At 44.5% G+C, this 57,671-nt stretch carries 52 protein-coding genes and 3 pseudogenes (1 of these 55 running past the window's edge); 8 read left to right on the top strand and 47 right to left on the bottom strand.

Annotation, left to right across the window (positions count from 1 at the left end):
* Positions 1-98 precede the first annotated feature (98 nt).
* The 6 genes from LIQ05_RS14455 to yedE form a co-directional block, all read right to left on the bottom strand.
* Positions 99-416, bottom strand: coding sequence for an AzlD domain-containing protein (locus LIQ05_RS14455; protein ID WP_226821737.1), 318 nt, complete (start codon positions 414-416; stop codon positions 99-101).
* Complete coding sequence (locus LIQ05_RS14460) at positions 406-1,131, bottom strand: AzlC family ABC transporter permease (RefSeq protein WP_226821740.1); 726 nt, start codon at positions 1,129-1,131, stop codon at positions 406-408. The genes LIQ05_RS14455 and LIQ05_RS14460 overlap by 11 nt, the downstream gene beginning before the upstream one ends.
* Before the next feature lie 362 nt (positions 1,132-1,493).
* Positions 1,494-2,129 carry a DUF3786 domain-containing protein gene (locus LIQ05_RS14465; RefSeq protein ID WP_226821743.1) on the bottom strand — a complete coding sequence of 212 codons (636 nt, stop codon included), beginning with the start codon at positions 2,127-2,129 and terminating at the stop codon, positions 1,494-1,496.
* A 177-nt stretch (positions 2,130-2,306) separates the two neighbouring features.
* Positions 2,307-2,549: a DUF3343 domain-containing protein gene (locus LIQ05_RS14470; RefSeq protein WP_226821746.1), complete on the bottom strand. Its 243-nt coding sequence runs from the start codon at positions 2,547-2,549 to the stop codon at positions 2,307-2,309.
* The gene (locus LIQ05_RS14475) at positions 2,549-2,833 is read right to left on the bottom strand and encodes a sulfurtransferase TusA family protein (RefSeq protein ID WP_318289539.1); all 285 of its coding nucleotides are present in this window, start codon (positions 2,831-2,833) and stop codon (positions 2,549-2,551) included. Before LIQ05_RS14475 ends, LIQ05_RS14470 begins: the two co-directional genes overlap by 1 nt.
* A gap of 96 nt (positions 2,834-2,929) precedes the next feature.
* Entirely contained in the window at positions 2,930-4,009 is a 1,080-nt protein-coding gene (gene yedE, locus LIQ05_RS14480; RefSeq protein WP_226821749.1) for a YedE family putative selenium transporter, read from the bottom strand.
* 158 nt (positions 4,010-4,167) lie between these two features.
* On the opposite strand from yedE, the gene LIQ05_RS14485 reads away from it, so the two are divergent.
* Positions 4,168-5,466: an aminotransferase class V-fold PLP-dependent enzyme gene (locus LIQ05_RS14485; protein ID WP_226821752.1), complete on the top strand. Its 1,299-nt coding sequence runs from the start codon at positions 4,168-4,170 to the stop codon at positions 5,464-5,466.
* Between the two features lie 144 nt (positions 5,467-5,610).
* Positions 5,611-6,513 (top strand): selenium metabolism-associated LysR family transcriptional regulator, encoded by a 903-nt coding sequence (locus tag LIQ05_RS14490; protein ID WP_226821755.1) that lies wholly within the window; start codon positions 5,611-5,613, stop codon positions 6,511-6,513.
* 135 nt (positions 6,514-6,648) lie between these two features.
* On the opposite strand, the gene LIQ05_RS14495 is transcribed toward LIQ05_RS14490, so the two are convergent.
* The 14 genes from LIQ05_RS14495 to LIQ05_RS14560 form a co-directional block, all read right to left on the bottom strand.
* Positions 6,649-7,242, bottom strand: a complete 594-nt coding sequence (locus LIQ05_RS14495) for a 50S ribosomal protein L25 (RefSeq protein ID WP_226821758.1) — start codon at positions 7,240-7,242, stop codon at positions 6,649-6,651.
* Positions 7,243-7,456: 214 nt separating this feature from the next.
* Positions 7,457-8,074, bottom strand: coding sequence for an ABC transporter ATP-binding protein (locus LIQ05_RS14500; protein WP_226821761.1), 618 nt, complete (start codon positions 8,072-8,074; stop codon positions 7,457-7,459).
* Positions 8,075-8,138: 64 nt separating this feature from the next.
* The gene (locus tag LIQ05_RS14505; protein WP_226821764.1) at positions 8,139-9,116 is read right to left on the bottom strand and encodes an ABC transporter ATP-binding protein; all 978 of its coding nucleotides are present in this window, start codon (positions 9,114-9,116) and stop codon (positions 8,139-8,141) included.
* 41 nt (positions 9,117-9,157) lie between these two features.
* Positions 9,158-10,078: an ABC transporter permease gene (locus LIQ05_RS14510; protein WP_330634005.1), complete on the bottom strand. Its 921-nt coding sequence runs from the start codon at positions 10,076-10,078 to the stop codon at positions 9,158-9,160.
* The gene (locus tag LIQ05_RS14515; protein ID WP_226821767.1) at positions 10,078-11,070 is read right to left on the bottom strand and encodes an ABC transporter permease; all 993 of its coding nucleotides are present in this window, start codon (positions 11,068-11,070) and stop codon (positions 10,078-10,080) included. Before LIQ05_RS14515 ends, LIQ05_RS14510 begins: the two co-directional genes overlap by 1 nt.
* Before the next feature lie 67 nt (positions 11,071-11,137).
* Positions 11,138-12,676 carry an ABC transporter substrate-binding protein gene (locus LIQ05_RS14520; protein WP_226821897.1) on the bottom strand — a complete coding sequence of 513 codons (1,539 nt, stop codon included), beginning with the start codon at positions 12,674-12,676 and terminating at the stop codon, positions 11,138-11,140.
* 460 nt (positions 12,677-13,136) lie between these two features.
* Complete coding sequence (locus tag LIQ05_RS14525) at positions 13,137-13,898, bottom strand: ABC transporter ATP-binding protein (protein WP_226821770.1); 762 nt, start codon at positions 13,896-13,898, stop codon at positions 13,137-13,139.
* A complete protein-coding gene (locus LIQ05_RS14530) occupies positions 13,831-14,688 on the bottom strand; it encodes an ABC transporter ATP-binding protein (RefSeq protein WP_226821772.1) in 858 nt (285 codons plus the stop codon). Before LIQ05_RS14530 ends, LIQ05_RS14525 begins: the two co-directional genes overlap by 68 nt.
* A gap of 2 nt (positions 14,689-14,690) precedes the next feature.
* A complete protein-coding gene (locus LIQ05_RS14535) occupies positions 14,691-16,229 on the bottom strand; it encodes an ABC transporter substrate-binding protein (RefSeq protein WP_226821775.1) in 1,539 nt (512 codons plus the stop codon).
* Positions 16,230-16,260: 31 nt separating this feature from the next.
* Positions 16,261-17,244 (bottom strand): nickel transporter permease, encoded by a 984-nt coding sequence (gene nikC / locus LIQ05_RS14540; RefSeq protein WP_226821778.1) that lies wholly within the window; start codon positions 17,242-17,244, stop codon positions 16,261-16,263.
* The gene (locus tag LIQ05_RS14545; RefSeq protein ID WP_226821781.1) at positions 17,241-18,185 is read right to left on the bottom strand and encodes an ABC transporter permease; all 945 of its coding nucleotides are present in this window, start codon (positions 18,183-18,185) and stop codon (positions 17,241-17,243) included. The genes nikC and LIQ05_RS14545 overlap by 4 nt, the downstream gene beginning before the upstream one ends.
* 188 nt (positions 18,186-18,373) lie before the next feature.
* Complete coding sequence (locus tag LIQ05_RS14550) at positions 18,374-19,372, bottom strand: LysR family transcriptional regulator (RefSeq protein WP_226821784.1); 999 nt, start codon at positions 19,370-19,372, stop codon at positions 18,374-18,376.
* A 127-nt stretch (positions 19,373-19,499) separates the two neighbouring features.
* Positions 19,500-21,278, bottom strand: a complete 1,779-nt coding sequence (locus LIQ05_RS14555; RefSeq protein WP_226821787.1) for a M14 family metallopeptidase — start codon at positions 21,276-21,278, stop codon at positions 19,500-19,502.
* Between the two features lie 139 nt (positions 21,279-21,417).
* Complete coding sequence (locus LIQ05_RS14560) at positions 21,418-22,263, bottom strand: class I SAM-dependent methyltransferase (protein WP_226821790.1); 846 nt, start codon at positions 22,261-22,263, stop codon at positions 21,418-21,420.
* Positions 22,264-22,412: 149 nt separating this feature from the next.
* Here LIQ05_RS14560 and LIQ05_RS14565 point away from each other — a divergent pair, with 149 nt between their 5' ends.
* Positions 22,413-24,152 carry a hypothetical protein gene (locus LIQ05_RS14565; RefSeq protein ID WP_226821793.1) on the top strand — a complete coding sequence of 580 codons (1,740 nt, stop codon included), beginning with the start codon at positions 22,413-22,415 and terminating at the stop codon, positions 24,150-24,152.
* 65 nt (positions 24,153-24,217) lie between these two features.
* Here the strand turns inward: LIQ05_RS14565 and LIQ05_RS14570 are convergent, their stop codons facing one another.
* Positions 24,218-24,448, bottom strand: a complete 231-nt coding sequence (locus LIQ05_RS14570) for a hypothetical protein (RefSeq protein ID WP_226821796.1) — start codon at positions 24,446-24,448, stop codon at positions 24,218-24,220.
* A 142-nt stretch (positions 24,449-24,590) separates the two neighbouring features.
* On the bottom strand, positions 24,591-25,595 hold the full coding sequence (locus LIQ05_RS14575; protein WP_264292782.1) for an aldo/keto reductase: 1,005 nt from the start codon (positions 25,593-25,595) through the stop codon (positions 24,591-24,593).
* Between the two features lie 261 nt (positions 25,596-25,856).
* On the opposite strand from LIQ05_RS14575, the gene LIQ05_RS14580 reads away from it, so the two are divergent.
* A complete protein-coding gene (locus tag LIQ05_RS14580) occupies positions 25,857-27,170 on the top strand; it encodes an MATE family efflux transporter (protein WP_226821799.1) in 1,314 nt (437 codons plus the stop codon).
* Between the two features lie 65 nt (positions 27,171-27,235).
* Positions 27,236-27,604 carry a metal-dependent transcriptional regulator gene (locus tag LIQ05_RS14585; protein ID WP_226821802.1) on the top strand — a complete coding sequence of 123 codons (369 nt, stop codon included), beginning with the start codon at positions 27,236-27,238 and terminating at the stop codon, positions 27,602-27,604.
* 216 nt (positions 27,605-27,820) lie between these two features.
* Here the strand turns inward: LIQ05_RS14585 and glgB are convergent, their stop codons facing one another.
* Positions 27,821-29,602 (bottom strand): 1,4-alpha-glucan branching protein GlgB, encoded by a 1,782-nt coding sequence (gene glgB / locus LIQ05_RS14590; protein ID WP_226821805.1) that lies wholly within the window; start codon positions 29,600-29,602, stop codon positions 27,821-27,823.
* A gap of 178 nt (positions 29,603-29,780) precedes the next feature.
* Here glgB and LIQ05_RS14595 point away from each other — a divergent pair, with 178 nt between their 5' ends.
* Together LIQ05_RS14595 and recQ are read left to right on the top strand one after the other, a co-directional pair.
* Positions 29,781-30,329 carry a TetR/AcrR family transcriptional regulator gene (locus LIQ05_RS14595; RefSeq protein ID WP_226821808.1) on the top strand — a complete coding sequence of 183 codons (549 nt, stop codon included), beginning with the start codon at positions 29,781-29,783 and terminating at the stop codon, positions 30,327-30,329.
* Positions 30,330-30,446: 117 nt separating this feature from the next.
* Positions 30,447-32,354, top strand: a pseudogene (gene recQ, locus LIQ05_RS20375) (DNA helicase RecQ).
* A gap of 342 nt (positions 32,355-32,696) precedes the next feature.
* Here the strand turns inward: recQ and pflA are convergent.
* The 4 genes and pseudogenes from pflA to LIQ05_RS20380 all read right to left on the bottom strand — a co-directional run.
* Positions 32,697-33,452, bottom strand: a complete 756-nt coding sequence (gene pflA, locus LIQ05_RS14605; RefSeq protein ID WP_226821811.1) for a pyruvate formate-lyase-activating protein — start codon at positions 33,450-33,452, stop codon at positions 32,697-32,699.
* Between the two features lie 78 nt (positions 33,453-33,530).
* The gene (gene pflB, locus LIQ05_RS14610) at positions 33,531-35,786 is read right to left on the bottom strand and encodes a formate C-acetyltransferase (RefSeq protein WP_226821814.1); all 2,256 of its coding nucleotides are present in this window, start codon (positions 35,784-35,786) and stop codon (positions 33,531-33,533) included.
* A 305-nt stretch (positions 35,787-36,091) separates the two neighbouring features.
* Positions 36,092-36,343: pseudogene (locus LIQ05_RS14615) on the bottom strand (IS5/IS1182 family transposase); the annotation flags it as partial.
* A 97-nt stretch (positions 36,344-36,440) separates the two neighbouring features.
* A pseudogene (locus LIQ05_RS20380) lies at positions 36,441-36,527 on the bottom strand (metal-sensitive transcriptional repressor); the annotation flags it as partial.
* Between the two features lie 130 nt (positions 36,528-36,657).
* On the opposite strand from LIQ05_RS20380, the gene LIQ05_RS14625 reads away from it, so the two are divergent.
* Entirely contained in the window at positions 36,658-38,049 is a 1,392-nt protein-coding gene (locus LIQ05_RS14625; protein WP_226821817.1) for a sodium-dependent transporter, read from the top strand.
* 160 nt (positions 38,050-38,209) lie between these two features.
* On the opposite strand, the gene LIQ05_RS14630 is transcribed toward LIQ05_RS14625, so the two are convergent.
* The 20 genes from LIQ05_RS14630 to LIQ05_RS14725 all read right to left on the bottom strand — a co-directional run.
* Positions 38,210-38,899 (bottom strand): YoaK family protein, encoded by a 690-nt coding sequence (locus LIQ05_RS14630; RefSeq protein ID WP_226821821.1) that lies wholly within the window; start codon positions 38,897-38,899, stop codon positions 38,210-38,212.
* Positions 38,900-39,024: 125 nt separating this feature from the next.
* Complete coding sequence (locus LIQ05_RS14635; protein WP_177289920.1) at positions 39,025-39,591, bottom strand: Fe-S-containing hydro-lyase; 567 nt, start codon at positions 39,589-39,591, stop codon at positions 39,025-39,027.
* A 2-nt stretch (positions 39,592-39,593) separates the two neighbouring features.
* Entirely contained in the window at positions 39,594-40,436 is an 843-nt protein-coding gene (locus LIQ05_RS14640; RefSeq protein ID WP_148461094.1) for a fumarate hydratase, read from the bottom strand.
* A 39-nt stretch (positions 40,437-40,475) separates the two neighbouring features.
* Complete coding sequence (locus tag LIQ05_RS14645; RefSeq protein ID WP_226821824.1) at positions 40,476-42,089, bottom strand: FAD-dependent oxidoreductase; 1,614 nt, start codon at positions 42,087-42,089, stop codon at positions 40,476-40,478.
* 15 nt (positions 42,090-42,104) lie between these two features.
* Positions 42,105-42,779, bottom strand: a complete 675-nt coding sequence (locus LIQ05_RS14650; RefSeq protein ID WP_118578143.1) for a 2Fe-2S iron-sulfur cluster-binding protein — start codon at positions 42,777-42,779, stop codon at positions 42,105-42,107.
* 32 nt (positions 42,780-42,811) lie between these two features.
* The gene (locus tag LIQ05_RS14655; protein ID WP_226821827.1) at positions 42,812-43,144 is read right to left on the bottom strand and encodes a DUF3784 domain-containing protein; all 333 of its coding nucleotides are present in this window, start codon (positions 43,142-43,144) and stop codon (positions 42,812-42,814) included.
* 39 nt (positions 43,145-43,183) lie between these two features.
* The gene (locus LIQ05_RS14660) at positions 43,184-44,038 is read right to left on the bottom strand and encodes an FAD/NAD(P)-binding protein (protein WP_021924662.1); all 855 of its coding nucleotides are present in this window, start codon (positions 44,036-44,038) and stop codon (positions 43,184-43,186) included.
* Positions 44,038-45,099, bottom strand: a complete 1,062-nt coding sequence (locus tag LIQ05_RS14665) for a 4Fe-4S dicluster domain-containing protein (protein WP_226821830.1) — start codon at positions 45,097-45,099, stop codon at positions 44,038-44,040. Before LIQ05_RS14665 ends, LIQ05_RS14660 begins: the two co-directional genes overlap by 1 nt.
* 3 nt (positions 45,100-45,102) lie before the next feature.
* Entirely contained in the window at positions 45,103-46,077 is a 975-nt protein-coding gene (locus LIQ05_RS14670; RefSeq protein ID WP_226821832.1) for a 4Fe-4S dicluster domain-containing protein, read from the bottom strand.
* A complete protein-coding gene (locus LIQ05_RS14675; protein ID WP_117851105.1) occupies positions 46,065-46,508 on the bottom strand; it encodes a hydrogenase iron-sulfur subunit in 444 nt (147 codons plus the stop codon). Before LIQ05_RS14675 ends, LIQ05_RS14670 begins: the two co-directional genes overlap by 13 nt.
* The gene (locus LIQ05_RS14680; RefSeq protein WP_226821835.1) at positions 46,499-48,487 is read right to left on the bottom strand and encodes a 4Fe-4S binding protein; all 1,989 of its coding nucleotides are present in this window, start codon (positions 48,485-48,487) and stop codon (positions 46,499-46,501) included. Before LIQ05_RS14680 ends, LIQ05_RS14675 begins: the two co-directional genes overlap by 10 nt.
* A 7-nt stretch (positions 48,488-48,494) precedes the next feature.
* Positions 48,495-48,896, bottom strand: coding sequence for a 4Fe-4S dicluster domain-containing protein (locus tag LIQ05_RS14685; RefSeq protein WP_226821837.1), 402 nt, complete (start codon positions 48,894-48,896; stop codon positions 48,495-48,497).
* Positions 48,896-49,690, bottom strand: coding sequence for a CoB--CoM heterodisulfide reductase iron-sulfur subunit B family protein (locus tag LIQ05_RS14690; RefSeq protein ID WP_226821840.1), 795 nt, complete (start codon positions 49,688-49,690; stop codon positions 48,896-48,898). The genes LIQ05_RS14685 and LIQ05_RS14690 overlap by 1 nt, the downstream gene beginning before the upstream one ends.
* A 21-nt stretch (positions 49,691-49,711) precedes the next feature.
* A complete protein-coding gene (locus tag LIQ05_RS14695) occupies positions 49,712-50,659 on the bottom strand; it encodes an L-lactate dehydrogenase (protein WP_226821842.1) in 948 nt (315 codons plus the stop codon).
* Between the two features lie 474 nt (positions 50,660-51,133).
* Positions 51,134-51,799, bottom strand: coding sequence for an HD domain-containing protein (locus LIQ05_RS14700; RefSeq protein ID WP_226821844.1), 666 nt, complete (start codon positions 51,797-51,799; stop codon positions 51,134-51,136).
* Between the two features lie 194 nt (positions 51,800-51,993).
* Entirely contained in the window at positions 51,994-53,208 is a 1,215-nt protein-coding gene (pepT, locus tag LIQ05_RS14705; protein ID WP_226821846.1) for a peptidase T, read from the bottom strand.
* 34 nt (positions 53,209-53,242) lie between these two features.
* Positions 53,243-54,754, bottom strand: a complete 1,512-nt coding sequence (locus LIQ05_RS14710) for a 4Fe-4S dicluster domain-containing protein (RefSeq protein WP_226821849.1) — start codon at positions 54,752-54,754, stop codon at positions 53,243-53,245.
* 684 nt (positions 54,755-55,438) lie between these two features.
* Complete coding sequence (locus tag LIQ05_RS14715; protein WP_226821852.1) at positions 55,439-55,900, bottom strand: FAD-binding protein; 462 nt, start codon at positions 55,898-55,900, stop codon at positions 55,439-55,441.
* Positions 55,901-55,951: 51 nt separating this feature from the next.
* Complete coding sequence (locus tag LIQ05_RS14720) at positions 55,952-56,743, bottom strand: glycyl-radical enzyme activating protein (RefSeq protein WP_226821855.1); 792 nt, start codon at positions 56,741-56,743, stop codon at positions 55,952-55,954.
* Positions 56,744-56,917: 174 nt separating this feature from the next.
* Positions 56,918-57,671, bottom strand: the end of a protein-coding gene (locus LIQ05_RS14725; RefSeq protein ID WP_226821858.1) for a glycyl radical protein. Its footprint extends 1,772 nt past the window's final position; only the last 754 of its 2,526 coding nucleotides appear in the window; the start codon falls outside the window, past its right edge; it ends in the stop codon at positions 56,918-56,920.

A 57,671-nucleotide genomic window follows, 5' to 3' on the forward strand; every position in this document is an offset into this window, starting at 1 on the left:
CCCATTGTCCGAATGCGTCCCTCTTCGACGAACTTTTCAACCCACAAAATAGCAACAGTAAAAATGGCCCTTGCGGACCGTAAGCACTTATAAAATGCTTACATCGCAAAGGCCATTATTCTTTCTACAATAAATACTGCGCCACAGGCCAAAAGGGCTACGGTGAGTAAGCTCTTCTCTTTATATGCTGCAATCAGGGCTACGATGAATCCCACTACCGCAGAAATCACACTGGCGGTAGCGGACAGGATTGCAGGGAAGGTCATGGCTGCCAGGCATGCGTAGGGCACGTAGAATAGGAAGGATTTTACGAAAGGATTGGTAATTTCCTTCTTGGCCAGAGCCAGAGGCAGCATTCGGATCAAATATGTAACTCCTGCCATAACCAGGATATAAATATAAACATTAGGCTTCATGAGCTTCCTCCTTGGCATTCTCTTCTTCCATCGGGCAGAGCCATGCTGCCAGTCCGGCTACCAGAATTGTAGTGATAATGATCACAAATCCGGATGACACTTTTGATAATACAGGAATCCAGGCAAATAATGCGCTCACCGCCATGGCTCCAAGTACGACCAGAAGCACAGCTCTGTTTGTCTTAGATGGCGGAATGATAACTGCCAGGAACATTCCATAGATGGCAACACCAAGTGCACTCATAATAAAATCAGGAAGAATACTTCCGGAGATGGCACCCAGCAGGGTTCCAATGGTCCATCCTGGAATTGCCACGCTCATAACTCCGTAATTATAGAAGGCACTGACTTTCCCCGGTTTACTGGCACTGACTCCGAAAATCTCGTCCGTCACGCCAAATGCTACGCCATAACGGTGTCCCCATGGCTCGTCACGCCGCAGCTTCTGGGAAAGGGAAAAGGACATCAGACAGTATCTTAAATTGATGATCAACTGGGTAAGTGCCATTTCCCATAGGGAACCTCCAGCTATAATAATGTCAAGACCAGCGAACTGTCCAGCAGACGTCAGGTTTGTCAGTGAAATGAGAACAGCCTGCCAGATGGTCAGACCCCCCTGCACGGCCATCATTCCAAACGTAAAGGAAACTGCCAGATATCCCAGACCAATAGGGATTCCATCTGTAATTCCCTGTTTAAAGCTCTCTTTTTTCATAAGAGATTTCCTCCGGTTTCTTCCGCCTGACTTTTTATTCCCCAAAAAGATTCTATCTTTCCCATATATTTCAGAGATATTCCCAGGCTTTTTTTCGCGTAAATAGCCTGGGAAGCATCCTTTACCTCCCAGGCTTTCTAATTGTAGCACTTTACATTGATAAATACAACCCTGACTAACACTTTTGGGCGATTTTCACATATCTGCTTCAAAGTAATTCTTTATCATTACAAGCACTTTCTTAATTTTTCTTTAACAGCTTTCCACAATCTAATAATACATCCTCACCGTCAGTCCATAAACAGTTATTTTTTATAACAATAATGACATTTTCCAAGGATTTTTATTCTTTTTATGATAATTTACTCTGCATAAATCTTCTCAGGCGGTAACCCTGCTGCCTTTGTCAGATAATACACCGCATCCGCAGCCACGCACACCACATTCTCTTCATGCATAAATTCTGTAATCTCTGAGTCAAAGAGCATGTTTGCCTGGGCATCAAATTCCTCGTCCTTGTCCCAGAAAAGTACCGCTATATTAAGAAATGGAAATACAGGAAGCACATATCCAGCATCTCCCTGAGGCAATGGTGTTCCGCCCAGAATCTCACAGGCTTTTTTTAATTCTGCAATTTTGCCAGAAAAGATTTCCTGAAGCCGTGAGAGGATCGTTCTCCGATATGCCGCCTCAAATGGATAAACACGTTTCACCTGCCGGAACGCCACCAGATTTCCAGAAGCAGCAGGATGCTCTGCTGCATAATAAAACGTATTATAAATATTCATCACCGTATCAAACCCAGGCCGCACCCCCTGATCCGTGATCCTGCCATCCCGCCTGTCAATCCTCAGCTTTCTGGAAAAGTATGTAATATAGAGAGCCTCTTCGTCTGCCTCTAAATTGAATTTCCGAATCAGCACATCCTGATCCATATCAAGAAATTTCTGCCGCCAGTTCTCGATTACCTGCTCATAATTGGACCTATCTGCCTTCACCTGTGCACCTCCTGAAATAATATTCTTCCCCCTATTGTCTCAGCCTTCCATGATTTCATTTTAACAAAACCAAAAGAAATAAGCAATAAAACGCCACGATATAAAACACGCTCTGCGAAATCCCCGTTACCCGCATAAAAAAGAGAACCGATAGCAGTACTGGTCCTCTTTCTTATTTTAACTATGCCATATGACCTGAAATCTTCCGTTTTCAAGTATTTCCGCCAGTTGCTCCAGTTCGTCGGAGTGCCAGTTTTCTGCTGTTTCCGGGGAACCGGCAAATTTTACACAGGTTCCGCAGGAAGAGCTTAAATTTCTTGGCACCGGCATGATCACTGCCGGATAGCCTTCTTTTTCACATTTTTTCTTAAATGCCATTGCCCCGAAATGGGAAAAAAAAGTGGCTATGTAGTCTCCCATTATTTCTCCAGTGTGAGGATGAAATCTTCGTCCTCTTCTTTTACAGAAACCTTATATCCCTGATGCAGGGCAAAACGGGATACGTTTTCTTTAGCTGTTACGTTATCTACCATTACAGTGTAAGCCTTCTCGCCTGATGCCAGCGCATTCTTGGTGCGGATCACTGGTTCCGGACAGGAAAGTCCTCTTGCGTCGATTGTTTTCATAGAATAAAATCTCCTTTTACAATTGTATTTCACTGCTTCAAAATAAGCTGTCATAATATTACTATTCATCATTTTCATAAGAACCTCCCAGAAAACATTGCCTGTAGTAACCAGTAACAGCTTTGTCCTCTTTTTGGCTCTCATCTTCTTCCCATATCACATTTCTTAAGCTCTTTACGCTTCACTCTTTCTCATAGAGTTTACAGCAGCAATTACGATCAAAACTATAAATCCAATAACTACAGCGATTTTTCCATTTGCAGTAGGACCTTCTCCAGAGGAAGCAAGTCCAAAGTTATGTGCCACAGCAGCACCTGCCATCAGACCCAATACGGTAATTGCAGAGTCTGTATTTCCCTCTCCTGCCAGTACCAGCTGACGAAGCGGGCACCCCCCAAGAAGGACGCATCCAAATCCTGCCAGCGCCATTCCAAGTGCATTCCAAAGACCGTCTGTGTGTGCAATTGGCTGACCTGCAAATCCAGGATTGAAATATCCAAGGACCATATTTCCAATAAGTGCACTTACCAGAATTGCAATAAATCCAAGCAGCAGCTTCCACTCTCCAAAAAGAACTACGTCACGGATTCCGCCAACCATGCAAAGACGGGTTCTCTGTGCCATGACTCCTACCAGAAGTCCTGCGATCAGGGAAATGGCGATTGCGGCATGTTTTGCACCAGGACCGCCGTCTGCTTCTGTGAAATGGATAAATGCCGGGGCTGCAATAAGAAGCACAAGAATTCCGATTTCTACTACTGGGAAAATACCGCCTTCAACTGGCTGCATTTTATAAGAGCGTTTCAGGGTGTAGCCTTTTTTCAGGAAAAATACACCGGCAAGAATTCCTGCTATAAACCCGATCAATCCGAAAATGGCGTTGAAATCACCGCCTGCCAGACGAAGGATCATACGGAACGGACAGCCAAGGAACATCAGGCAGCCGATCATAACGAACATTCCGATCACGAAACGGGTAACTGGGGCAGAGCCGCCTCTTGGCTTGAATTCCTTAGTTGCAAGGGCCAGAATGCAGGAGCCAAGTACCAGGCCTACAATTTCCGGACGGATATACTGTACCGCTGCTGCGCTGTGGAATCCAAGTGCACCTGTAGTATCACGCAGAAAACAGGCGATACAAAAGCCCATGTTTGCAGGATTTCCAAAATACACCAGTGCTACTGCAATGATTCCGATGATGACGCCTGCGCCAATGATCACAGGTGTCTCTTTCTTTGACAATGTTTCTTTCATACTCTTTCCTCCTTATACAACTGTCAAATCTTTCCTTTATTTTAGCATTTTTTATCAGAAAGCTCTAATTGATTATGTGGGATTATTTTTAAGATTTATAGATATTTTCAATAGATTATGGTATGATTGAAGAATAGAGCTTAAGAAAGGATCTAACAATGAACCGAATTTACCTCGACCAGGCCAGCACCTCTTTTCCCAAGGCTCCGGGTGTTGCGCAGGCTATGATGAATTATCTGACTATGAATGGAGTCAACGTGAACCGCGGCTGTTATTCCAGCGCTTACTCAGCGGAGGAAATTGTGTATGAGACACGGCAGCTTCTGGCAGAACTTTTCCACTTTTCCAAATGTAAGAACGTGATTTTTACACCGAATGTCACCACCAGCCTCAACTTCATTTTAAAAGGATTTTTTAAACCTGGTGACCACATTCTGGTTTCAGCCATGGAACATAATGCAGTTATGCGCCCGGTGGTACAGCTGGCTTCTAAAGGAGTTTTATTTGACCGGATTCCCTGCCGCGAAGATGGATCTATGATTCTCGAAAAGGTGGAAGAACTGATAAAACCTGAAACAAAAGCAATCGTTACTTTGCATGCTTCCAATGTCTGTGGAACCAGAATGCCCCTGGACATCCTTGGTGAAATCTGTCAGCGGCATCATCTCTTTTTTATTGTAGATTCTGCGCAGACAGCGGGGATCGTGCCAATTGATATGGAGAGAATACATATTGATGCACTGGCTTTTACTGGGCATAAAGGACTTCGGGGGCCCCAGGGAACTGGAGGTTTTCTGGTATCCCAGGAGCTGGCAGAACAGATGGAACCACTGATTTCCGGAGGAACAGGAAGCGTGTCCCATACAGAAAAGCTTCCTGATTTTCTGCCGGACCGTTTCGAATCGGGAACACCTAACCTGCCAGGGATTTATGGGCTGCATGAGGCGCTTTTATTTTTGAAAACGCAGTCTCTGGCAGCTGAATCTGCGATTCCTTCCACAAGCACCAATAAACACATTGATTACGTATATTCTTCCAACACAGATGCCGCTAACTCTTACCTAAATAAAACTTTATTCACAGATGGCAACCTATTTGCTTCCCCTATGCAGGCAATATGCGAAAAGGAATTATCCCTCACCGGATATTTTCTTGAGCAGCTGCAAGCACTAGACGATACTGGCAAATCCATCCGTATTATTGGTAAAAAAGATCTTACTGACCGTAATGCTGTGGTTTCCATCCAGACACCGGAGATTGACATGTCCCAGGTGGCATGGCAATTGGATAGCAAATATGGAGTTATGACCAGAGTAGGACTGCACTGCGCACCTAACGCTCACAAAACCCTTGGTACTTACCCAGCCGGAACCATCCGCTTCTCCTTTGGGCCGGAAAATACAAAAGATGAGCTGGATTTTGCCATCCAGGGGCTAAAAGAAATTCTAAATCTGTAAAACTATGCCAGAAACTTTTTATGCGCTTTCCCTATAATTTGCTTTCACTTTTTTATTGTAGATTCTTAATTATATTTTTAATGACAACCATTTTCACTATTTTACCTTAAGAAAGGAAGCAGTAGTTACTGCACCAATATTACTATGGAATTTAAACAATTAGAAGCCTTCGTCGCCGTAGTCGAAAATAAAAGCTTCTCTGAAGCTGCCCGCCAGCTGAATCTGACTCAGCCCACCATCAGCGCACACATTATTTCCCTGGAACAGGAATTGAATTCGCGCCTGCTGATCCGCACCACCAAGAAGCTGACTATCACCCAGCGGGGGCTTCAGCTCTACGACTGCGCTTCCAATATCCTGAACATGCGCAGCAACATTATTGAAGAGTTCACCGGGCAAAACAAAAAGATCATTGACCTGGCCGTTTCCACCATTCCCTCTTCCTATCTTCTGCCAGACATTCTCAGTGCCTTTACCAGCCAGATCCCGGACATCTACTTCCACTCCTGGCAGTCCGACAGTCTTGGTGCCGTAGCAAGAGTTCTGGATGGCAGCGTGGATCTGGCTCTGGTGGGAAATACCTTCGACGAGCCAGACTGCCATTTCATTCCCTTTTGTCAGGATAAACTTGTGATCGCCACTCCGGTGAATGAACATTTTCTTCAATATGAGAAAAAAGCAGCCTCTGGTACCCTTGATTTTTCAGATTTTCTCCAGGAGCCATTTATTATGCGCGAAACCGGGTCCGGCACAAAAAAGGAAATCGACCGCTATCTGGAAAAACACCACATTCCAGATTCCACCCTGCACATTGTTGCCAGAATGAATGACCTGGAAGCCATCCGCAAATCCGTGGCAGGCGGACTTGGCATCTCTATTCTCTCCGCCTGCTCCGCCAAGGACCTGTCCGCCACCCACCAGATCCTCATGTTTCCCCTGAACCACGAATCTGCCATGCGGACCTTCTACATCGTCTACAGCAAAAACCGGATTCTGAAGCCCCATGTAAAGCAGTTTTTGAAATTTGTGAAGAATTTTTACCAGTAATCGTTTCTGTACATTGTTTGCGATGTACTAGGAATGCCAAAATCAGCAAAAAGGAAGCTGCCCACCGCATTTCCAGTGAACAGCTTCCCTTTTCATTCACACATATTCAATTCATTTCAAATAACTGCCGCCAGCTTATTTCTCCTCAGCAGCCTCTTCTGTATCTGTCTCCGTCTCCGGTACAACATTATGAACTACTGTGACAGTTGCAATAACAGCGTCCAGATCCGTGGTGATGTGGATGTTTTTATTCTTAGCGATCTCAAGGTCTTTCACACGGAGAGTATCACCAATCTTCATGCCGGCAACATCAACCTTGATCTTGTCAACCAGATCTGCCGGGAGTGCTTTGTATGCTACTTCTTTTAACTCATCCTGCAGAACGCCGGACATAACCTTCTCTTCATTTTCCAGAATGATCTCAGCAGTGGAATGAACCATCTCATTGCTTACCAGGGCCTGGAAATCTACCTCTTCTACTGTATGTGCAAGTGGATTATAATCAACTTCCTTAATCAGCGCATCGTAGGTCTTGCCATCCAGCTCCAGCATTACCTGGCTGCCCTTGTTATTGTTCTTCAGAAGAGCTTCTATTTCCTTCTTGGTGAACTTAAGGGGAATGGAACCTTCGATTTCTCTGCCGAACAGGTTACCTGTTACGTATCCTTCTCTTCTTAATCTCTTAGCTTTGACGTCCATGCTTCTTTTTTCAGCTTTTAAAGTATTCATTTATCTTTTCCTCCAAAATTCTGAAACGCTTAGCAGCCTTCAACAAAGAGGTTTTGTTAAGTACTTCTTTTTTCTTTTTACGTCCCTTATTATAGCCACCTGTCCGGATTATGATTAACCAAACATATTTTTTTTTGGAGGATTTTTTTGGTAAAATCTGCTCTTGTTTTTTCAGGAAAATAGAAGTATAAAATAAGTGGATCACTCAAAATTTTCAGGCAGCATCTATCTCTGCCATAAAAGGCAGTTTTCTCTCTGCAACCTGTTCCAATAATGTATTGCTGTGAGATACCACGATTAACCCGATTTCACGCCTTTTTACTTCTTCTAACAGGAAATTCCAGATCTGGCTTTGTGTGATCAGATCCAGCATGGTACTGATTTCATCTGCGATCAGAAACCTTGTCTCTTTTCTCAATGCCCTTGCAATACAGAAACGCTGCAATTCCCCTCCGGACAATTCCTGGGGATACCGGTTCATCCAATCTTCCTCAATTCCCAGCCCCTCTATGATCCGCTCTTCAACCGTTCCGCCGTCAGACAAAATTTTCTCCATTTTCAATCTGGGATTCACAGCCTTTTCCGGATGCTGCCAGATCATCTGCACGGGGCAATACCCTTTATTCGGCAGAGGCTTTCCATCCAGCAAAACCTGACCTTTGCACGGTTTTAAATAACCAGCGAGGATTTTGCACAATGTTGTTTTCCCATAACCGCTTGGTCCCGGTATCCATACTCTTTCGTTGTTTTCCACCTTGAAATTTATATTTGAAAAAAGTTCTCCCCCTTTTCCACTATACGAAAATGAAATGTCCTTCGCTTCCAGAATCATATTTTTACTCCTTTTTTCGATTACTTCGTCACAAATTATATTCCCATTGCCAGCGATACCGGTATTAATTGTTTTCCTCCACAATCTGACCAGAAATTGATTTGCGTTCACAATACCTGACGCATCTTACACTTCCACATCCAACCTGTACCATTGGAATTTCTCCCTTACACCGGTCCTGCTTCCAGCTGCATCTCGGTTCAAAAGGGCATCCCTCTGGCATATCCTTCACATAGGGCTGCGTTCCTGCAAGCGGAGTAAATCCATTCTGCGGAAGCGCCCGCCACAACGCTTTCGTATAAGGATGCCGCAAGGTTTCTTCTGTACGGAAATCCGAAACCGGAGCCTCCTCCACTGTTTTTCCGGCATAAAATACCACGATCCGGTCTGCCACCTGAAGTGCCAGCTCAATGTCATGTGTGATCAAAAGGACGCCATTACCTTCATCTGCAAACCTCCTGAAATCCTCCATAGACTTTTTCGCCAGCTCCAGATCCATTCCAGGCGTTGGCTCATCTGCAATGATCAGCTTCGGATTTCCCATCAGTGCCGTAGTCAAAAGGATTCTCCTGGTCATTCCCCCGGAACATTCGAAAGGATATTTTTCTTCTGTATTTTCAGGTAATCCATATCTCTTAAAAAGCTTTTTCTGTAGACTGCCTGCTTTTTTACCAGCTTTTCCACGAACCTGTTTCCCCACCTTCATAAGAGGATCCAGATACATAGTGCTCTGGGGCACAAAAGCAATCTCATTTCCCCGAAGTTTCCTAATTTTGCTTTCATCAAGAGTCTCCCCCTGAAATTTTACATTTCCAGATACTCTGGCATTATAAGGCAGAATTCCCATGATTGCATGTGCCAGAAGGCTTTTGCCAGAGCCGCTTGACCCAACAACCGCTACCAGTTCTCCTTTCCGCACCGCCACAGACAAACCTGAGATAACCGGAAGCCAGCTCTGGCGGCTGCTTTTCCCCTCATATTGGAGGAATGAAACCGAAAGTTCTTCTATTTCCAGTATTTTTTTCTTATTTGTACAACTCATATCTTTTCACCCGTTACCGGATAACGGCCTCCTGCTCTTCTCTATTTATGAACACTTCCCGGATCCAGGATCTGGCGAAGCGCCGTTCCTCCCTTTTCAAACAGCACCACCGTAAGCACCAGCATAAGCCCTGGGAATACTGCCAGCCACCATTTTCCCATGATCAGGTAACGCATGCTTTCCGACAGAATAATTCCAATAGCAGGCTGTTCTGTGGACAGACCGAATCCCAGAAAGGTAATGCTTGATTCATGAAGAATGGCATGGGGAAACAGAAGCACCAACCCTACTACAAACTGGGGGAAAAGATGGGGAAGCATATGTTTTCTGGCAATCTGCCATTTACTGCAGCCCAGTTTGGCCGCAATTTGAATATACTCACTCTCCCGCAGCTGCAAAACTTCCCCACGGATCAGTCTTGCAAGAGAAGTCCAATGAGTGAGCGCAACTCCAACAATAACGCCCTTCAGCCCTTTTCCCATTGCATAGGAAATCAGGATGAGAAGCAGAACATGGGGAATTCCCATAACCATGTCAATGACAAATGTGATCCCGGAATCCGCAGTTTTTCCCAGTGTTGCCGCACAAATTCCAAGAATAAGCGCCATAATTGCACTGAAACCAGCTGCCAGTATTCCGATCAGAATACTGGTGGAAAGCCCGGTAAGAGTCCGGCAAAACATGTTGCGCCCCAGCCAGTCCGTTCCAAAGGGATAGCTCAGGCATGGAGCAAGATTTTTCCTGGAAAAATCCGTTACCATAGCCGCATCATGAAAGCAGATTCCCAGTATAACTGTAACGGTTAGAAAAATAACCGAAAAAATCAGCAAAATCCGCGCCTTCTGCCGTTGGTTCAGTCTTATTCGCAATCCGAATTCCAGGTTTTGTCTGCATTGCAGGTTTTTTCCGCATTCCAAGCCCTGTCCTCGTATTTCCTTCCGATGATTCCTCACATTTTCCATCACAGCCCTGCCCCTCCCTTCCTGATTCTGGGGTCGATCACTCCGTACAGCACATTTGCTGCGAAATTTCCCAGAAAAACAATCGCAGCAGTGGCCAGAGTAATTCCCATAAGAAGGGGTACATCACTTCCAGTTCCCGCCGCTACTGCCGCCTGGCCAAGTCCCGGATAGGAAAATACCTGTTCCACGAGGACAGAGCCTCCTATAATCTCACTGACAGACGCAAACTGCAGAGTCATCGCCGGGAGCAGCACATTTCGAATACCATGTTGAAGAATAGTACTTCCTGTTTTCTCTCCCCTGGCTTTTGCAAAAAGAATGTAATCACTTTCCATTATGTCGATCATTTTTTCCCGGGTATGTAGGGTAATGCTGGAAATTCCAGTGATACTTAAGGTAACCGCCGGAAGAACGGCATGGCGCACTCTGTCAAGAAATGTGACACCACTGGCTTCCACTCCAATGGGAACACTAAGTCCAATAGGAAGTATTTTTAGCCACACTCCAAAAATGATCAGCAATAACAGAGCCAGCCAGAAAGAAGGGGTACTGGCAATCACCAGGGAATATCCCTTTATCAGCTTATCTGGCAGTCTTCCCTGGAACACTCCTGCGATCACTCCCAGAAAAAATCCCACCAGTCCGGAAACCAGCCATGCCAGCCCCATAAGAAAAAGAGAGTTTCCCAGCTTCACGGCAATGACTTTTGCCACTGGCTGCCGATATAACAGGGAAATTCCAGCATCGCCCTTTATAAACGCATTCAGCCAGTTCAGATATCTCTGAACTGGCGGTTCATCCACGCCCCAATAGGAGCGAAGCTTTTCTTTTTGTTCCTCACTCATACTGCCCAGGGCAGCCTGCCCCACATTGGCCTGCAAAGGGTCAATAGGGGAGGCTGATACAAGGGCAAAGGTGAGAATACTTACTGCAAAAAGCAGTAAAATAATCCGCAGCAGGTTCTTACCTGCGTAAGTAACAATCTGTTTCATCTTAATTTGTCCATTCTGTTTTCTTTTTCCATTTCATGAACCATTACGTCTGGATCAGGTTGAAAGCTTATTCCCAATCCCACTGATCTACATTATTTACAATGGACCAGCCATGACCATGCGGATGTAATTTCTGATCTGCCACTTCCAGGCCGTCACGGACAAAATAGAGATGATCAATGTTGCAAAGCCAGATCCATGGAATATCTCCCTCCTGTGTAATTCCGGTTGTTCCATCCCACTGTGCTTTTTTCCATAAATCATAGGACTCTTCCAGGCTGCTGCTTGCAAGTGCTTCATCCATATAGTTGTCTACTGTCTCATTTGCATACGGGGAATATTCTGCACTTCCAGACTCTCCGATGGTGTGATAAATATTGTAAAGCTCCATTGGGCTGTGCGCTCCCCATCCCCACATAAGCGGTTCTGACTGTGCCTGGTCATAGGCAGTATCCCAGCCAACACCGGAAGTGGTTACCTCAATTCCAAGTTCTCTCAATTGATTTGCAGTATCCTCTGCAAGCGCCTGACGCACAGAATCTCCATTTGGGAACATAAGGGTAAGCTCTGCTTTTTCTCCGTCTTTTTCACGGACTCCATCGTCTCCTTCTGCCCATCCGGCCTCTTCCATCAGGGCTTTCGCTGCATCCAGATCATACTCAGTAACCGCCTCCTCATTGTACCATGGCATTTTGTCGCAAACGCTGTAAGCCTTTGTTCCATAACCATTCAACACATTTTCGATCATCTCGTCACGGTCAATTGCCAGGTTAATGGCACGGCGCACATTCACGTCTGCAGTCAGGCTGTTTCCATAAATAATCCCGTCTTTTTCTTCCGGCTCTATACAAGGAAGATTAAAGCCCCGGTTATCTACTGTTTCCACATTCAGAAGCCCGTATCCTTCAATTTCCTGCTCACTGTAGGAAGCTGCTGTATGCGCCAGATCCACCTGTCCAGCCATTGCTGCTGCCAGCGCAGCATCTTCTTCCATAAATAAAACTGTCAGTTTTTTAATCTTTGGCTCCTCTCCATAGTAATCCGGGTTTGCCTCGAAGATAACCTGCTGGCCTTTGTCCCACTGTTTCATAATATAGCGGCCGGAACCAATTGGATTCTGTCCGTAATTCTCATCATAGGCATGCTCAGGCACGATTCCCACAATTGCCATAGTATATGGCCAGATAGAATATGGCTCATTCATATGAAATTCTACTGTAGTATCATCTACTGCCACAGCTTCTTTTAACATGGTAAAATCATTTACGGAGCTTTCATCTCGGCATGTATTAAATGTGAATGCCACGTCCCCTGCTGTCAATGGCTCTCCATCTGTAAACTTTACATCATCGCGGATTTTGACTGTCCAGGTAAGGCCATCGTCGCTGCAGGAATATTCCGTTGCCAGATCATTTTCGATTCCAAGATCCTTGGTAGTACGAACCAGTGTACTCTGGATAAGCGGCTCATGGACATGCTCTCCGGCTCCCCATCCGTAAGCCGGATCAAATCCGGACTCCGGCTCTGATGTGGTTGGCATTGTCACGATCACGGACTGATCCTCCGCCCCCGCATACACATTCACGGCAGGTACTGCAAGCAGCATGGCTGCTGTACATAATAAACTGATTACTTTTTTGATTTTCATAGCGTTTCTCCCTCTTGTTTTTATTATCAACAGAAAATAGTTTTCTGAAGATTTCTGATCAAATTTTCCTCCATTTCTTCTTAGACAAGAAAGGCAGTTATAAGTTTTTTCCTATAACTGTCTTTCTATAGAAGGTCTGTATTTACATGTAATAATGAGTGGAGGTGTTACATGTAACTATGTATAAGAATCCGCATTTCCGGCTTTTCTCTGCCTTGCTGCTGAAACTAATTTTACCAGAATCCACCAGTGCTACAAGCTCCCCAGGGGGATATTTACCCATTCCCATTTTGCATAATTATGTCATTTTATGGAATATCATTTCCTGTTACTTCAAATAGAAAAAGATCCATACAGCACCCCATGAATTATTCATGGTTTCTCTGCATAGATCTTCTTTCCAGGCACACCTTACTTATTACTCAAATACCGCATCCACCAGCTTCTTTGTATACGCTTCCTGCGGCGCGTTTATAATATTATCTGGCTTTCCGCTCTCCACAACCTTCCCATCATACAAAACCATCACCTTATCACAGAAGCTCTGTACAAGTGCAAGATTATGACAGATAAAAATAAATGACAGCCCATGTGTATCCTTCAATTTCTCCAAAAGCTCCATAATCTGCTTCTGGATAGTTACATCAAGTGCGCTGGTAGCCTCGTCGCAGATCAGCACCTTCGGCTCTACTGCCAACGCCCTTGCGATTGCCGCTCTCTGGCACTGTCCTCCACTGACCTCATAAGGATATCTGCCTGCAAACTCTCCATCAAGTCCGCACTGTTCCAGCAGCTCTTTTACCCTTTTCAAGGCTTCTTCCTTCTTCATTCCACGATTTCGCAGACTCTCCCCTATTCCGTCTCCCAGAGTTCTTCTTGGATCAAAGGAACCCACCGGATTCTGAAAAACCATCTGAATATTGCCATATACTTCTTTCAGCTGTCTCTGCTTCCGTTTCGTAATATCCTTTCCCTGAAATTTCAAAGTTCCTTCTGAAATATCCGTAAGCCTTGTGAGCATCTTCGCCAATGTACTTTTTCCAGAACCGGATTCTCCAACAATTCCAAGACTTTCCCCAGCTTTCAGAGTAAAGCTTACATCATCCACAGCTTTAAAAGACGCTTTTCCCCTCTGGGTGAATACCTTGGTTAAATGCTCTGCTTCCAAAAGTGTATTCATGTTTTTCCTTTCTCTTAAGCCTTGGTACTGCTGCCAGCAGTTCCCTGGTATAGGGATCCTGTGAATCGTTCAATACCTTTCCAGCTTCTCCGTATTCCACTGTTTTTCCATCTTTTAGGACCAGAACGGTATCCGCCATTGCGCGGACTACACCAATGTCATGGGTTACAATTATAATTGTAGTTCCAAACAATTCCCTAAGCTTCAGCATTTCCTGCACCACCTGGCGCTGAACCGATACATCCAGCGCACTTGTAGGTTCATCTGCCAAAAGTACCGGTGGATTCATCAGCATGGCAATGGCAATTCCAGCTCTCTGATTCATTCCACCTGACAATTCAAAAGGATAGCTGTTCCACACACGCTGGCTGTCTTTAAAATTCAGCTTTTTAAACAGTTCCATGGCCCGTTCTTTAGCCTCATTTCTGCTCACTCTCTTATGGGCACACATGCTCTCATAAATCTGATCTCCAATTGTTCGGATTGGGCAAAGAGAAGCTCCTGCATCCTGAAAAATCATACCAATCTGGGCGCCCCGGATTTTTCTTTTCTCTTTCTCCGGAATGTCCAGAATATTCTGTCCCATATAAAAGATATCGCCTCTGGTCACAAGGCCATCGGAATCCAGAAGGCCCATAGCAGCCTTGATCAGTGTACTCTTACCGCTTCCGGATTCTCCTACCAGGCCAAGGATTTCTCCTGGTACAAGGGAGAAGCTTACATCATGGACTACCGCTTTCCCGTCAAAGGATATCTCCACCGAATCATAGGTTAATATTTTCTTTTCCATACTCAATTAATATCCAGATCTGCGGTCAGTTCATAATAATCACAGGGATGGGCAACCAGACCAGTCACATTTGACTGCATAATCATGCTCATTCTAAGATGGGAACAGAATACATAAGCATTGTCATCCAGAACTGTCTGCTGCATCTGGATTCCTAATTCAGCACGCTTATCTATGTCAAATTCCGTTTCCATTTCATCAGCAAGCTCTTCCAGCTTATCACTGTGATAATGTCCGTTATTGGAAACAGATTCATCCAATGCACAGGAGGTGAAGAAGTACTGTGGATCTCCTGTAGGTGCTGTTACCATGGCACTTGCATATACATCCCACAGGGTAGGATCTTTGCGGATGGTATTGTTATCAGATGTACAGTTTACCTGAACATCCATACCAATATCTTTTAAGGTTGCCTGTGCAGACTCAGCCAGAAGAGGAAGCTCCTGACGGCTTGGGTAAGTAAGCCAGCGGATCACAAGCTTCTGACCGTCTTTTTCACGGATTCCATCGCCATCAGAGTCAACCCAGCCAGCGTCCTCCAGAACCTGCTTTGCTCCATCCGGATCATAGCTCTCTGTAGTCAGATTCTGTCCTCCAAATGAGAAAGTATCTGGGAATGCACCAACTGCCGGATATCCATATCCATTCAGCAACACAGATACGAAACTGTCCTTGTCAATTCCCATGGCAATTGCCTTACGTACCGCCGGATCAGAGGTTACCGGACTTTCAAAATTCATCCAGGCATAAAATGCACGGCTTGTTGCAGTACTTGAGAATGTGAAATCATCATTTTCAAATAAAGGATAGCTTGCATATGCCATACCATAGGCCGCATTGATTTCCCCTGCCTGGAGTGCAAACGCCAGTGTATCACCATCAGAAATCGTACGAACAGTAATCTCATCTACATTCACATCGCCATTCCAGTAATTCTCATTTTTCACAAGTGTAAGATGATCGTCTGTTACAAGATCTGTGGCAACATAGGGGCCTGTACCAATTACAATCCCGTTGTCTGTAATTCCTGCCTGCACATCAATAATACAGCCATAAGGATCACTTAAGTAATTGATCAGTGCCGGTTTTGGCTCTTTGGTCTTAATTGTCACTACATTTCCATCCGCTTCAATGGTATCAATGCAAAGATCTCCGGCAGCTCTTTCGTGGTTTGCCACCAGATCTTCCAGACACTCCTTTACCGCCTCCCCATCACAGACACGTCCATTTGAAAATACAACGCCATCATTTAATGTGATTTTCCAGGTCAGATCATCCACATTTTCGTATTCCTTTGCAATCCACGGTTCGATTTCCATAGTATCGGAATAACGGAACAGGGTTTCACCAACGCCATAACGGATACAGGCCCAGCCTGCATAGGTGTTCTGTGGATTGATATCCGCCTCCTCATTTTCTGCATTAAAGGTGGTATCGCCAAATACAAATGTTTTCTTTTCTTCTGCCATTGTTGGCACTGTTGCTAACCCCATTGTCATGCCAGCTGCCAATGCAATTGCCAGGATTTTCTTTGTTTTCATGTACATTTCTCCTCATATATGTTTTTTATCTCTACTGTAAACGACCGTTCTTAGGATCCAGATAATCGCGAACAGTATCCCCCAGCAGGTTAAAAATTACTACAGATACAAAAATTGCAATTCCCGGTGACAGAACTACCCAGGGATAAGTCTGGATCATGCTCCGACCGCTGCTCATCATGCTTCCCCACTCTGCCATTGGAATCTGAGCCCCCAGTCCCAGAAAAGACAGGCCAGCCAGTTCCATCATCATAGTTCCGATATCCAGCATAGCTGTTACCAGAACTGGTCCGATCATATTCGGAAGAACATGCCTCACCAAAATCTGAACAGAGCTGTCTCCAGCCAGTATGACAGCATGGATATATGGTTCATTTTTCAATGCCAATGTCTGGCTTCGGGCAATTCGGGAATACTTCGGCCAGCTGATCACCGCCAGTGCAAGAATGGCATTCTGGATACCGCCCCCAAGAATAGCCGCAATCGCCATTGCAAACACCAGTCCTGGAAATGCCAGACAGACATCTGAAATTCTCATCATAACAGAATCCAGGATTCCACCAAAATAACCACAACACAATCCCACAATTGTTCCAAATATGGAAATCGCAGCCACCAGTATAAAAGTAGAAAAAATACTGGCTCTTGCTCCGCTGATCACACGCGACAGCATATCCCTGCCGTAAGTGTCTGTCCCCATCGGATGCTGAAAGCTTGGTGCCTGAAGGGCACTGGAAAGATCCTGGGCATAGGGATCATAAGGGCAAAGGTGGTCTGCAAAGATTGCCAGTATCACCAGACATGCTGCCAGCACGCTAAAAAATATCAGCTTTTGTTTTATATGACTCTTTTTAATTCTCTGTACACGCACTGTTACGCGATTTTCATTATCTCTGCTTTTCCCATTTTTCAGCACTGCACTTTCCTTTTGCCGTCCGCATTGTTCTTTTTTCCCCATCTTGACCAGTATTTCACTTTTCTTTTCTGGCGCTTCATCCAAATTTTTTACGCTCACTGCTTCTCACCTCCCAGACGGATTCTTGGATCCAGGAACCGGTAAGACAGATCTGTAAGCAGATTTACCAGCACATAAATGATTGCCATCCACATCACATAAGCCTGGATAATAGGATAATCCCGCATAGAAATGGCATCTACCGCCATTTTTCCAACACCATCCCACATAAAAATAGATTCTACAATTGCAGTACCGCCAAGCAGGTTTCCTATGGACAGCATCAACAAAGTGATAATCGTAACAAGGGAAGCTTTCATAATACTTTTCCATAAGGTAACAGAAAACTTCACACCGCGTGCCCTGGCTCCCACAACATAATCCTTGTCAAGCTCATCCAACACTGTAGCCCGCACCTGGCGAAGATATTTCGCAGACATGGCAATGGCCAGGGTAATGGCTGGCATGGCTACACTTTTCAAACTGACATCCTTTGCAATAACAGGAAAAATCCTTATTTTGATCGCAAGAAAATACATAAGCAAAAGTGATACAAAAAAATTAGGAAGACTGTTTCCTACAAAACTGCAAAAACGGATAATGTAATCAATAACTGTATTCTGCTTCACTGCTGCCAGAATTCCCAGAGGAATAGAAATAATGACCGTAAGCAGGATCGATGTCACTGTGAGAAGCAAGGTAGCCGGAAGCTTCGATATAAATGTATCAAATACTGAAAAACCAGATACATAACTGTTTCCCATATCGCCCCGGAGCAGTTTACCCAGCCATACAAAATATTGTGTCAGAAAAGGCTTATCCAGTCCTAGCTGTTCTCTTGCCGCATCCAGCGTGGCTTCTGACACCACAACGCCAGTGTTCTCCATCTTCTGTGTTACAACATCACTTCCTGCAATACGCATCATTCCATAAGACAGAAAGGTAATTGCAAACAGAATGGGAATCAACTGAAGAATGCGTTTAATTGTATATTTCTTCATTTGGTTGTCTCCATTTCGTATAGCAACAAGATATGCCTGCATAAGCAGACATTCTAAATGAGAGTCATAAGCTTTTACCCATTTTCACGATTCACGGTATAGTTTAGCAAAATAAAAAACAGCCTACAACCCGCCCAGGGGGTTATAGGCTATTCTTATTTGGCATATATTTTTATATTTTTGGAATATCAATTTAATTTACTATTCAGGAACTCAAGCAACTCTTCCACCAATTCATCCGGTTCATCATTTTTCCTTCTGATATATCCGAAAAATACCCTGTTCTTTTTGAATTCCAGTGGAATGCCTTCATTTACAGCTTTCTTGTCATCCGAAAGATAGTTTCCGCTAATATTGCAAAGATCTGTTTCTTTCAGCATTTTTTCCATAATGTAATCGCTGTTTGTGATTACGGAAACGTCCAGGTTTTCCCAGCTGAATACTCCTCGTTTTTCTTTTTCCCCCAACTCCAGGAATTCATCACGGAAATTTTGGATAAAGCGGAAGTTCTTCATCTGTTCCATATTTACTGTCTGCTGGTCTTTTTGCGCCAGCGTATTTACAGTGCCATTATTTTCCACTTCTGAAGCAATTTTCATATCTGGCTTCTTTGCTTTTTCGGAAGGTGGCATTTCTTTATATAGAATATTTTCTTTTCCGGGATAAAAGGTCGCTGTGCTTTCCTGCATCACATTAAAAACCAGGCGATTTTTCACCAGCTCATACTGAAATTCTTTCTTCTGCTGCTCCATTATGTATACGAAACCAACATCGGAAAGATAATCCCTCACGCGCTCCATGACCGTCCGCACACCAGCTGTATAAATTTCAAAGTGATAGTCCTTTTCATAATTTTTCTTATAAAACTCTACAAACTGATTGGTAAACCAGGAACTGGGATTCAGGGAAATACGCAAATACTTTGCCATATTTTTATGCCCCATCTCTTCCAGGATCCGGGAGTCATTTACAATTCTGCAGGCATAACGATACGCTTCCCGTCCCTTGGCAGTAAGGGCAATTCCCCTTGGCATACGGTCAAACAATACCATTCCCATATCATTTTCCAGAGCTTTGATGGCCTTGCTCACACTTGGCTGGGTGGTATAAAGCAGTTTCGCAGCCTCACTGATGGAGCCGGTTTCTGCACATGTTATAAAATATATTAATTGTTTAAGATCTAACATATATGGTTCCTTCACTTTTTCTTCAAGCCAGTTTTCTTCAGCCTTGATCATTCCAGCCTTATATGCTGTTTTTTATATTATTTTAGGAAATCCTGCTGCCCCTTCTTCATACCCATGCGATTTTTTATTATTTTGCTTTCTTTGCCGCAATGGCAAACATCGGGGTTGGATTATAAAATTCATCTTTTTCTTTATAAACCCGTCTGCTCAATCCCAGATCAATGGAAATCTGTTCCATACCTGTCTTCCCAAGCTCTTCCACGTCCCAGGCGGGGCGGAGGTAGGAGCTGATGGGAAGCTGGCGTTTAATATCTTCGCATTCCTGCATCAGGGAATTTCCAAGCTGGTTGTGGGCGTGGTTTTCCGGAAGACCGGAGGTTTCAGCGAAGTTTGTGGCGCCGTAGTTGGCATCAAAATTCAGGAGAAGTCCGCCTGGTTTTAATACTCTGGACCACTCTTTGTAGGCCTGGGCTGCTTCTGGTAAGGTCCAGGTCAGGTTTCGGGAAATGACTACGTCGAAGCTCTCATCCGAAAAGCTTAAATGCTCTGCATCCATCACCTGGAAATCACAGCTTACCAGCTCTTCTTTAGCAAGGATCCGGGAGTTTATGATCATATCCGGAGTAAGGTCGGTACCAATTACATCGTGTCCCTGTTTTGCAAGAAGGATTGTAAAGAAACCAGTTCCACAGCCTACATCTAGGATTTTAAGTTTAACATTACCAGTCTCTTTTTCCTTATTTTCTGCAACTGCGTCTTTTCTTTCTTTGCTTTCATCCCCAATCTTTTTTTCAGAGCTTAATGGCTTTTCAGGTAGGTATTTCTCAATTTCTTCCAGCCATCTCTTTGCCAACGGACTATGTAACTCTGCTCTTCTCTGCTCCAGAAAGCTGTCGCTTCGCTTGGTCCAGTAGGCTGCAATCTTCTCTTTTCGGTCGTCTTCCTCGTAGCTGATCCGGCCATAAGCTACCACCGGTCCATCCTTAATCACCTGCAGGGAGCCAGTCTGATACAGAATCACTCCATCCCCATAGGAGGTACAGGTTTCCAGGATATGGTCCTCATAATCTTTTACATATCCAAGGATTTCTCCTTCTGTAAACAGGTCTCCAGCCTTCTTCTGCGGATACCAGAGTCCTGTATAAGAAGCAGACTGATACTGCACATCTGTTACATTTAATGGATAATATTTTCGCATACTTCTATGTCCGTCATAGATTCCAAGAAACCGTAAAATACTGCGCACATCACGCTTCATAGAGCGCACTTCTTCTGTCTCCCAGGCTCCCATGCCGCCTCGTTCCAGAAGCACGGAAGGAATGCCGCAGGATGCTGCATAATTGTAGCTTCCACCGGAGGCTACCTCTGATTTTACCATATAAGGGACATCCACCTGCTCTGCCATCTGACGGGAAATCTTCATCACTTCCGGATCCGCTTTTCCTGCATAATACACATAGGGAGTCAGCTTCTCATAGTCATCACCGCCGTGAAGATCAATGTAATAATCTGCCACTTTCTGCAGTTCTTCTACCACTGCTGAAGCCAGTCTTTCATACTTTGTACCATCTTTTTTTCCTGGAAAAACCCGGTTCAAATTCTCGCCGGTTGCTCTGCAAAGAGAACCGTGACGGTTCTCAAATTCCTCTTTGGCGACTACCTTTACAATAATTACTGTTCCTGCCATTTTCTCAATTTTCAGGTCTCTTCCAAGCTCTACTGCACTCTGGATTCCCACATATTCGCCAGCGTGGATACCAGCTGTGAGCAGGGCTGTTTTGCCTGGTTTTTCACCCCGGATGATCGTTGCCGGAAGCGAAAATTCTCCATTTCCGATAGTAATAAAGCCATGGACGCGCTGCCCGGGCGCTGCACATAAACCGCCTACATTTATCATTTCACTCATTCTTTTTTCTACCTTTTCCATATAATATTTCAACATCACACCCAGTGTATTGGAATACTCTTTTGCCTCATACTTATTAACTTCATCACTGGTAACCGCTACAATTCATAGTCTGAACCGTAACGGCACCCTTCTTTTATTACTTTGTAACCTCCACCATAAACATCGGCGTAGACCCATAATTCAGCTTTTCTTCCTCGCTCCAAACCTTCTGCCAGATATCTTCATTCACTTCTATTTTTTTTGCTCCAATTCCCTCCAGAACCTTCACATCCCACCCCGGGCGCTTGGTCTCAGACAGCGGAACCTGCAGCGCAATCTTCTCCATCCGGTCAATATCTGTGCACAAATAATGGTCATCCAGGCTTCCTTTTTCCACATTTTTGCGGTCATTTTCATAAGCCTCACGCTTCTCATCATCATAAAGATACCCGTACCAGTTTGCATCGAAATTCAGAAGCTTTCCGCCTTTTTTCAGCACACGAAGCCACTCTTTATAAGCCATTTCCGGGTGAGGCAGATTCCAGGTCAGGTTCCGGGAAATGATCACATCAAAGCTCTCATCCTCAAACTCCAAAGCCTGGGCATCCATCCGTTTAAACTCAATATGATTCTTCTTTTCCCCGATAAATTTCGCTGCATTTTCCGCAGCCTTTTCCAGCATTCCAGGAGTATAATCTACCGCAGTTACATAATATCCTGCCTCCGCCAGAATCATAGGGAAAAAGCCAGGACCAGTGCCGATGTCCAAAATTTTCAGCTGTTCTTTCTCTTCATCAGGATTTCTGTTTCCGAAAGATTCTGTTTCCGCAAAACCTTCTTCTGCATCCTGATTTTCCCCAGATCTCTTTCCAAAAAATCCGCTTTCCAGAGTCTCCAGCCATGCCTTCTTCTGCATCCCCTTCAGCTCTTTTTCATTCACCTCAGAATACCCCTCCGTCCGGGTACTCCAATAGCTCTCTATTTCGTCCAGTAATTTATCCAATTGTAAATCCTCCGCATTAAACTCTAATGTTAAAATTTTATCAAAATTCCCCACTTTTCGCAAGCCCCCCAGGGGGATGAAACTCTACAGAAAAAGTTGTAAAGTGATGTTGAATTTTAATAGGAAATATTATAATATAAAACTGAAATATGTTGAAAGCATATACGGCTGTTGAAAAGGCAAATATTGATTCTGCAAATTATAAAAAGGAGAGGCTTATGGTACTGGGGCTATATTATTGTGATCATTGTGGCTCGTTTATTGAATCTGCAAGGGATGATTTGATTAATCTTATTGAAGAGAATATTGAAGCAGGCAATAAGGAATTTGTTGTAGAAGAACAGATGGTTGTGTCTGAAGCAATGTACAAAAAGTGTGAATATCGTTCGAAATATTCTTTTTCAGATTTAGAAGATATAGCATATAAGTATTCCTCTTCCAAACGTATTTCTGAAAAAAAAGAAGATGGACGTCTTGTGGTTGATGTGAAGTATACCCTCACGTTACTTGATGACTTTATCCGTTCGAGGGAAGATCCGAAACATTTGGAACTGGCACAAATAACAAACATAAAAAAGCAAGATCCTTCCTATATTAATTATTTTCAATCCATAATGAAACCTGATGAAGAAACCGGAAAAGTAAATATCTTGTATGCGTGGAAGAATACTGCAAAATGTCCTATATGTGGAAAAAGAATGTCTTTTGTTCCACCTGATTTATACAACTGGGATGGTTTGGATTTAAAAAAAATGGAATCTGCAATAAAGATAAATGATCATAACATGGCTGTGAAAAAAGTTGATAAAATGTTTGAGGAAAAAATGGCATTTTCTTCTGCTGTGCCCGCAAACAATACACTGGAGAGACAGCAGCTTGTTGAATATTTGCAACATGTATTTGAACTTTATTCGGACATCTTTTTTCTTAAAGAACAACTGGTGAATTTTGACACTGAAATAATAGAAGCCAAAAGAATGGAGATACGTGAAAAAAGCCAGTTTACGGAAAAATGCAAAAAAGAAATGGTTTATTTAGAGAAAGAGCTTGTACAGGCTGAAAGCCGCAATGTAGCGATGTCTCTTCAAATACGCCCTGAGGATCTGGGATTGCACATGCCACAGGAACCGGAATATTCCAAACCTGGTTTTTTCAATAAAAAGAAAGTTAATGCCGAAAATGAGAGATTAAGGAATAAATATGAAAAAGCAGTTCAGGAATTTAATGAAAAATGGGAAAAAGAAAAAACGAGAGAGGTAAGGCAAAGAGAAGAATATAATGCGAAAGCTTTAGAAAAGCAAAAACAGTTGATAAAAGACCTCAATGCCCAAAAGAAATGTTTAACAGATAAGCTGGAAGCTGGTGCAGGAAAATTAGCGATTTCTGCCGTCAGAGAATTTTATGAAAATGAAATCGAAGAAATAAATGCGAAAGTATCAGAGGCCTGTGATGTACTAAAAAAACTTTTGAAGTCTGGGATTTTGCATCCAAAATATTGGGATTTTGTTGCTGTTTCGTCAATTTATGAATACCTGAGTACAGGAAGATGCAGCACACTGGAAGGCGGGGACGGGGCATACAACCTGTATGAGGCAGAGATCCTGGCGAATCGGGTGATTGATCAGCTTGATGCAGTAATTGATTCTTTAAATACAATAAAGAGAAATCAGTACTTAATGTATAATGTGTTAACAAGCATTAACAGAAACATAAAGGATATTTCTCAAAAAATGTCTGTAGCAGTAGATGCGCTTAGTCATCTTGAGAGTGATGTTTCCTCTATAAAAGAAACCACAGAAATGATAGAATATAATACTGCAAAATCAGCTTATTATTCAAAAGTTAATGCAGATTTGACGAATGCACTTGGATATATGGTTGCTATGTGAAAGATGAATATTATGTCCGTTGTATAATACTTTTATCGTACAGGGGCGCTTTCCTTTGTAATGTTTTACGCAAACTCATTATACATCAGAAAGCCCTGTACGATTTTTTTATGAAGATTTTTCGTCTGGTTCCGAAGGATCCCACGTATCCTTTTCTTCGCTGTTCCCACATTATAAAGACCTGTCAGGGAGTCTCTCTGAGCTGCTTTTTTCAGCTTTTCTTTTGCAAACATATCCTGGTTAATATTCTGCAGATAGCCAAGAACCTTCCCCCATATGGCAACTGCCGATTGCAATATTCAGGCAGAGCACTGTCATGGTGTACATATAACTGCCCACTGTCCCTGTGATATTCCCATACAGTATCAAAGATTTTTTTGAAAAATGTGATTTTCTCTAGCATGATCCAATACATTCACTGTTATACTGAATTTTTTATTATCTGGCTGTATTCTCAGCCGCAATCTCATCAATTCTTGCAAGCTCTTCCTCTGTAAACGGTGCACAGTGGATTGCTTTTATGTTGTCAAGGATCTGCTGCGGACGTGACGCTCCGATCAGTACACTGGTCACTTCCTCCTGTGCAAGAAGCCAGCCAAGAGCCATCTCAGAAAGCTTCTCACCGCGTTCTGCAGCCATGTCGTTCAGCTCCCGTATCTGCTGTAAACGCTCTGGTGTCAGATTGCTTTCCTTCAAAAATCTGCCGTCTGTACGGATGCGGCTGTCCTTCGGAATTCCATTGAGATAACGGTCTGTAAGCTGTCCCTGGGCAAGAGGGCTGAAGGTAATCAGACCTTTTTTCAGGATTCCTGTGGTCTTCTTCAGACCATTTTTCTCTACGGTTCTGTCAAAAATAGAGTAACGGTTCTGATTAATCACAAATGGACAATGCATTTCCTGCAAGATCTGGGCTGCCTGTGACAAAGTTTTTCCATCATAATTGGAAAGTCCTACGTACAGTGCTTTTCCACTTTGAACAGCGCTTGCCAATGCTCCCATAGTCTCCTCAAGAGGGGTTTCCGGATCCATTCTGTGATGGTAAAAAATATCTACATATTCCAGTCCCATACGCTTCAGACTCTGGTCCAGGCTTGCCAGCAAGTACTTACGGCTGCCCCAGTTTCCATAAGGGCCATCCCACATTTCGTAGCCTGCCTTAGTGGTAATAATAAGCTCGTCCCTATATTTTCCCAGATCTTCTTTCAGGATCCTTCCGAAATTGATCTCTGCACTTCCAGGTTCCGGTCCATAATTATTTGCCAGGTCAAACTGTGTGATCCCATTGTCGAAAGCTGTAAAACACAGCTGTCTCATGTTTTCAAAATTCGCCGTATCTCCGAAATTGTGCCACAGTCCAAGTGACACCTTCGGTAGCATAAGTCCGCTGTCACCGCAGCGGTTGTATTCCATTGTGGTGTAACGTTCCTTTGAAGCAATGTACATAATAAAAACCTCCCTGAAAACGATAATCAAATTTATTATACTCCCAGGGAATTGATTTGTCATGGGAAAATGTGAATGTTTACACCATACATTTCCTATAGTATAATGAGAAAGATTTTGATAAATTTCTTTTTAACGAAAGTGATCTTTTTATTTATGGTAAAGCAAAACAGACGTTATCCTCTTCTGGATCCGTAGATAATAAATCATTATCTTTTTTATAACAATATTGATATTTTTCAGAAAGGATAACCTTTAGACATGCAAAAACAATTTTTCAAATATACTACCCAGAGCGTAGCTGCCATGATCGGTTTTTCCATCTATATTCTTGCGGACACCTTTTTCATCTCCGTCCAGTCCGGTGCAGATGGACTTGCGGTTCTGAACCTGATTTTGCCTGTTTATGGACTGGTTTATGCCATCGGATCCATGATCGGCATTGGCTCTGCAACCAGATATTCCATTGACAGATCCCGACAGCAGAATACGGATTTCTATTTTACACAATCTGTTTTCTGGGCTTTGCTCTGCAGCGTTCCCTTTATTTTCACCGGAATTTTCTTTCCGGGGAAATTCCTGGCAATCCTTGGCGCAGATCAGGGACTGATCTTACTGGGCAAAAGTTATCTGCGTATTATGCTGATTGCTTCGCCGCTTTTTATGGTTAACTATACTTTTACCGCCTTTGCCCGAAACGACCATGCGCCTTCCCGCGCCATGACAGGGGCCATTGCAGGAAGTTTATTCAACATTTTATTTGACTATATTTTTATGTTTCCAATGGGACTGGGGCTTGCCGGCGCTGCTCTTGCCACAGCTGTCAGCCCTGCAATTACCATGACCGTCTGCAGCACACATTTTCTTGGAAAAAGAAATGGCGTAGCATTTAAGTGGAAAAGCCCTTCCCTCCGCCACCTGGTTTCCTGTTGCCAGCTTGGAATTTCAGCCTTTGTTGGAGAAATTTCTTCTGCCATCACTACGATTATTTTTAATATGCTGATCCTTGGAATTGCAGGAAATGTAGGCGTTGCGGCATATGGGGTGATCGCCAATCTTTCCCTGGTTGCTATGTCCATTTTCAATGGTCTTGCCCAGGGTGCGCAGCCATTGATCAGCCAGAATTATGGAAAAGGCAGCCAGAAAAATGTGAAAAAACTTCTAAAATGGAGTCTTCTTTCCTGCCTGGTCCTTGAGCTGGTTATTGTGTTTATTTCCTTTGGCTTCACAGACGTTCTTATTGGAATCTTTAACAGCGAAAACAATTTACAGCTTTTAAATTATGCCCACACTGGCCTGCGGATCTACTTCCTTGGCTTCCTTTTTGCCGGAATCAACATTATGCTGGTAGCCTACTTCTCCGCCACCGACAGCCCCATCCCAGCCATCACAGGCTCCCTCATGAGAGGCATTATTGCCATTGCCCTCAGTGCCGTAATCCTCTCAAAACTACTGGGATTAAACGGCGTCTGGGGCTCGTTCCTGAGTTCAGAAGTGATTACAATTATAGTAATTCTACTGCTTGCGAAGCTGGTACCTTTTTCTTCTGCAAAAAATAATTGCCCAAATCGGTAAACTATGGTATTCTATAGGTATTATACTTGTGCTGTTACACAAACAAGAAATTGAGGTGATCTATCGTGAAATCTAATGAATCCGCTGAGAACTATCTGGAAACGATTCTGGTCCTCAGCAAAAAGAAACCTGTTGTTCGTTCCGTTGATATTGCTGATGAACTTGGCTTTAAGAAATCAAGTGTCAGTGTCGCTATGAAGAACCTTCGTGAAAAGAACCATATCACTGTCACTCCAGAAGGATATATTTATCTTACCGAATCCGGAAAAAAGATTGCAGATATGATTTATGAGCGACATGAATTTTTATCCTCCTGGCTGATCAGTCTGGGTGTTGATCCGGAAACTGCAACCTCCGATGCATGCCGTATCGAGCATGTCATCAGTCCAGAGAGCTTTACCGCTATCAAGGAGCATCTCTCTCCTGGTAAATAAATTATACGCATTGCGTTTTTGCATTACATTTTCTTATAATTACAGAAGCTCATTGATTGCTGTACACAGTAATCATAAAGACCTGTACTCCAGATAAAATCACTGATAGGGATCCATCATTGTAGAATTTTATCCGGAGACAGGTCTTTTTATTTGCCCTAAACGCCAACAGGCAGCACCGCCAAAAGCTGCCTCGCCGCCTGTCGTTATCAAAGCTTATTTCACCAAATAATATCTTGCAGAGAACGGACCCATTTTAAATACTGCTTTGCCCCCTGTAATTACCTTCTCCTTCTTGGTATAGCGCTTTTTACCGCCATATTTCACCATATCACTTGCAAGGAGAAGCTCATATCCGGCATAATCTTTTTTCAAAGTGTATTCCTGGATTTCGTCGGAGAAATTGAACACAGCCAAAATTTTCTGGTCACCACTGATTCTTTCAAACAGATACATGCACTTCTGCTCCTGATGGCAATCCACCCATGAGAAACCATCCTGGCTGAAATCTCTCTGGGAAAAAGCACTGTTCTTCAGATAGCATTGATTCAGATCTGCCATGAATTTATGAAATGCTTCATGAACAGGGAATTCCAGCAGAATCCAGTCCAACTCATCCTTTTCGCACCATTCCTTCAGCTGTGCCAGCTCATTTCCCATAAAATTCAGCTTTGCACCCGGGTGCGCATACATATACATATAGAAAGCTCTTGCCTGTGGAAATTTCCCGTCGTAACCACCGTTCATCTTCTGGGCGATGGTTGCCTTTCCGTGGACAACCTCGTCATGGGACAATGGCAGGATATAGCGCTCATTGTAAAAATACATCATAGAGAATGTCAGCTTGTGATATTTTTCCTGTCTTTCTTTTGCATCTGCCTGAAAATAAGACAGAGTATCATGCATCCATCCAAGGTCCCATTTGTAATCAAATCCAAGTCCGCCCTCCCATACCGGCTTTGTCACACCCTGATATGGAGTGGAATCCTCGGCAAAAAGGAGGCAGTCAGGGATTCGCTCCTTTAAGCCCTGATTCATGGTACGGATAAATTTCAGAGCTGCCAGATTTTCTCCACGGCTTGCATCCCCCTGCCAGTAAATCAGATTTCCTACTGCATCCATACGAAGGCCGTCGAAATGGAATTCATTCATCCAGTAATAGGCAGAGGACTGCAGAAAACTGCAAACTTCTCCTCTGGAATGCATAAAATTGCAGCTTCCCCATTCGTTGCGGCCAACTGCCATGTTTGGATATTCATAAAGGGCTGTTCCGTCATATTCTGCCAACGCATAATCATTCACTGCAAAATGCACTGGAACAAAGTCCAGAATGACCCCAATTCCAGCCTGGTGGCACTGGTCTACAAATGCTTTCAGTTCTTCCGGCTTACCATAGCGGGAGGTTGGACTGAAATATCCTGTATCCTGATATCCCCAGGATTCGTCGCATGGGTACTCACAGAGAGGCATGATCTCCAAATAATTATAGCCGTGTTCCTTCAGATAGGCGATAAGGATCGGTGCCAGTTCCTCATAGGTGTACCAGTCTTCCTGCCCTTCGCCTCGTTTTTTCCAGGAGCCAAAATGCATTTCATAAATGTTTACTGGTTTGTCGTAGCTTGCTTTGCGGTTTTTCAGCCATTTGCTGTCGCCAAATTCATAACCGCCAAGATCATAGGTCTTTGAAGCAGTGCCTGGACGCATCTCGCTATAAAAAGCATAGGGGTCTGCGTGGTCTACGAAGGAGCCATCCTGACGGTAAATTCTGTATTTATACATCAGGCCAGAGCCTACATCATTTATGGTACATTCCCAGAAATTGCCATCATGAACACGGTTCATAGGAGTCTCTGTCCAGCCGTTGAACTCACCAATTACAGATACTCGCTGCGCTGCCGGGGCAAATGTACGGAAGGTGGTTCCGCCATCCCATACGTGAGCACCAAGGTACTGATATGCTTCAAATTCTTTTCCTGTATAAAAGTTGTAAAAATCCATGTTTTTGCTCTCCCATTCATTATAAAAAGATATTAGACAGTAGTTGGTTTTCTTTGTATAATGAGTATAATTGCGTGGAGAGGAAAATGCCACCGACGAAAAGCGACATTAGTTGGATATCCAACGTTTTTTAGAATGTGTTGGATTTCTAATTTATTGAAATAGGGGATATATAAGTATGGATATCAGAATTGAAAAAACCAGACAGAGTATTATAAATGCTTTTATAGAACTGCGTTCTCATAAGGAGCTGGAGAGGATTACAATTAAGGAATTGTGTGAGAAAGCACAGATCAATAAATCTACCTTTTATGCCCATTATCAGGATATTTATCATCTCTCGGATACGTTGGAAACGGAAGTTGTGGTATCAATTATGGAGAATCTCACTCATCCGGAGAGAGTGCTGGAGGATACCACTTTTTTTTCCAGGGAACTGTTTATGGGGTTTCTGGCAAAGGATTCGCTGATCGGGATTTTGTTTTCGGGAAGCAGGAGTAAATGCCTGGTGCAGAAAATCGAAGTGGCCTTGAAAGAACTGGTGTTTGGAGCTTACCCTCAATATCGGGAGGACAAGGACATTAATATTATGCTCACTTATATTCTATATGGATGTTATTATGCGTTTTATGAAAACCGAAAATATGGAGATGTGCCTGTGCTTTCCAGTATTACAGAACTTACAGGCAAGACAGCGAAGGCAGCATTAAAAATGATAAAAAATTAGAAGCACCTCAGCAGACATTATTCCTCAAAGTGTGCAGCTTTGCAACAACTAAACAATTACCTATTTTCATCGCAGGAGGTCAATAAATTGACAACAAACAATTCGAATATACAAGAAATTAATTCTGTTACTTCACCAGTAACGCCCTTACAAATTCTAAAAACTTACTTCGGATACGACTCCTTCCGGGATGGGCAAGGAGAAATTATAGATACCATTTTAAGTAGAAGGGATGCGCTGGCAATTATGCCGACAGGGGCTGGAAAATCCCTTTGTTATCAAGTTCCAGCGCTGCTTTTGCCAGGAATTACATTGGTGGTTTCACCGCTGATCTCACTTATGCAGGATCAGGTGAAATCTCTGAATGAAGCAGGAATTCACGCGGCTTATATTAATTCCTCGCTGACTGAGGGACAGATTAATAAGGCTCTTTCTTTTGCTGCAAGGGGAGTTTACAAGATCATTTATGTAGCACCAGAACGACTGGAAACAGCTTCATTTCTAAGCTTCGCGCTCCATACTCCTATCTCCATGGTAACTGTAGACGAGGCCCACTGTATCTCCCAATGGGGACAAGATTTCCGTCCAAGTTACTTAAAAATCATAGATTTTGTGGAACAGCTGCCTGGCAATCCGATCATCAGTGCCTTCACTGCCACCGCAACAGAAGTGGTAAAAAATGACATTGCAAGGATCCTGAAACTGAAGAATCCCAACGTTGTTGTCACTGGTTTTGACAGAGAAAATCTCTATTATCAAGTGGAACATCTCACTGGAAAGCAGAAGGGCATCTTTATCCAGAATTACATAGAAACCCATCCAAACGAAAGCGGAATCATCTACTGTGCCACTAGAAAAAACGTGGATACTTTGTATGAGAAATTATAGAAACAAGGCGTCTCTGTAACCCGTTACCACGCTGGAATGAGCAACGATATCCGCAAGAAAAGCCAGGATGATTTCATCTACGACCGTGCTCAGGTAGTCATCGCCACAAATGCCTTTGGTATGGGAATTGACAAGTCCAACGTGCGCTTCGTCATCCATTACAACATGCCTCAGAGCATGGAAAACTACTACCAGGAAGCCGGACGTGCCGGAAGAGACGGCGAACCAGCTAAATGCATTCTTCTCTTCTCCGCCCAGGATGTGATGATCAGCAAACTGCTTCTTGGAAGCAAAGACTTCGAGGGCATGGATTTTCAGGAAATCGACCAGGTAAAGCGCCAGGATTCCCGCCGCCTCCAGCTTATGGAAGGCTACTGCATGACTACCTCCTGCCTGCGTAATTACATTCTGGAATACTTCGGCGAAACCACAGATACCCCCTGCGACAATTGCGGTAACTGCCACCAGGAATTTGAAGAACTTGACATGACCCAGGACGCCAAATGGGTAATCGGCTGCATCACCGAAATGCGCGGCCGCTACGGTCAGGCTCTTGTAACCGGCACCCTCCTTGGCTCCAAAAAAGCCCGCCTGAAAGACATCGGTGCCACCTCCTACAACTGCTATGCCAAACTGGAAAACCGCACCGAAGCCGACCTCCGGCTCCTTATAAGCCAGATGATCCGCATGGGCTATATCATTCAGACTGAGGGCGAATATAGTGTCCTAAAAGTAGGAAACATCGCAGATTTACAAACAAAAAATATCAAAATTATAGTAAAGAAATTCAAAGAAAAAGAGAAAATATCAGCCTCAAAGAAACGCAAAAATCCATTCGAAAAAGACAGTTTTTCCGCTTCCAAAGTGGGTTCATCCGCTGGCACCACCGCCGCAAACTCCAGCCGTAACTCCGCTCTTTTCGAGACCTTACGCCAGCTCCGCCTCCAAATTGCCAAAGAAGAATCCGTCCCGCCCTACATCGTCTTCACCGACAAAACCCTTATCGACATGTGCGAGAAACTCCCCCAGAATGAGGACGAAATGCTTAACGTATCCGGCGTAGGACAGAATAAGCTTAAGAAATATGGACAGCGATTTTTACAGGAAATTTTCTCGTTTCTATCCACTAATCATTAAACATTACATTGCTGTTTAGGGTGTTGGCTTCCAGCCAGTACACAGCATTTGGGCAATGGGTATTACTCCAGCGAACCATTTCAGGCGCGCCCTTAGCGTAGATGAAATCCAGTGCTTACGAAGACTTAGGAGTGACGGCTCTCCGGAACTCCTTAGTCGCAGTTAGCGATTAGTTCATCGTAGCGTTGCGCCGGTGAGTGAGTAATACCCATTGTCCGAATGCATCCCTTTTAGACGAACTTTTAACCCACAAAATAGCAACTTAAAAGAGGCCATTGCGAACTCATTTCCAGTCCGCAACGGCCTCCCCTTAAGGAGTTTTATTTACTTTCTTTCACGCTCTTAAATCGCCCCAAGAATCCGTCTGGCATTATCAATCCTCTCCTGCACCGGAGGTTTCACGCCCTCCAGCGGATAAGGAATACCCAGCTTTTCCCATTTAAAGGTTCCCAGTGTATGATACGGAAGAACTTCCACGCGCTCAACGTTTTTCAGCGTCTTAATGAAATCCGCCAGCTGGTGCAGATACTCATCCTTGTCGCTGCCCCCCGGTACCAGTACGTGCCGGATCCAAACAGGCTTACCCATATCCGAAAGCTCACGGGCCATGGCAAGAATATTGGTATTCGTCTGCCCGGTAAGCTTCACATGCTCCTGCTCATTGATCTGCTTGATATCCAGAAGCAGAAGATCTGTATACTTCATCAGCTCCAGCCACTTAGAATGCCACGGCTCCTTAGTCGTATAAGGATTTCCGCTGGTATCCAAAGTAGTATGGACTCCCGCTTCCTTTGCCTTACGGAAAAGCTCTGTGAGAAAATCCATCTGCAAAAGTGGTTCCCCGCCGCTCACCGTGATACCGCCTTTCTCGCCCCAGTAGGACTTAAACCGAAGTGCTGTCTTCAAAAGCTGATCCGTGGTGTACTCTTTTCCATCTGTCATATTCCAGGTATCCGGATTATGGCAGAATTGGCAGCGCATAGCACAGCCAGAAAGAAAAATCACATATCTCACTCCAGGTCCGTCCACAGACCCGAAGCTCTCCAGAGAATGAACATAGCCTTTTAACATTTCTAATTCCTTTGCATTCATATTCATAAAAAGGACATGCAAGCTCTAACATATATTGTACTGCATGCCCTTTTGTTTCACCGATACTATTTTACAATATCAGACTTACATTCTGTCATGGCAGGTTCTGGCAATAACATCCATCTGCTGCTCTCTTGTCAGATCGATAAACTTAACGGCATAACCGGAAACACGGATAGTGAAGTTTGCATACTCCTCTTTTTCCGGATGCTCCATAGCATCGATCAGTTTCTCTTTGCCAAATACATTTACGTTCAGGTGATGTGCACCCTGGTTGAAATATCCGTCCAGTACATGTACCAGATTATCTGTACGCTCTTCATCACTATGTCCAAGAGCTTCCGGATTAATGGTCTGTGTATTGGAAATTCCATCCAGTGCATCCTCATAGTCAAGCTTTGCAACAGAGTTCAGGGAAGCAAGAAGTCCATTCTGCTCTGCGCCGTAAGATGGGTTTGCACCAGGTGCCAGAGGCTCTCCAGCCTTTCTTCCATCCGGAAGAGCTCCGGTAGCTTTACCATAAACAACGTTAGAGGTAATGGTAAGAATAGAAGTGGTTGGCTTGGAATCACGATAGGTATGGATGTGTTTCAGTTTATCCATGAAGGTGGAAAGCAGGTTTCTTGCAATCTCATCTGCTCTGTCATCATCATTACCGTAGCGTGGGAAATCACCCTCAACCTGGAAATCGGTGGTAATTCCATCCTCATCACGGATAGCTTTTACCTTCGCATACTTAATAGCAGACAGGGAGTCTACTACATGTGAAAATCCAGCGATACCAGTTGCAAAAGAACGCTCAACCTTGGTATCAATAAGAGCCATCTCAGCTGCCTCATAGTAATATTTGTCATGCATGTAGTGGATCATGTTCAGGGTTCCTACATACAGATGAGCCAGCCAGTCCATCATCTGGTCATATTTCTGCATAACCTCATCATAATCAAGATACTCGGAAGTGATCGGCTTGTACTCCGGTCCTACCTGAGTCTTTAACTTCTCATCCACACCACCGTTGATTGCGTAAAGGAGGCATTTTGCAAGGTTTGCACGAGCTCCGAAGAACTGCATTTCCTTACCAGTCTCAGTAGCAGATACACAGCAGCAGATGGAATAATCATCGCCCCATACCGGACGCATAACATCATCGTTCTCATACTGGATAGAACTTGTTGTAACAGAAATATTAGCAGCATATTTCTTGAAGTTCTCTGGCAGTCTGGAAGAATAAAGAACAGTAAGGTTTGGCTCCGGAGCCGGTCCCATATCCTCAAGAGTATGGAGGAAACGATAGTCATTCTTGGTAACCATGTGACGTCCGTCAACACCAATACCTGCAACCTCAAGAGTTGCCCACACCGGGTCACCGGAGAACAGCTGGTTGTAGGACTCAATTCTCGCAAATTTAACCATACGGAATTTCATTACCATGTGGTCAACAAGCTCCTGAGCCTCTTTCTCAGTGATCACGCCATTCTTAAGGTCTCTTTCAATATAGATATCAAGGAATGTGGAAATACGTCCAACACTCATTGCAGCACCGTTCTGAGTCTTGATTGCTGCAAGATATCCAAAGTACAGCCACTGGAATGCCTCATGAGCGTTCTTAGCCGGCTCTGAAATATCATAACCATAGATCTTTGCCATCTCTTTCATTCCCTTAAGAGCACGGATCTGATCTGCGATTTCCTCACGAAGCTGGAAATCATAACGTCTCATACCCTGACGGTCGCTTGTTGCAAAGTCTTTCTCTTTGCCCTCGATCAGCGCATCAATACCGTACAGAGCCACACGTCTGTAATCGCCAACGATACGTCCGCGTCCATAAGTATCCGGAAGTCCGGTAAGGATATGGCTGTGACGTGCTTTTTTCATTTCTGGTGTGTAAATGTCAAAAACGCCCTGGTTATGTGTTTTGAACTCATATTTTGTAAACATATCGTGGATCTGAGGATCTACCTTGTAGCCGTACATTTCGCATGCCTGCTCAGCCATTTTGATTCCGCCGTATGGCATAAACGCACGCTTCAAAGGCTTGTCTGTCTGAAGTCCTACAACCTTCTCAAGATCCTTCAGGTCTTCAGCAATATATCCTGGTCCGTATGCAGTCAGGCCTGTGACAACCTTTGTCTCCATGTCAAGCACACCATTGTTGGCACGCTCTGCTTTCTGCAGCTCCTGCAGCTTTCCCCACAGTTTGTCAGTAGCCTCAGTTGGGCCTTCCAGGAAAGAATCGTCTCCGTCATAAGGGGTATAATTGTGACGGATAAAATCACGAACGTTGATCTGTTCTTTCCAACGACTTCCTTCGAAGCCTTCCCACTGTGCAAAATCTTTCATTCTTGTACCTCTTTCTTTATTTTATAGTTCTCCGCGTATGTTGAAGAATTGTTATTGGTTTAACGATTGTAGTATACGGGATTGTTTTTTCGCCGTCAATCAGTTTGGTCCATGCTTTTAATAAAGTACAATTTATCTGGAAAAAAATGGATTTCCCCATATATAAGTCCTATATTCTGTACTTTCATTCGTTTTTTCTAATTTGTAAGCCCATTTTTATCGGCACAAATACAGAGAAATATTCTCGATATACTTTGATAAATTTTATCAACTTAATTGAAGGGGGCTATCGCTTTAACGAATGAATTTTCGTGAAGCGGCGTTTTTCTTTTTCCAATCCCATGCACAAACACTATTTTTTCAGTTTCTTTTAATGCATACAGTTTTTTGCGGAGCTTCTTTACATGCTTTATTTTTATCGTATTTCCATAAACGATTTTTATATCATAAAGCAACTCACACTCAGCTACAAAATCAGCAAGTTTCTGCAAAAGTTTTGCCTGTTTTTTTGTTACTGCCTTCTTCCAGACGAAAGTATACTTATTAGCACTGCAGTCAAATCCATAGTCTCCACAAACTGACTTAGTGCGACAGCCCCTTTACATTAACCTGTTCCTGTTAAATTTCAGTAAAAATAGCAAAAGCAGACACTTATCAGCTCATATTGGAGAAACGTTCTACTGCTTTCGTAAAGCTCTCGATGGTCTTATCTGCATCGCCATGTTCAATCCCATCGCGGAGTGTGTTACTGTGAACGGAGTGGACAATAACTTATACTCCTTTCTGCTCGCTAAAAATTTAAGTATTTGTTTTACTATTATCTTGTCATATGTTATCCTATTCTTACAACATTAAGGGGGAAACAAATGTAATGGAAAAAAAATCAAACCATTTTTCAGGACAGCTTGGTTTTGTCCTGGCAGCAGCCGGAAGTGCTGTAGGAGTGGGAAATTTGTGGAGATTCCCATATCTTGCCGCAAAAGACGGAGGCGGCTTATTTTTAATTATATATCTGATTCTGGTACTTACCTTCGGATTTACCCTTCTCACCTCTGATATTGCCATCGGACGGCGTACGCAGAAGAGTGCCATCGGAGCCTATACCCAGATGCGTCCCAGATGGAAGTTCCTGGGAATCCTTACCTTCCTTGTACCAGTGCTTATTATGACCTATTACGCGGTAATCGGCGGATGGATCACCAAATATGCGGTGGTATACGTAACCGGTCAGGCGCAGGCAGCTGCCGCAGATGACTATTTTACAGCCTTTATCACCTCTTCCACTTCACCGGTGATCTTCGCACTGCTTTTCATGAGTGTTACTGCTTTCATTGTATACAATGGCGTGGAAAAGGGGATTGAAAAAGTATCCAAATGGATGATGCCGGTCCTGCTGGTCCTGGTCGTAGTGATTGCTGTGTATTCTCTTACGATTTCACATACGGATGCTTCCGGTCAGCTTCGTACCGGCTTACAGGGCTTTCTTTACTACCTGACACCTGACTTTGAGGGACTGACTGTGCAGCGTTTTCTGCAGATTCTGCTGGATGCCATGAGCCAGCTGTTTTTTTCACTCAGTGTATCCATGGGAATTATGATCACCTACGGCTCCTATGTAAAGCCTGAAGTGAACCTGAACAAGGCGATCAATCAGATTGAAATTTTTGACACAGGTGTTGCCTTTCTTGCAGGTGCCATGATCATCCCGGCAGTATATGTTTTTTCTGGCACTGAGGGAATGGGTGCCGGGCCAAGCCTGATGTTTATTTCCCTGCCAAAGGTATTTTCTGCAATGGGAAAAGCCGGTACCTTCGTAGGAATCCTGTTTTTTGTAACTGCTATTTTTGCAACATTGTCTTCCTGTATTTCCGTACTGGAATCTATTACTGCAAACTGCATGGAAATTTTTCATACCAGCCGTAAAAAAACAGTTCTTGTTTTATCTGTGATCTACCTTGCAGCTTCCGCAGTTATCGCTTTGGGATACAGTATTTTCTACGTGGAAGTGAAGCTTCCGAACGGTTCTGTAGGACAGCTTCTTGATATTATGGATTACATCAGCAACAGTGTTATGATGCCGTTTATTGCACTGCTTTCCACAATTCTCATCGGCTGGATCGTAACGCCGGATTATGTGATTAGCGAAATGGAAAGAAGCGGGGATAAGTTCCGCAGAAAAAAATTGTACCGCGTCATGATCCGCTTTGTTACACCGGTTATGATGTTTATTCTGTTTTTACAGTCTACAGGGATTTTATCTTAAACTGCGGAGCATGTTTGAGGAAGACTTTCCGCAAGATGTGCCTCACAATTTGCGACAGATTATATTGTATAAAAAAACATCCAGCCTGCCATCGTTGTATGGAGACTGGATGTTTTTTTATAATTTGTAATTGTAAAGGTACTGAAGCTTTATTAATTTCTCACTGCCAGTGGTGTTCCGCCTCTTCGATTTCCTCAATAAACATCAGCAGGAAGCTGATAAGAAGCAGGATGCTGGATACCCAGATGGCTCTTTCGCCGTAAGCCATTGAAAGTCTGCCGCCAATTCCTGCACCAATGGCAAACAGAAAAATAATGGCGAAGTAGCATAAGGCCTGATGAAGCATGCGTGGCTTTCTTTCACGCATGTAAGCGGAAAGGGCTGCAGTGCCGCTTCTCAGATTTCCGATACACATGGTGCTGGCGTAGGAATTTCCTTCAACCTTTCGGAAGGTCTGCACCTGAAGGGCGCAGGAAAAGGATACCAGGGTGGTGGCAAGCACGTTCAGGTTTCCTGGGATGAAGCCAACCAGAAACAACAGGATGATCTCTACCAGAAGGATTCCCTGACGCCAGTGAAGGCGTCTGGCATAACGGAATTTTTCCTGAATGCGTTCCGCTAACAAAACACCAAGGAAGAATGCGGTCAGGGGAATGAGATAATGCAGACCTGCTTTCACTTCACCGTTCATAAACCGCTCACTCATCAGTACCACGTTTCCGGTCTGGGCGTTGGAGAAAACGCCATCGCGGGTAAAATAGGTATAGGCATCCTGAAATCCTCCTGACACTGCAAGAAATGCACTGTTTATAAATGCTTCTGAGGTCTGTACCTTTTTATGATGGTCCATAATAAGCTCCTTCTTTCGTCTTTTGTCTTTCGTATACATACATATCTTTGAATTATAGAATAAACAACACTTTCTGTAAACATCTATTTTGATATGTGGAGTATATATATCTTATATGTCTAAGATCAGCTTTCTTTATGCGCTTCCAGATACTCTTTTCTTCCCTCTTCATAAAGGTTATTGCCTTCGCTGTCAATAATGACTACAAGAGGCATATCTTCTACGTAAAGCTTACGGAGAGCTTCTGCACCCAGATCCTCATAGGCGATAAGTTCAGCTTTTTTGATGCATTTGGCAAGAAGGGCGCCGGCGCCGCCGATGGCTCCGAAGTAAACGCCGTGATATTTTTTCATGGCTTCTACTACTTCAGGCAGACGTGCTCCTTTACCGATCATTCCCCGGGCTCCTACAGACATCATGGTTGGTGCATAGGCATCCATACGGCCACTGGTAGTTGGTCCGGCAGATCCAATGACCTGACCTGGTTTTGCAGGAGTTGGTCCTACATAATAAATAGTTGCATCTGTTGGATCAAAAGGAATCTTTTCGCCTTTTGCAAGAGCCTCACACATACGTTTGTGTCCTGCGTCACGGGATGTGTAGATGGTTCCGGTAAGGAGAACCTGATCACCTGCGTGAAGGGTTTTTGCCAGTTCTTCAGTCAGAGGCAGTGTAATATGTCTTCTTTCCATGATCAGATCACCTCCGTTTTGTGGCGGGTAACGTGGCAGTTGATGTTGACTGCACATGGCATTCCCGCAATGTGAGTAGGCATTGTCTCAATATTCAGGCCAATGGCTGTGGTTTTTCCTCCAAAGCCCTGGGGTCCGATTCCAAGCTTATTTACTTTCTCCAGCATTTCGTCTTCCAGCTCTGCATAGAATGGATCCGGATTGTGGGAATCCAGAGGACGCATCAGTGCCTTCTTTGCAAGAAGGGCACATTTGTCAAAGGTTCCGCCGATTCCAACACCTACAACCATAGGAGGGCATGGATTCGGGCCTGCTGTCTCAACGACTTCCAGAATGAAATCCTTGATTCCCTGAAGTCCTGCAGATGGCTTGAACATACGGATCATACTCATGTTCTCACTTCCGAAGCCCTTCGGGCCCACTGTGATCTTCACTTTATCGCCAGGAACGATTTCTGTATAGATCATAGCCGGCGTATTGTCTCCTGTGTTTCCACGGCGCACAGGATCTTTTACAACAGATTTGCGAAGGTATCCGTTTGTGTATCCGCGGCGTACACCTTCATTGATGGCATCAGTAAGATCTCCGCCAACAAAGTGCACATCCTGTCCAATTTCAAGGAACACACATGCCATTCCTGTATCCTGGCAGATCGGTACATTTTCGTTATCTGCAATATCAAAATTCTCGATAATATTGTCAAGGATACCCTTGGCAATCTCTCCGTCTTCGCATGCGCGGCATGTTTTGATAGCGCATTTTACGTCTTCCGGAAGATGTTCGTTTGCTTCGATACAGAGTTTTTCAATGACATCTGTAAGTCTGCTTACTTCTACTTCACGCATTTTGGTAAGCTCCCTTCTTTCATAATATTTATTTCATTTTTATCTCTGCTCGTGACGGGCATAGTTTGGAAGCAGTAATGGAGATACTTTATCGGTCTCTGCTCCTGCTGCTTTTAACTCTTTCTCATATGCGTAAATATGATCCAGATTCATTTTTCCAAGCTCTACCTCTTTGCATTTTGCAGCTGCCTTTTTACCGGCATTTCTTCCGAATACGATTACGTCCAGAAGAGAGTTGCCCATCAGTCTGTTTCTTCCATGGATTCCGCCTGCAGCTTCTCCTGCAACCAGAAGGTTCGGGATTTCTTTTGTAAATCCGTCTCCATCGATTTCCAGGCCGCCGTTCTGGTAATGAAGAGTAGGATAGATCACGATCGGCACTTTTCTCATATCAACGCCATAGTTCATGTACATACGGAACATTGCCGGGATTCTCTTCTCAATAGTTCCCTCGCCTCCAAGGATCTCGATCATCGGAGTATCCAGCCATACACCTTTCAGTCCGCCAGGAACCTCTACGCCACGGCCTTCCTCACATTCACGGATAACACCGGAAGCATTCACATCACGGGTTTCCAGAGGGTGAATATAGGCTTCTCCGTTTGCATTTACAAGCTGCGCGCCAACGGAACGAACCTTCTCTGTTACCAGCGCGCCGAGGATCTGTGACGGATAAATGGCACCAGTTGGATGGTACTGGATAGAATCCTGATAAAGAAGGGAAGCGCCTGCTCTGTAGCCAAGTACAAGACCATCTGCGGTTGCGCCGTAGTGGTTAGAGGTAGGGAATCCCTGATAGTGCATTCTTCCTGCCCCGCCAGTTGCAATGACAACTGTTTTTGCTCTTGCGACGGAGTAATCGCCGGTTTCCATGTTAAGAAGAACAGCACCTGCTGTCTGTCCTTTTTCATCTTTCAGAAGCTCCACAGCGGAAGTAAATTCTACTACCGGAATGCCAAGGTTCAGAACCTCGTCACGGATGGTACGCATGATTTCAGATCCGGAATAATCCTTTGCAGCATGCATTCTCTTTCTGGAGGTTCCGCCACCGTGTGTGGTGATCATGGTTCCATCCTCTTCTTTGTCGAACTCAACGCCAAGATCGTTCAGCCATTTAATTGCATCCGGAGCTTCCATTACAAGTCTCTTTACCAGCTCTGGTTTTGCAGCAAAATGTCCGCCGCCGAAGCAGTCCAGATAATGCTGGACAGGGGAATCATTTTCTTTGTCAGCTGCCTGGATTCCGCCTTCCGCCATCATGGTGTTGGCATCACCGATACGAAGTTTGGTCACGATCATAACGTTGGCACCTGCATTGTGTGCTTCGATGGCACAGGAGGAGCCTGCACCGCCGCCGCCGATTACAAGTACATCTACATCATAATCGATTTTGTTAAGGTCAATTTTTTCATTCAGAAGACGGCTTTCGGAGTGAAGCATTTCTGCCAGCTCTAGTGGTGCCTTCTGTCCTTTGTTTGGTCCTACTTTGATTTCTGCAAATGCATCCGGGTTATAGTCTGGATGGAATTTCTTAAGAAGAGCATCTTTCTCATCAGCGCTCAGACGCCTTGGCTCTGTTGCCATACGCTGTGCTCTTGTAGCCTCTACCTTTTTGATGGATTCCATCATATTTTCTGGATATGGTGCGTACATGTTTTTATGCCCTCCTTATTTCTCAATTTCTCTGTTGTTATAAAGTTCTTCCATGTCTGTGATCGGTTTCTGCATGATCTGCTCGATCAGATCATCGTATTTGCCTTCATGGATTTCTTCTACACGTTTCTCAAGATGCTCACTTTTAGGGGCAATGTATTTTCCTGTGAGACGTCTTGCAAGAAGACCTACCATCGGGTGGGAGATACCTGCCGGACATCTTACAGAACAGCATCCGCAGCTTACGCAGTCAAAGGATTCTTCTGCGCATTTCTCAAGCTCGCCTCTCTGTGCATATGCGATGTACTGCATTACATTTAAGCCCTGGGTACATGCTTTTGTACATGCGTTACAGCCGATACAGCTGTAAATTTCCGGGTAGAGCTCCATCATGACCTGCTGGTTTGGCTGAAGGTCTTCGATGTTGTAGAGTCTCTTGTCTGTAGGGAAAAATGGGATGCTTGCTACATACATGCCTTCCTGTACCTGTGTCTGACAGGCAAGACAGGTTTTCAGTTCGTTGTCGCCTTTGATTCTGTAGATTGTGGCGCAGGCGCCGCAGAAGCCGTGACGGCATCCACAGCCGCGTTTTAAGGTATATCCGGCGTATTCCATGGCCGTCATAATGGTCAGGTCAGCTGGTACGGTGTATTTTTTACCGAAGAAATATACGTTTACCATATTTTCCATGTTGGGAGTTCCTTTCTTCTGATTGTCTAACTCTATTTCTTACAAATTGTGTTACTCAGGATAATAATAATTACAACATCTATGACAATTAAAACTAATAGCACATAAACAAAACTGGATGGCAAAAAGATTTCAAATAGTCCGGTTATCAGAAGGAGAATAGCAATCACGCCCATTCCAATTCCGTATACACGGCACAGCTTTTTCTCATCATATCTGGCTTTCTCTTCTTTTGAAGCAGTGTTATAGCCAGAAATAAATTTGCTGCCATGACCACTTAGTAAAGCAATGGTCAAAATTACAAAGACAGCAAAGACGACCCAGAGTATCCAGTCTGATCCATGAGCTGTATCTGCCAATGTCATAAAAATCCCCCTTGTATTTACTGAAACTTTTGGGTTTACTTAGTACTCGTCAGGTAACTGGTCAATCTCGTCCATTCTAAATACCGGACCGTCTTTGCAGACATATTTAGATCCAATGTTGCAACGTCCGCATTTACCAATACCGCACTTCATGCGAAGCTCCAGTGTTGTGTAAACCTGGGTTCTTGTAAAACCAAGCTCCTCAAGGCCCTGAAGTACAAATTTGATCATGATCGGCGGTCCGCAGACTAACGCAACTTTGTTAGTATCGAAGCCGATTTCTTTCAAATAGGTTGGTACGAAGCCTACATGTCCGTCCCATCCTTCCTGCTCACGGTCGATAGTCAGATATACATTTACGTCTTTTGCATTCATCCAGACTTCCTGAATCTCTTTTAATTTTACAAGATCGTCTGCGGAACGGGAACCGTAGAGAATATCTACAGTGCCGTAGTCATCGCGGTTGTCAAGAACGTAGTTGATTACGGAGCGAAGTGGTGCAAGACCGATACCACCGGCAATAAACAGAAGATTTTTACCCTTCAGCTTATCCTCTACCGGAAAATGGTTTCCATATGGTCCACGGACTGTGATCTCATCTCCCACCTGAAGGCTGTGGAGATAAGAGGTCAGCTCTCCGCATTTTTTAATACTGAATTCCTGATACTCTTTGTTTGTGGGAGAAGAAGTAATGGAAAACATACCTTCGCTTACGCCTGGTGCGCAGACCATTGCACACTGACCAGGCATATGTTCGAAAAGCTTTCCTCCATCCGGTGCAGTTACGCAGAAGGTTTTTACATCCGGTGTCTCCTCGTGAATGTCTGTGATCACGCCAACCTGCGGAATCAGAGTATCCAGAGTATAATTTTTATGACAGGTACACTCGCTCATTACTTTTCACCTCCATGCTTTTCAAAAGCCTTGATCACCTTCACAATGTTCAGGGATGACGGGCATTTTTCCACGCAGCGGCCACATCCTACGCAGGAATACATGCCGCCGTTGTTGGCTGGGAAATAAACCAGTTTGTGCATGAATCTCTGGCGGAATCTCTGCATCTGGCTGGTACGGTTGTTTCCGTGAGCCATCATAGTGAAATCGGAATACATACAGGAATCCCAGCAGCGGTAACGTTTTACACCGTGTCCTGTGTCATAGTCCTTAATGTCGTAGCACTGGCAGGTTGGACATACAAAGGTACAGGTTCCACATGCCAGGCAAGGTTTATATAAGGTCTCCCAGACAGAAGAACCAAATTTTTCATCTGTGGCGTTTCCATCCCAGCCTTCCAGGGAAAGATGGGTGTATGGAAGTTTTTCCACAATGCTTCTGATTGCTTCTTTTTCAGCATCTACTTTTGCCTGACCATCATCAGACGGGGTAAGAAGTTCTTTTACTGCTTCCGTAAGAGTCTCTCCCTTCCCGGTAAGGGCTTTCCAGTAAAGGCTTCCCTCTACCATCCAGACAGCTACATCAGCAATGCCTTTCGTATCAGCGTCTGCTGCCGGATCTGCTGCGTCTGTTCCAAATACTTTACAGAAACAGGATTCCTCTGGCTCATGGCACGCCATGGCAACGATGGTTCCATGTTCTCTTCTTGCTGCATAGAAGGTATCAACAGGATCTGCAAGGAAAACCTTGTCCAGAACTGCAACGCCTTTTACATCGCAGGCTTTCATGCCAAATACAACAAAAGGACGGTTTCTAAGCGCTTCTGGCTCAACAGTCAGCTTCTTTCCATCACGGACAACCGTATAAAGTGTCTCGCTCTGTGGGAAAAAGGCGTCTTTGCCGGATTTTACGGTTTTCAGTGTATCCAGATCTGCCTCTTCTTCCTCGTTCCAGAGGCCAAAGTTTGTCTGACCTGCCTTTTTGATGGGAAGGATCAGGTCCTGACTTTCTGCGATTTTCCGGAATAATGCTTCCAGATTTTCTTTCTCAATCTTATACATACATTATCCCCTTTCTGCCACTACACCTGGCTCTACATCGTCAAATGTAAAGCTGGTCAGCGGACCCTTTGACTCTGCATCTGCGCCAGCCTGATATTCCCCGTAGAAGGTATCAATATCCTTGATAAACTTACGGTTAAACAGGTGAAGGGGAATTCCCTGCGGGCAGACACGGCTGCACTCACCGCAGTCTGTACATCTTCCTGCAACGTGGAAGGCACGGATAATGTGGAACATTTTCTCTTCGAAGGAATCCACATTTGCCTTCTGTGCACTGTCAAACTTGGTGCTGTCGAATACACATTTACGGCAGCTGCATGCCGGGCAGGCATTGCGGCAGGCGTTGCAGCGGATACATTTGCTAAGCTCTTTCTGGAAAAATGCGAAACGCTCTTCCGGCTTCATTTTCTCAATTCTCTCAACCTCTGCGAAACGGTCTGCATCTTTTGTATCCTTGGATTCGCCGATGATCTCGTCGTAGATCATGTGCTCTTTTCCTTTGCATACATGACAGCGCTCCAGCATAGCGTCTTTGTAAGCTACGGTCTTGTCGCCGTAGATAGTGGAAATGTGAAGTTCTTCACAATCATCGGTAAGCTCGGCACCGGAAATGCCCTGGATTCCCTTGATTCCCATTTTACGGATTTTTTCCACATCCAGCTTTCCTTTACATCCAACACCGATGATATAGGCTTTTTCGCGGTCTACACGGTGCTCTTTGATCAGCTGGTTAAAGCTGTAGGTATCACAAGGCTTCAGACAGACAAGGGTTTTCCCCTCTAATTTGGAAGCCTCGATCATCATTTTACTTAAGTTCTGTCCGCAGAAACCATTGTAGACAAATTCATCCAGGCTTTCTGCGGTCTCGAAATATGCTGCTTCCGGATTGTAAGGCAGGTCTCCGGCTTTCCAGCCAAGAACACGTGCTACGGTTCCGTCAGCCAGCAGTTCTTTTGCACGGGCGATCAGTTCCTGCATCTTAAATCCTCCAATCTGACGTTTTTACCCAGAGAATAGATTTTTTCCACAAATTCATTCATAGTCTGGGAGAATTTTACACCTTCTGCGGCAGATACCCACTCAACACGGGTACGGCCATTTTCCACACCGATGAAATCCAGCATGGAGAAAAGAAGTGTCATACGTCTTCTCGCGTAATAGTTTCCGGTTGTGTAATGGCAGTCTCCCGGATGGCAGCCGCACATGATCACACCGTCAGCACCTTTTTCAAAGGCACGGAGGATAAACATTGGATTTACACGGCAGGAGCATGGTACGCGGATGATCTTTACATCAGCCGGATAAGAAAGACGGCTGCTTCCTGCAAGGTCTGCACCTGCGTAGCTGCACCAGTTACAGCAGAATGCCACGATCTTCGGTCTGAATTCTTCTTTTGCTTCTATCGACATATTGCATCTACCTCCGCTAAAATCTGTCTGTTGGAGAATCCCTGGAGATCCATTGCACCGGACGGGCAGGTTACCGTACATGCACCACAGCCCTGGCAAAGAGCATTGTTTACAACAGCAATTCTTCTTGTCTCACGGATTCCGTGGTCATTTACCTGTTTTTCCTCATAAGAGATTGCACCATACGGACACACATTTGCGCACTGGGAGCATCCGTTGCAAAGAAGCTCATCAGAATGTGCGGTACATGGATTGGTGGTCAGCTTGTCTTTTGCAAGAAGGCCGATTGCCTTTACTGCTGCTGCGCCAGCCTGTGCAACTGTCTCTGGAATATCCTTTGGTCCCTGGCATACACCGGAAAGGAAAATACCGGCTGTAGGGGACTCTACCGGACGAAGCTTTGCATGTGCCTCTGTGAGGAAATTGTTGGTATCAATACTTGCGGTAAGCATAGTTGCAATTTTTCTGACATCCTTGTTTGGCTCGATGGCAGCTGCGAGAACCACCATGTCTGCTTCCATAAGGATCTGTTTATTTTCAAGCAGGTCTGAAGCCTGGACCATAAGAGTTCCATCCGGCTGTGGGATTACCTTTCCAACCTGGCCTTTTACATAATTTACTCCATAATCTTCAACAGCTCTTCTGTAGAACTCATCAAAGTTTTTACCCGGAGTACGAACATCAATATAAAAAACAGTTACGTTTGTATCCGGATATTTGTCACGGATCAGCATTGCATGTTTTGCAGTGTACATACAGCAGATCTTGGAGCAGTAGCTCTTTCCTCTTTCATCAGAGCAACGGCTTCCCACACACTGTACGAATACAATGTTCTTCGGAGCTTTTCCATCGGAAAGTCTCTCAAGATGCCCCTTTGTAGGTCCAGCTGCATTCATAATACGTTCAAGCTCAAGAGAGGTGATAACATCCTTACTCTGGCTGTAAGCGTACTCATCGTATTTATCAAGCGGAATCACATCGAAACCGGTTGCGACCACGATTGCACCGTATTTCTGTGTAATGATCTCGTCCTTCTGCTCATAATCGATTGCACCAGCTGCACAAACCTTGGAGCAGACACCGCATTTTCCGGTTTTAAACTTGGTACAATGCTCACGGTCGATAACCGGAACATTTGGGATAGCCTGAGCAAACGGAATGTAGATAGCACTTCTGTTGTTCAGACCACGGTTAAATTCGTTTGGATTTTTCTTGGACGGACATTTCTCAGAACAAACGCCGCATCCGGTACATTTGCTCATATCCACGCTTCTTGCTTTCTTGCGGATATCAACGGTGAAGTCACCTACAAAGCCGCTTACCTTTTCAACCTCACTGTATGTATAAATGTTGATTTTCTCGTGGGCTGCTGCCTCTACCATCTTTGGTGTAAGAATACATGCGGAGCAGTCCAGTGTTGGGAAGGTTTTGTCCAGCTGGGACATTCTTCCACCGATACTTGGAAGCTTCTCCACAATATCAACCTCGTAACCAGCCTCTGCAATATCAAGAGCAGACTGGATTCCGGCAATACCTCCGCCGATTACAAGAGCCCGTTTGGTTACAAGGCTCTCGCCTGGCTGCAGAGGAGCGTCCAGATTTACTTTTGCGATTGCGGCTCTTGCAAGGATCACTGCCTTTAAGGTAGCCTCTTCCATATCCTTGTGGATCCAGGAGCAATGCTCACGGATATTGGCAATCTCTACCATATATGGGTTTAAGCCCGCTTTCTGTGCTGCCTTTCTAAAGGTAGCCTCATGCATACGCGGGGAACAGGAACAGACTACGATTCCTGTCAGATTCTTTTCATGGATGGCATTAATGATCTTGGCCTGCCCTGCTTCGGAGCACATGTACTGATAATCCTCTGCATGAACAACGCCCGGTTCTTTTGCTGTCATCTCTACTACTTTTTTTACATCAACTGTGGCTGCAATATTGGTACCACAATGACATACGAATACACCTATTCTCTGCACCTGTTTCTCACCTCCTGTATCTTCTGAATGCACTTACCAGCAGCTGCTGCGGTGTTTCTTCATCAAGCAGCTCCGGAATTTCGTCTGCGGTCAGATAGTTCTGCCCACGCTCGCGGACAACCAGCTGTCTGGCTGCGTCGATCAGTTTTCCCGGTTTTACATCTCTTGGACAGCGTTCTACACATGCAAAGCAGGAGAGACATTTCCATAAGGATTTTGACTGTGCAAGGGCTTCAATATCGCCGTTCTGTACATAAGTTACAAACTGGTGAGGCTTGATATCCATCTCGTTAAATGCAGGACAGGTTGCAGAGCATTTGCCGCATTTCATACATTTCAAGGGATTTACTCCGGAAATTTCTTTGATTCTCTCTGCTGCATTCTGGGTATTTCCATATGTATAAGCCATTACTTCGCCACCTCCTCTTTTACTCCGAGAGCTTCTGCAAGAAGTTCTGTAAAATAGTAAACAGGAAGATCACCGGTTCCGTTCTTTTTCAGGTTATACATGCAAAGTGGACAGGCTGTGATCAGCATATCTGCTTCAAAGCCTTTTGCACTGTCCATGATCTTTTCGCACATGTTCTGTGCCATTTCTTTTTCCTTCAGGGAAATGTAGCCGCCGCAGCACTCATTGCGATATGGGTATACCACAGGTTCTGCACCAAGGGCACGGATGAAGTCTTCCATAATGGTCGGATTCTCCGGATTATCAAATGCCATGATCTTTCCCGGTCTTAAAAGAAGGCAGCCATAGTAGGCGCCGATCTTCTTGCCTTTTAATGGATTAACCACTTTCTTTTTGATCTCGTCAAAGCCTACCTCATCACGGAGTACCTCCAGATAATGAAGAACATTTGTCTCTCCTTCATATGGAGTATCCAGTTTCAGATAATTATTGGCTCTGGTGCGGATGTCGTCCACGTTTTTCATGTCGTCGTTCACACGTTTGAGCACATGATGACAGGCTGAACAGACTGTGATCAGATCCTGTCCTTTTTCTTTTGCGTCGTTTAAAGCCCGGACGGAAGAAAGCTTGGTGGCAATCTCATCGCTGCCAAGAGGATATACGCCGCCGCAGCACTGCCAATCTTCTATCTCTTCCATTTCGAAGCCCAGTGCTTTTGCAGAAGCTCTGGCATAGGCATCCAGATCTTTTGCCTTATTCTTCAGGGTACATCCTGGATAATAACTGTACTTCATGCTTTTTTTCCTTTCCAATTTTTACAATTCGATCTGTGCGATTACTTCCTTCAGGGCATCTGCACTCTTTTTCAGCAAAGCGATTTCCTCTTTGTTCATGCGCATCTGCACTTTTCCCTGAATTCCGTTTGGTCCTACAAGAGTAAGGGTACTCAGGCACACATCTTCGATTCCATACTCTCCGTGAAGCATGGAGGATACAGTTGCAAGGGAATCGGAAGCAGCCAGGATCAGGCCTACCAGCTGGCAAACGGTTGCGGATACTGCGTAAAAGGTTGCACCTTTCTTTGCAATAACTTTTCCGCCGGATTTCTGCACATATTCCAGCATGGCTTCTTTATCAAGTGGTTTCACGTCCTTGCCATGTGCTTTCATTTCCTCATAATACTCGTCTGTGCTGAGACCGGAAATGTAAGCGCCGGTCCACGGGATAAAGGAAGTGTCACCATGCTCGCCAAAAACGTATGCGTGGATATTTCCCTGGGCTACTTTAAAATGCTCGGAAAGTCCATAGCGAAGTCTTGCTGTATCAAGAATGGTTCCGGATCCCATGATCTGATTCTCCGGAAGTCCGGAAATCTTGGTGAACACATAGGTCATAATGTCAACTGGATTACTTACAATGATGTACTTGGCATTTGGAGCTTCTTTTACAATCTGAGGGGTAATGCTCTTCAGAATGTTTACATTTGTCTGAGTAAGCTCAATTCGGGTCTGTCCAGGTTTGCGGGCGATTCCGGAAGTAATAATTACGATGTCGGAATCTTTGGCATCTGCGTAATCTCCGGCTACCAGAGATACCGGGCTTCTGAAGCAGGTTCCCTGCTCGATGTCCATAACCTCGCCTTCTACCTTTTCCTTGTTGATGTCGATCAGAACAATCTCGGAAGCGATCTCATCATGTGCCAGTGTGTAGGCAATTGTAGAGCCAACGCTTCCAGCTCCGATAATGGTAATTTTGCTGCTCATATAAAACTCCTTTCATGGGGGTGTGGGATTGTGTCAACTTTTCCCTCTATTTTGTTACTTTTCCGTGGGATTAGTTGGTTTTCCCTGTGTGATGTCCTTTGTTTCTTGTTTATTTTTTAACAATCACAGTTAGAAAAAAAAGCGGTTAAAAACTTTATTTTCTGCCTTGTGACATGGCCTAAACCAGAAACACAGAGGATTTTCTTCCTGTTTTCCTGGTTCAAGTCATGTCACTATGTGTTTCCTGACAAACAATTCTCAACAAAAGGACTTTTCCCTCTTCGTCTCCGCATAAAATATTGGTTTTCTCCGCTCTCATTAAGATATCATAATGATAATCTTTTAACAACTATTTTTTGAAATTTTTTATCATTTTTTCTGGGCTTCTACATATTGTACAAATATAGGTGTGCTGTTTTGTGTATTTTTATGTTGATAGTTATCTGTCATTGAACTTCCATAATACATTTTCTTTTACAACACTTTGCGCCCATTTACAGTAAGTTTAAATGTGGTTTTCAAAACCTCAGCTGATTTTCTGCAAAGCATCATCCGATCCAGAAAGATTTCGAAATAATCATACATGGAACAAATGCCTTCATCCACCTGAAGATTTAGCGCAAGTACAGATTTGTCTTTCTCAATTTTCAGTTTGGATTCTGTAACAGCATAGTTTACACGGTCGTGAATATCATATGCAGAACTATCTTTCTGACGTACCCTGCTTCTTCTCACGTCCGTCTTATCTGCAATGATCAGAGCAGCGGAGACAACATCTTCCGGGTTTCCTGTGGATTCGTCATGATTTCCAATGGCAGATACAATGGTGATCCGGTCTTCCATCGGCATATTGGTTTCTTTTAAAAGATCGTTTGCAAGCAGGGCACCGTATTCTGCGTGATGGGTTCTGTTGATGGCGTTTCCAATGTCGTGCATATATCCTGCTATTTTTGCCAGTTCCACATCATGTTTGGAATATCCCAGCTTCTCCAGTATTTTTCCAGCTCTGTGTGAAACCTGTATGCAATGGGCCTTGGAATGGTCCGTAAAGCCCATCATTCCCAGATTGGCGTCTCCCTTTTTCAGATATGCGTTAATTTCCTTATTGTTTAAAATTTCCTGGTACTTCAAGCAGATCATTTCTCCTTTTTTATTTTTTTAACTTTTTCGCAGGATCATTGTATGGGAGAAAAAACAGGTTGTTGTCTTGTTGGTGTAAAATTTTGTTTAAATTTTTAGAAAAATGGTCTGTCCTAGAGTCTGTTTAAAAAAAGCACCTGCTGTTCAGTATCACGACAGGTGCTTTCGCTCTCATTTTATCTAATTGTCACATCTTAAGCGTACAGTTTCACAATATTCTTCAGATTCTCCACCGCATAGTCCATTCCCTCTGCAGTAATGTGTTCACAGGGACCGTGGAAGGCGTAACCGCCGGTTCCGAGGTTGGGGCAGGGAAGACCCATGAAGGAAAGACGGGCACCGTCAGTGCCGCCGCGGATGGCTACTGTTACTGGGGAAAGGCCAGACTGCTGAACGGCTCTCTTTGCGTTGTCGATCAGGTGCATGCAGGGCTCGATCTTCTCTTTCATGTTGCGGTACTGTTCTTTGATGGTGAGGGTGACGGTGCCTTCGCCGTATTTTTCGTTAAGAAGCTTGGCGATATGTCTTATCATCTCCTGACGGCAGGCGAACATGGCACTGTCATGGTCACGGATAATATAGTCAAGGCTTGCAGAAGATACATCCCCACTCATTTCACAGAGGTGGAAAAATCCCTCGTACTCCTCTGTGTTCGCCGGAATATCGCCCGCTGGAAGCATGTTGTTGAACTCCATGGCAACCAGCGCTGCATTGATCATGGTATTTTTGCTGCTGCCCGGATGTACGGAAAAGCCTTTGATCTTTACCTTTGCACCTGCGGCATTAAAGTTCTCATACTCGATCTCATTCTCTGCGCCACCATCTACGGTATAGGCAAAATCAGCCCCAAATCCCGCTACATCGAAGAAATCTGCGCCCCGGCCAACCTCCTCATCCGGGGTAAAGCCGATGCAGATTTTTCCATGAGGAATGTTCTCTGTGATAATCTGCTCTGCCATGGTCATGATTTCTGCTACGCCAGCCTTGTCATCAGCCCCAAGAAGTGTGGTTCCATCTGTGGTGATCAAAGTTCTTCCTTTTAAAGAGGAAAGATGTGGAAAATCTCTCAAGGTAAGGGTATATTCGCTATCTCCCAGCTTCACATCCCCGCCATCATAATTCTGGATGATCTGTGGATTTACATTCTCACCTGAGAAATCAGGTGCCGTGTCCATATGTGCAATAAAACCAATGGCTGGCTTATCTTCAAGCCCTTCTGTCGCCGGGATCACACCATACACATAGCACTTGTCATCAATGCGCACATCCTGAACTCCTGTCTTTTTCAATTCCTCTGCCAGCTGATTTCCCAGGTCAAACTGGCGGCTGGTGGACGGCACGTTCTCCTGCTCGTCCTCGCTTGTAGTATATACTTTCACATAGTTTAATAAACGTTCGTATGCACGCATTTTGATTTTCTCCTTCTCATTTATTCTGGAGGATTTACAGCTCTTCCAGTTTCTCCAGTTCCCCGCCAAATGAAGTATCCATACACTCTTCAAATGACGCTTCCTTCTTCATTTTCTCCAGCGCCACTCCTGCTTTCTTTACAGTCTGCACCGTTCCAGCACCGGCTATACATCCGCCTGGGCAGGCCATGCCCTCCAGCAGATAGCCGTTGTATTTTCCAGCCTTGGCAGCCATCATCATCTTTTTGCACTCCTGAAGGCCGTTAGCACTGACAACCTTCACCTCGCGGTCCGGATCCATACGCTTCACAGCTTTCACAACTGCAGCTGCTACACCACCACTGGCAGCGAAGCCACGGCCGTCACTGCTGGCCTGGGTAAGAGGCTCTTCTTCCGGAAGGCTGGCAAAATCAACGCCCTTGGCATCAAACATGCCTTTCACCTCTTCGAAGGTGAGAACGAAGTCCACATAGCTTCGAACCGACTTACGGCTTGCCTCCAGCTTCTTGGCTGCACATGGCCCTACAAACACAATCTTGCAGTCTGGCTCTTCCTGTTTCAGAAGTCTGGCAGTCAGCACCATAGGAGTGAGTGCCATAGAAATGCAGTTGGCATACTGGGGAAACATCTTTTTCGCCATAACAGACCATGCCGGACAGCAGGAGGTTCCCATAAACGGAATTTTCTCCGGTACTTCCTCCATGAAGTCCTTGGCTTCCTCAATGGTACAAAGGTCAGCACCCACAGCCACTTCCTTGATATCCGTAAATCCAAGAGCCTTAAAAGCTCCCCGCAACTTGGTATTCTTCAATTCCGGCTCAAACTGGCCTGCCACAGCAGGCGCTACAATGGCATAAACTGGTGTATCACTTTTTAATGCCATAATGGTCTGATAAATCTGTCCCTTATCTACTATGGCACTGAACGGGCAGCTGACCAGACACATTCCACAGGAAACACACTTGTCATAGTCGATTTCTGCTCTGCCATACTCGTCTGAATGGATGGCGTTCATTCCGCATGCCTTGGCACACGGACGCTCCTGCCTGATAATGGCATTATATGGACAGGATTCCAGACATTTTCCACATTTGATACATTTGTCCTGATCGATCACCGACCGCCCGTTTTCCATGTGGATGGCCTGCTTGGGACAGACTTCCTGACAGGGGTGTTCCAGACAGCCCTGGCAGCCCTCTGTGACGATCACCCGCTTCTCCGGACAGGAATTGCAGGCAAATTTAATAATATTGATAAGGGGCGGCTCATAATATTTCTCTTCAATTAAGCTGGCCTCCACGCCTTTGGAAATAGGCGCATGCTCGGAAATATTGCGAAGAGGCAGTCCCATTGCCACGCGAAGCCTCTCTCCTACAATGGCTCTTTCCAGGAAAATACTGTCACGATAGGTAGCTACTTCTCCTGGAAGGATCTTGTATGGAAGCTCGTCCATCTCCTTCTCCATATCACCCTCATAGGCAAGTCGGGCAATTTCAGTAAAAATCTGGTGTCTGATTTTTGTCTTTGACGAGTATAGTCCTCTCATTCTCACTTCTCCTTAGATGTAATATTTTGCACCAGCCAGATTTTACCGCAATCAATCTAACTGTCTTTATAAAGTTATCTTTCTCCGCTTTTATAAATAGTTGATATGAATTTATCAAATATTTATTATACCACCTATCATACAAAAAAATTACACTTTAAGCAAATCTTTTTCCACTTTCTTTTGACCTTTTCTTTTGATCTTACCATAAATAATATTACCGTTTAAGGTTTGTCCCCAAACTGCTTCGTTCAATATTATCAGCGAACAGTACTCCAAAAATACCAGATTCTTTTTAAGCACACGCAAAAAACAAAAGCACTGATATGTCCGTGAGAAATTAATTTTCTTCAGAAAATATCAGTGCCTTTATTTATATTCTATTCAGAAATAAATCTGATCTAAGCCCGGCAGCTTAAGCTGTATATCCTGCACAGCGGTTGCAGCCTACGCATATGTTTTCATCGAACACCAGCGGTCTTGCACTGCTGGAAAACGTGGATGCGTACATTTCGTGTGTTTCGTTATTCATTTTGTGTCTAGTCCTTTCGGGATCTCGCCTTTTACAACCTTTCCATTCTCATGTACTGTGCCAGAAGGTCAAGTCCCTCAGTCAGAAGGTCTTTGCACTTGGTTCCGCAGCAGTCTGATGCATAAAGCTGGTCTCCGGCAGCATAAATTCCATCAATATTTGTTTTCAGGTCCCAGTCTGTAATGATTCCACCAGGGGGCACCAAACAGCTGCCTTTCCTGATCCAGGAAAGCAGCTGACTGCCAGCCGGTTCCATAGCTCTGAAGCATGTGCTTCTTTGGATCAAATCCGCGTTCTGTGTCGCGGATTTTTCCACCGAAGGATTCCATGTCAAGAAGGCGGTCATAGCCTTCCCTGCATTCGATATAATGTCCGATTCCGTTACTGTAGCCGTCCTGTTCGTTTACATAGGCTTCTGCGATTTCCTTTGCAGTAACGCTGGAACATGGATTTGTACAGGCACTTTCCCAATGGTCAAAGCCGCTTCCTGCGGAGCCGCTTCGTTCTGTTGCTCCTTTTTCTACAAGGACTACGGATTTTCCGTGGCGTGCTGCTGCAATCGCTGCATAGCATCCCGCAAGACCGCCAATTACACACAAAAAAAGACACTGCATAGATTACTCTACACAATGTCTTTCTGATAAATTTTCATATTAAAAAACATATTATCCACCGATCTGACAATCCAGGTCACAGACGGAATGTACTGCTTTTTTCAAAAGCTCCATATGCTCTGGTTCTGGAGGGAGGATTTCGGGAAGCTTGTATTCCCTTCCAAGCCAGTCATATTTATCCTGTCCCAGACGATGGTATGGAAGAAGATGGATCTTCTTTACACCTGGTAATGTCGAGGCAAAAGACGCAATAGACTGAATCTCCTCCACACTGTCATTGAAGGTGGGAATGACAGGTACACGGATCACCAGATTGGTCTGGCCGGAAAGGGCTACCTTTCTGGCATTCTCAAGGGCCAGTCCGTTTGGCTTGCCGGTAAACTGCTTGTGCTTCTCCTGATCAGTATGCTTGATATCCATCAGGTAAGTATCCAGATAAGGCAGTACCATCTCAATATTTTTCCAGGGAACGCATGCCATACTCTCGATGGCGGTGTTGATTCCACGCTCCTTGGCCGCACGAAGAAGATCACGGGCAAATTCTGGCTGACAGAGACATTCGCCGCCGGAAAGTGTCATTCCTCCACCAGAGCGGTAGTAATATGGACGATCCTTCTCCACAAGTTCAATCATTTCACGGACGGTTACATCCCGTCCCATAGTCTTCACCCCGTCAGGAGTCTTCATTGTCTGGATTTTATATTCCTGTGATTCCGGATTGCAGCACCACTGGCATCTGAGCACACAGCCCTTCAGAAACACAATGGTACGGATTCCAGGACCGTCATGGATGGAATAGCGCTGGACGTCGAAAATACGTCCTGTAGTGTCTAAATATTCCATAGATTTCTCCATTATACGGAAGTGCCAGCGGACTTTCTATTGAGATGCCGCCAGCAATTCTGTTTATATTTTTCTCAGAAATCTCCCATTCACAGCTACATTCATCATCGCAACAAAAGCTGATCTATGGGGTTCAACTACAGTTCTCCTATATGGAAGTCTGTTGCCTTTCATTTAGAAGCCCTGCTCAGTTCTGCGGATGATATCATCCTGCAGAGACTTGGACAGTGTGGTAAACAGCGCACTGTAACCAGCCACACGTACAACCAGATGCTTATAATTCTCCGGATGTGCCTGTGCATCAAGCAGTGTCTCCCTGCTTACAACGTTAAACTGCATATGCATTCCCTTCTGGTCAAAATAGGAACGGATCAGTGCAACAAACTTCTCAAGGCCTTCACGTCCTGACAGTGCTGACGGATGGAATTTCTGGTTAAACAGAGTACCATTGGATACGATGAAGTGATCCAGTTTTGCAACAGAGCTTGCTGCCGCAGTCGGTCCGTTCACATCCTTGCCTGCAGATGGGGAGACACCATCTGCAACAGGTGTATGTGCATATCTTCCATCTGGTGTAGCACCAGTCTGTCCGCCAAGGGGTACGTTTGCAGATACCGGATAAAGTCCGGCCTGATACTGTCCGCCTCTTGGGTTCTTGAAGTTCTGTAACGGTCTTGTATAAGTGTAAGCCACGTCTCTTGCGAAGTAGTCAACCTCCGGAATGTCATTTCCGAATTTCGGAACTTCTGCGATCATATCGTGGATCTCCTGATATCTTGCCATCTTCTCAGGTGCCATCTGGGCATTCATAACAGATTTCAGTACAGCAGCTGCTGTATCTGCATCAACCTTGGCACCACTCTCGGTCATCTCTCTTAAGATACCGGTTGTGATCTCTTTCACAGACTGCTCATCCAGTCCTTTGCCA

The organism is Blautia glucerasea, assembly GCF_020537505.1.
Lineage (GTDB): Bacteria > Bacillota > Clostridia > Lachnospirales > Lachnospiraceae > Blautia_A.

Excerpts from the sequence above, each read along its gene's own strand:
- LIQ05_RS14455 (WP_226821737.1), bottom strand. The coding sequence starts at position 416 with ATGAAGCCTAATGTTTATATTTATATCCTGGTTATGGCAGGAGTTACA.
- LIQ05_RS14460 (WP_226821740.1), bottom strand. The coding sequence starts at position 1,131 with ATGAAAAAAGAGAGCTTTAAACAGGGAATTACAGATGGAATCCCTATT.
- LIQ05_RS14470 (WP_226821746.1), bottom strand. The coding sequence starts at position 2,549 with ATGGGAGACTACATAGCCACTTTTTTTTCCCATTTCGGGGCAATGGCA.
- LIQ05_RS14475 (WP_318289539.1), bottom strand. The coding sequence starts at position 2,833 with ATGAAAATGATGAATAGTAATATTATGACAGCTTATTTTGAAGCAGTG.
- yedE (WP_226821749.1), bottom strand. The coding sequence starts at position 4,009 with ATGAAAGAAACATTGTCAAAGAAAGAGACACCTGTGATCATTGGCGCA.
- LIQ05_RS14485 (WP_226821752.1), top strand. The coding sequence starts at position 4,168 with ATGAACCGAATTTACCTCGACCAGGCCAGCACCTCTTTTCCCAAGGCT.
- LIQ05_RS14490 (WP_226821755.1), top strand. The coding sequence starts at position 5,611 with ATGGAATTTAAACAATTAGAAGCCTTCGTCGCCGTAGTCGAAAATAAA.
- LIQ05_RS14495 (WP_226821758.1), bottom strand. The coding sequence starts at position 7,242 with ATGAATACTTTAAAAGCTGAAAAAAGAAGCATGGACGTCAAAGCTAAG.
- LIQ05_RS14500 (WP_226821761.1), bottom strand. The coding sequence starts at position 8,074 with ATGATTCTGGAAGCGAAGGACATTTCATTTTCGTATAGTGGAAAAGGG.
- LIQ05_RS14505 (WP_226821764.1), bottom strand. The coding sequence starts at position 9,116 with ATGAGTTGTACAAATAAGAAAAAAATACTGGAAATAGAAGAACTTTCG.
- LIQ05_RS14510 (WP_330634005.1), bottom strand. The coding sequence starts at position 10,078 with ATGGAAAATGTGAGGAATCATCGGAAGGAAATACGAGGACAGGGCTTG.
- LIQ05_RS14515 (WP_226821767.1), bottom strand. The coding sequence starts at position 11,070 with ATGAAACAGATTGTTACTTACGCAGGTAAGAACCTGCTGCGGATTATT.
- LIQ05_RS14520 (WP_226821897.1), bottom strand. The coding sequence starts at position 12,676 with ATGCTGCTTGCAGTACCTGCCGTGAATGTGTATGCGGGGGCGGAGGAT.
- LIQ05_RS14525 (WP_226821770.1), bottom strand. The coding sequence starts at position 13,898 with ATGAATACACTTTTGGAAGCAGAGCATTTAACCAAGGTATTCACCCAG.
- LIQ05_RS14530 (WP_226821772.1), bottom strand. The coding sequence starts at position 14,688 with ATGGAAAAGAAAATATTAACCTATGATTCGGTGGAGATATCCTTTGAC.
- LIQ05_RS14535 (WP_226821775.1), bottom strand. The coding sequence starts at position 16,229 with ATGAAAACAAAGAAAATCCTGGCAATTGCATTGGCAGCTGGCATGACA.
- LIQ05_RS14545 (WP_226821781.1), bottom strand. The coding sequence starts at position 18,185 with ATGAAGAAATATACAATTAAACGCATTCTTCAGTTGATTCCCATTCTG.
- LIQ05_RS14550 (WP_226821784.1), bottom strand. The coding sequence starts at position 19,372 with ATGTTAGATCTTAAACAATTAATATATTTTATAACATGTGCAGAAACC.
- LIQ05_RS14555 (WP_226821787.1), bottom strand. The coding sequence starts at position 21,278 with ATGAGTGAAATGATAAATGTAGGCGGTTTATGTGCAGCGCCCGGGCAG.
- LIQ05_RS14565 (WP_226821793.1), top strand. The coding sequence starts at position 22,413 with ATGTTGAAAGCATATACGGCTGTTGAAAAGGCAAATATTGATTCTGCA.
- LIQ05_RS14575 (WP_264292782.1), bottom strand. The coding sequence starts at position 25,595 with ATGTACATTGCTTCAAAGGAACGTTACACCACAATGGAATACAACCGC.
- LIQ05_RS14580 (WP_226821799.1), top strand. The coding sequence starts at position 25,857 with ATGCAAAAACAATTTTTCAAATATACTACCCAGAGCGTAGCTGCCATG.
- glgB (WP_226821805.1), bottom strand. The coding sequence starts at position 29,602 with ATGGATTTTTACAACTTTTATACAGGAAAAGAATTTGAAGCATATCAG.
- LIQ05_RS14595 (WP_226821808.1), top strand. The coding sequence starts at position 29,781 with ATGGATATCAGAATTGAAAAAACCAGACAGAGTATTATAAATGCTTTT.
- pflA (WP_226821811.1), bottom strand. The coding sequence starts at position 33,452 with ATGAATATGAATGCAAAGGAATTAGAAATGTTAAAAGGCTATGTTCAT.
- pflB (WP_226821814.1), bottom strand. The coding sequence starts at position 35,786 with ATGAAAGATTTTGCACAGTGGGAAGGCTTCGAAGGAAGTCGTTGGAAA.
- LIQ05_RS14625 (WP_226821817.1), top strand. The coding sequence starts at position 36,658 with ATGGAAAAAAAATCAAACCATTTTTCAGGACAGCTTGGTTTTGTCCTG.
- LIQ05_RS14630 (WP_226821821.1), bottom strand. The coding sequence starts at position 38,899 with ATGGACCATCATAAAAAGGTACAGACCTCAGAAGCATTTATAAACAGT.
- LIQ05_RS14635 (WP_177289920.1), bottom strand. The coding sequence starts at position 39,591 with ATGGAAAGAAGACATATTACACTGCCTCTGACTGAAGAACTGGCAAAA.
- LIQ05_RS14640 (WP_148461094.1), bottom strand. The coding sequence starts at position 40,436 with ATGCGTGAAGTAGAAGTAAGCAGACTTACAGATGTCATTGAAAAACTC.
- LIQ05_RS14645 (WP_226821824.1), bottom strand. The coding sequence starts at position 42,089 with ATGTACGCACCATATCCAGAAAATATGATGGAATCCATCAAAAAGGTA.
- LIQ05_RS14650 (WP_118578143.1), bottom strand. The coding sequence starts at position 42,779 with ATGGAAAATATGGTAAACGTATATTTCTTCGGTAAAAAATACACCGTA.
- LIQ05_RS14655 (WP_226821827.1), bottom strand. The coding sequence starts at position 43,144 with ATGACATTGGCAGATACAGCTCATGGATCAGACTGGATACTCTGGGTC.
- LIQ05_RS14660 (WP_021924662.1), bottom strand. The coding sequence starts at position 44,038 with ATGAGCGAGTGTACCTGTCATAAAAATTATACTCTGGATACTCTGATT.
- LIQ05_RS14665 (WP_226821830.1), bottom strand. The coding sequence starts at position 45,099 with ATGTATAAGATTGAGAAAGAAAATCTGGAAGCATTATTCCGGAAAATC.
- LIQ05_RS14670 (WP_226821832.1), bottom strand. The coding sequence starts at position 46,077 with ATGCAGGAACTGATCGCCCGTGCAAAAGAACTGCTGGCTGACGGAACC.
- LIQ05_RS14675 (WP_117851105.1), bottom strand. The coding sequence starts at position 46,508 with ATGTCGATAGAAGCAAAAGAAGAATTCAGACCGAAGATCGTGGCATTC.
- LIQ05_RS14685 (WP_226821837.1), bottom strand. The coding sequence starts at position 48,896 with ATGGCTTATACATATGGAAATACCCAGAATGCAGCAGAGAGAATCAAA.
- LIQ05_RS14690 (WP_226821840.1), bottom strand. The coding sequence starts at position 49,690 with ATGAAGTACAGTTATTATCCAGGATGTACCCTGAAGAATAAGGCAAAA.
- LIQ05_RS14695 (WP_226821842.1), bottom strand. The coding sequence starts at position 50,659 with ATGAGCAGCAAAATTACCATTATCGGAGCTGGAAGCGTTGGCTCTACA.
- LIQ05_RS14700 (WP_226821844.1), bottom strand. The coding sequence starts at position 51,799 with ATGATCTGCTTGAAGTACCAGGAAATTTTAAACAATAAGGAAATTAAC.
- pepT (WP_226821846.1), bottom strand. The coding sequence starts at position 53,208 with ATGCGTGCATACGAACGTTTATTAAACTATGTGAAAGTATATACTACA.
- LIQ05_RS14710 (WP_226821849.1), bottom strand. The coding sequence starts at position 54,754 with ATGAGAGGACTATACTCGTCAAAGACAAAAATCAGACACCAGATTTTT.
- LIQ05_RS14715 (WP_226821852.1), bottom strand. The coding sequence starts at position 55,900 with ATGCAGTGTCTTTTTTTGTGTGTAATTGGCGGTCTTGCGGGATGCTAT.
- LIQ05_RS14720 (WP_226821855.1), bottom strand. The coding sequence starts at position 56,743 with ATGGAATATTTAGACACTACAGGACGTATTTTCGACGTCCAGCGCTAT.